The organism is Ancylobacter gelatini, assembly GCF_022601675.1.
Taxonomy (GTDB): domain Bacteria; phylum Pseudomonadota; class Alphaproteobacteria; order Rhizobiales; family Xanthobacteraceae; genus Ancylobacter; species Ancylobacter gelatini.
In genome coordinates, this window is the sequence record NZ_JAKVIL010000001.1 from 1 (window position 1) to 57215 (window position 57215).

The 57215-nt window shown below is 67.5% G+C and carries 47 protein-coding genes and 1 tRNA gene (1 of these 48 running past the window's edge); 33 read left to right on the top strand and 15 right to left on the bottom strand.

Going from position 1 to position 57215, the window contains the following annotated elements:
- Nucleotides 1-181: 181 nt before the first annotated feature.
- From MKI84_RS00005 to MKI84_RS00025, 5 genes are all read left to right on the top strand, one after another.
- Nucleotides 182-257, top strand: a tRNA-Lys gene (locus MKI84_RS00005).
- Nucleotides 258-402: 145 nt separating this feature from the next.
- Nucleotides 403-591 (top strand): hypothetical protein, encoded by a 189-nt coding sequence (locus tag MKI84_RS00010; protein ID WP_241615930.1) that lies wholly within the window; start codon nt 403-405, stop codon nt 589-591.
- A gap of 69 nt (nt 592-660) precedes the next feature.
- A complete protein-coding gene (locus MKI84_RS00015) occupies nt 661-906 on the top strand; it encodes a hypothetical protein (protein ID WP_241615931.1) in 246 nt (81 codons plus the stop codon).
- 94 nt (nt 907-1000) lie between these two features.
- The gene (locus MKI84_RS00020) at nt 1001-1894 is read left to right on the top strand and encodes a transglutaminase family protein (protein WP_241615932.1); all 894 of its coding nucleotides are present in this window, start codon (nt 1001-1003) and stop codon (nt 1892-1894) included.
- A 93-nt stretch (nt 1895-1987) separates the two neighbouring features.
- Nucleotides 1988-2461 (top strand): HXXEE domain-containing protein, encoded by a 474-nt coding sequence (locus MKI84_RS00025; protein WP_241615933.1) that lies wholly within the window; start codon nt 1988-1990, stop codon nt 2459-2461.
- Nucleotides 2462-2485: 24 nt separating this feature from the next.
- Here the strand turns inward: MKI84_RS00025 and MKI84_RS00030 are convergent, their stop codons facing one another.
- Nucleotides 2486-3583: an alkene reductase gene (locus MKI84_RS00030; protein WP_241615934.1), complete on the bottom strand. Its 1098-nt coding sequence runs from the start codon at nt 3581-3583 to the stop codon at nt 2486-2488.
- 186 nt (nt 3584-3769) lie between these two features.
- Between MKI84_RS00030 and MKI84_RS00035 the strand changes: the two genes are divergently transcribed.
- The 10 genes from MKI84_RS00035 to MKI84_RS00080 all read left to right on the top strand — a co-directional run bounded on the left by MKI84_RS00035 (nt 3770) and on the right by MKI84_RS00080 (nt 18874).
- On the top strand, nt 3770-4228 hold the full coding sequence (locus MKI84_RS00035; RefSeq protein WP_241615935.1) for a MarR family winged helix-turn-helix transcriptional regulator: 459 nt from the start codon (nt 3770-3772) through the stop codon (nt 4226-4228).
- 11 nt (nt 4229-4239) lie between these two features.
- Nucleotides 4240-5400: an HlyD family secretion protein gene (locus MKI84_RS00040; protein ID WP_241615936.1), complete on the top strand. Its 1161-nt coding sequence runs from the start codon at nt 4240-4242 to the stop codon at nt 5398-5400.
- A gap of 136 nt (nt 5401-5536) precedes the next feature.
- Nucleotides 5537-7108: a DHA2 family efflux MFS transporter permease subunit gene (locus MKI84_RS00045; RefSeq protein WP_425353775.1), complete on the top strand. Its 1572-nt coding sequence runs from the start codon at nt 5537-5539 to the stop codon at nt 7106-7108.
- A gap of 104 nt (nt 7109-7212) precedes the next feature.
- Nucleotides 7213-8505, top strand: coding sequence for a nicotinate phosphoribosyltransferase (gene pncB / locus MKI84_RS00050; protein ID WP_241615937.1), 1293 nt, complete (start codon nt 7213-7215; stop codon nt 8503-8505).
- A gap of 399 nt (nt 8506-8904) precedes the next feature.
- Nucleotides 8905-10287, top strand: coding sequence for an SH3 domain-containing protein (locus MKI84_RS20595; RefSeq protein ID WP_281063176.1), 1383 nt, complete (start codon nt 8905-8907; stop codon nt 10285-10287).
- A gap of 141 nt (nt 10288-10428) precedes the next feature.
- Nucleotides 10429-11424, top strand: a complete 996-nt coding sequence (locus MKI84_RS00060; RefSeq protein ID WP_241615938.1) for a Gfo/Idh/MocA family protein — start codon at nt 10429-10431, stop codon at nt 11422-11424.
- 14 nt (nt 11425-11438) lie between these two features.
- Complete coding sequence (locus tag MKI84_RS00065) at nt 11439-12605, top strand: DegT/DnrJ/EryC1/StrS family aminotransferase (protein ID WP_241615939.1); 1167 nt, start codon at nt 11439-11441, stop codon at nt 12603-12605.
- A 205-nt stretch (nt 12606-12810) separates the two neighbouring features.
- The gene (gene murJ / locus MKI84_RS00070) at nt 12811-14346 is read left to right on the top strand and encodes a murein biosynthesis integral membrane protein MurJ (protein ID WP_241615940.1); all 1536 of its coding nucleotides are present in this window, start codon (nt 12811-12813) and stop codon (nt 14344-14346) included.
- Between the two features lie 149 nt (nt 14347-14495).
- Nucleotides 14496-15692, top strand: a complete 1197-nt coding sequence (locus MKI84_RS00075; RefSeq protein ID WP_241615941.1) for an efflux RND transporter periplasmic adaptor subunit — start codon at nt 14496-14498, stop codon at nt 15690-15692.
- A 17-nt stretch (nt 15693-15709) separates the two neighbouring features.
- Complete coding sequence (locus MKI84_RS00080) at nt 15710-18874, top strand: efflux RND transporter permease subunit (protein ID WP_241615942.1); 3165 nt, start codon at nt 15710-15712, stop codon at nt 18872-18874.
- A gap of 80 nt (nt 18875-18954) precedes the next feature.
- On the opposite strand, the gene MKI84_RS00085 is transcribed toward MKI84_RS00080, so the two are convergent.
- A complete protein-coding gene (locus MKI84_RS00085) occupies nt 18955-19575 on the bottom strand; it encodes a helix-turn-helix domain-containing protein (protein ID WP_241615943.1) in 621 nt (206 codons plus the stop codon).
- A 209-nt stretch (nt 19576-19784) separates the two neighbouring features.
- On the opposite strand from MKI84_RS00085, the gene MKI84_RS00090 reads away from it, so the two are divergent.
- Nucleotides 19785-20798: a threonine ammonia-lyase gene (locus MKI84_RS00090; RefSeq protein ID WP_241615944.1), complete on the top strand. Its 1014-nt coding sequence runs from the start codon at nt 19785-19787 to the stop codon at nt 20796-20798.
- A gap of 18 nt (nt 20799-20816) precedes the next feature.
- Here the strand turns inward: MKI84_RS00090 and MKI84_RS00095 are convergent, their stop codons facing one another.
- From MKI84_RS00095 to MKI84_RS00105, 3 genes are all read right to left on the bottom strand, one after another.
- Entirely contained in the window at nt 20817-21875 is a 1059-nt protein-coding gene (locus MKI84_RS00095; protein WP_281063177.1) for a glycosyltransferase family 4 protein, read from the bottom strand.
- Complete coding sequence (locus MKI84_RS00100) at nt 21875-22681, bottom strand: UDP-2,3-diacylglucosamine diphosphatase (protein ID WP_241615945.1); 807 nt, start codon at nt 22679-22681, stop codon at nt 21875-21877. The genes MKI84_RS00095 and MKI84_RS00100 overlap by 1 nt, the downstream gene beginning before the upstream one ends.
- A gap of 139 nt (nt 22682-22820) precedes the next feature.
- Nucleotides 22821-23414 carry a LysE family translocator gene (locus tag MKI84_RS00105; protein WP_241615946.1) on the bottom strand — a complete coding sequence of 198 codons (594 nt, stop codon included), beginning with the start codon at nt 23412-23414 and terminating at the stop codon, nt 22821-22823.
- Between the two features lie 202 nt (nt 23415-23616).
- Between MKI84_RS00105 and MKI84_RS00110 the strand changes: the two genes are divergently transcribed.
- Complete coding sequence (locus MKI84_RS00110; RefSeq protein ID WP_241615947.1) at nt 23617-24465, top strand: fumarylacetoacetate hydrolase family protein; 849 nt, start codon at nt 23617-23619, stop codon at nt 24463-24465.
- 51 nt (nt 24466-24516) lie between these two features.
- Here the strand turns inward: MKI84_RS00110 and MKI84_RS00115 are convergent, their stop codons facing one another.
- Nucleotides 24517-25332 (bottom strand): universal stress protein, encoded by an 816-nt coding sequence (locus tag MKI84_RS00115; protein WP_241615948.1) that lies wholly within the window; start codon nt 25330-25332, stop codon nt 24517-24519.
- A 252-nt stretch (nt 25333-25584) separates the two neighbouring features.
- On the opposite strand from MKI84_RS00115, the gene MKI84_RS00120 reads away from it, so the two are divergent.
- Genes MKI84_RS00120 through MKI84_RS00130 form a run of 3 tightly spaced genes read left to right on the top strand, consistent with a single transcriptional unit; the run spans nt 25585 to nt 27741 of the window.
- Complete coding sequence (locus MKI84_RS00120) at nt 25585-26022, top strand: c-type cytochrome (protein WP_241615949.1); 438 nt, start codon at nt 25585-25587, stop codon at nt 26020-26022.
- Between the two features lie 30 nt (nt 26023-26052).
- Nucleotides 26053-26754 carry a cytochrome b/b6 domain-containing protein gene (locus MKI84_RS00125; RefSeq protein WP_241615950.1) on the top strand — a complete coding sequence of 234 codons (702 nt, stop codon included), beginning with the start codon at nt 26053-26055 and terminating at the stop codon, nt 26752-26754.
- A gap of 60 nt (nt 26755-26814) precedes the next feature.
- Nucleotides 26815-27741 (top strand): DMT family transporter, encoded by a 927-nt coding sequence (locus tag MKI84_RS00130; protein WP_241615951.1) that lies wholly within the window; start codon nt 26815-26817, stop codon nt 27739-27741.
- Between the two features lie 6 nt (nt 27742-27747).
- Here MKI84_RS00130 and MKI84_RS00135 read toward each other — a convergent pair whose 3' ends face one another.
- A complete protein-coding gene (locus MKI84_RS00135) occupies nt 27748-27984 on the bottom strand; it encodes an Lrp/AsnC ligand binding domain-containing protein (RefSeq protein WP_241615952.1) in 237 nt (78 codons plus the stop codon).
- Between the two features lie 419 nt (nt 27985-28403).
- Here MKI84_RS00135 and thiD point away from each other — a divergent pair, with 419 nt between their 5' ends.
- Nucleotides 28404-29213, top strand: a complete 810-nt coding sequence (gene thiD, locus MKI84_RS00140) for a bifunctional hydroxymethylpyrimidine kinase/phosphomethylpyrimidine kinase (RefSeq protein WP_241615953.1) — start codon at nt 28404-28406, stop codon at nt 29211-29213.
- A 79-nt stretch (nt 29214-29292) separates the two neighbouring features.
- On the top strand, nt 29293-30459 hold the full coding sequence (locus MKI84_RS00145) for an MFS transporter (protein WP_241615954.1): 1167 nt from the start codon (nt 29293-29295) through the stop codon (nt 30457-30459).
- Here the strand turns inward: MKI84_RS00145 and dgcA are convergent.
- The gene (dgcA, locus tag MKI84_RS00150) at nt 30429-31418 is read right to left on the bottom strand and encodes an N-acetyl-D-Glu racemase DgcA (RefSeq protein WP_241615955.1); all 990 of its coding nucleotides are present in this window, start codon (nt 31416-31418) and stop codon (nt 30429-30431) included. The two genes, MKI84_RS00145 and dgcA, sit on opposite strands and share 31 nt — an antisense overlap.
- 275 nt (nt 31419-31693) lie before the next feature.
- On the opposite strand from dgcA, the gene MKI84_RS00155 reads away from it, so the two are divergent.
- From MKI84_RS00155 to MKI84_RS00170, 4 genes are read left to right on the top strand one after another with little or no spacing between them, the layout of a single operon-like run.
- Nucleotides 31694-32842: an MlaE family ABC transporter permease gene (locus MKI84_RS00155; protein WP_241615956.1), complete on the top strand. Its 1149-nt coding sequence runs from the start codon at nt 31694-31696 to the stop codon at nt 32840-32842.
- Between the two features lie 15 nt (nt 32843-32857).
- Entirely contained in the window at nt 32858-33682 is an 825-nt protein-coding gene (locus MKI84_RS00160; RefSeq protein ID WP_425353776.1) for an ABC transporter ATP-binding protein, read from the top strand.
- 9 nt (nt 33683-33691) lie between these two features.
- Nucleotides 33692-34738 carry an MlaD family protein gene (locus tag MKI84_RS00165; protein WP_241615957.1) on the top strand — a complete coding sequence of 349 codons (1047 nt, stop codon included), beginning with the start codon at nt 33692-33694 and terminating at the stop codon, nt 34736-34738.
- Nucleotides 34739-34776: 38 nt separating this feature from the next.
- Nucleotides 34777-35388 carry an ABC-type transport auxiliary lipoprotein family protein gene (locus tag MKI84_RS00170; protein WP_241615958.1) on the top strand — a complete coding sequence of 204 codons (612 nt, stop codon included), beginning with the start codon at nt 34777-34779 and terminating at the stop codon, nt 35386-35388.
- 342 nt (nt 35389-35730) lie between these two features.
- Here the strand turns inward: MKI84_RS00170 and MKI84_RS00175 are convergent, their stop codons facing one another.
- Nucleotides 35731-42207 carry an apolipoprotein A-IV repeat region-like domain-containing protein gene (locus tag MKI84_RS00175; RefSeq protein WP_241615959.1) on the bottom strand — a complete coding sequence of 2159 codons (6477 nt, stop codon included), beginning with the start codon at nt 42205-42207 and terminating at the stop codon, nt 35731-35733.
- A gap of 382 nt (nt 42208-42589) precedes the next feature.
- On the opposite strand from MKI84_RS00175, the gene MKI84_RS00180 reads away from it, so the two are divergent.
- A complete protein-coding gene (locus MKI84_RS00180) occupies nt 42590-42910 on the top strand; it encodes a 2Fe-2S iron-sulfur cluster-binding protein (RefSeq protein ID WP_241615960.1) in 321 nt (106 codons plus the stop codon).
- A 13-nt stretch (nt 42911-42923) separates the two neighbouring features.
- Here the strand turns inward: MKI84_RS00180 and MKI84_RS00185 are convergent, their stop codons facing one another.
- The 3 genes from MKI84_RS00185 to MKI84_RS00195 are packed head-to-tail and all read right to left on the bottom strand — an operon-like array spanning nt 42924 to nt 45946.
- Nucleotides 42924-43961, bottom strand: coding sequence for a YcjF family protein (locus tag MKI84_RS00185; RefSeq protein ID WP_241615961.1), 1038 nt, complete (start codon nt 43959-43961; stop codon nt 42924-42926).
- 4 nt (nt 43962-43965) lie between these two features.
- Nucleotides 43966-45429 carry a YcjX family GTP-binding protein gene (locus MKI84_RS00190; protein ID WP_241615962.1) on the bottom strand — a complete coding sequence of 488 codons (1464 nt, stop codon included), beginning with the start codon at nt 45427-45429 and terminating at the stop codon, nt 43966-43968.
- Nucleotides 45430-45433: 4 nt separating this feature from the next.
- Nucleotides 45434-45946 carry a SixA phosphatase family protein gene (locus tag MKI84_RS00195; protein WP_241615963.1) on the bottom strand — a complete coding sequence of 171 codons (513 nt, stop codon included), beginning with the start codon at nt 45944-45946 and terminating at the stop codon, nt 45434-45436.
- Between the two features lie 257 nt (nt 45947-46203).
- On the opposite strand from MKI84_RS00195, the gene MKI84_RS00200 reads away from it, so the two are divergent.
- Both MKI84_RS00200 and dksA read left to right on the top strand, forming a co-directional pair.
- Nucleotides 46204-47007 carry a MipA/OmpV family protein gene (locus MKI84_RS00200; protein ID WP_241615964.1) on the top strand — a complete coding sequence of 268 codons (804 nt, stop codon included), beginning with the start codon at nt 46204-46206 and terminating at the stop codon, nt 47005-47007.
- 400 nt (nt 47008-47407) lie between these two features.
- The gene (dksA, locus tag MKI84_RS00205) at nt 47408-47824 is read left to right on the top strand and encodes an RNA polymerase-binding protein DksA (protein ID WP_241615965.1); all 417 of its coding nucleotides are present in this window, start codon (nt 47408-47410) and stop codon (nt 47822-47824) included.
- Nucleotides 47825-47920: 96 nt separating this feature from the next.
- On the opposite strand, the gene MKI84_RS00210 is transcribed toward dksA, so the two are convergent.
- Nucleotides 47921-48925, bottom strand: a complete 1005-nt coding sequence (locus MKI84_RS00210) for a flagellar biosynthetic protein FliO (RefSeq protein ID WP_241615966.1) — start codon at nt 48923-48925, stop codon at nt 47921-47923.
- Nucleotides 48926-49187: 262 nt separating this feature from the next.
- On the opposite strand from MKI84_RS00210, the gene cckA reads away from it, so the two are divergent.
- The 3 genes from cckA to MKI84_RS00225 all read left to right on the top strand — a co-directional run bounded on the left by cckA (nt 49188) and on the right by MKI84_RS00225 (nt 55153).
- Nucleotides 49188-51704, top strand: coding sequence for a cell cycle histidine kinase CckA (gene cckA, locus MKI84_RS00215; protein ID WP_241615967.1), 2517 nt, complete (start codon nt 49188-49190; stop codon nt 51702-51704).
- A gap of 144 nt (nt 51705-51848) precedes the next feature.
- Nucleotides 51849-53486, top strand: coding sequence for a glucose-6-phosphate isomerase (gene pgi / locus MKI84_RS00220; protein WP_241615968.1), 1638 nt, complete (start codon nt 51849-51851; stop codon nt 53484-53486).
- A 38-nt stretch (nt 53487-53524) separates the two neighbouring features.
- On the top strand, nt 53525-55153 hold the full coding sequence (locus tag MKI84_RS00225; RefSeq protein WP_241615969.1) for an alpha-D-glucose phosphate-specific phosphoglucomutase: 1629 nt from the start codon (nt 53525-53527) through the stop codon (nt 55151-55153).
- A 27-nt stretch (nt 55154-55180) separates the two neighbouring features.
- Here the strand turns inward: MKI84_RS00225 and MKI84_RS00230 are convergent, their stop codons facing one another.
- Complete coding sequence (locus tag MKI84_RS00230; RefSeq protein WP_241615970.1) at nt 55181-55666, bottom strand: MarR family winged helix-turn-helix transcriptional regulator; 486 nt, start codon at nt 55664-55666, stop codon at nt 55181-55183.
- 362 nt (nt 55667-56028) lie between these two features.
- Nucleotides 56029-56517 carry a DNA starvation/stationary phase protection protein Dps gene (gene dps / locus MKI84_RS00235; protein WP_241615971.1) on the bottom strand — a complete coding sequence of 163 codons (489 nt, stop codon included), beginning with the start codon at nt 56515-56517 and terminating at the stop codon, nt 56029-56031.
- 277 nt (nt 56518-56794) lie between these two features.
- Here dps and MKI84_RS00240 point away from each other — a divergent pair, with 277 nt between their 5' ends.
- A protein-coding gene (locus MKI84_RS00240) for a WecB/TagA/CpsF family glycosyltransferase (RefSeq protein WP_241615972.1) crosses the window boundary here: on the top strand, nt 56795-57215 show its 5' end (the start). Its footprint extends 668 nt past the window's final position; only the first 421 of its 1089 coding nucleotides appear in the window; its start codon is at nt 56795-56797; its stop codon lies beyond the right edge, outside the window.

A 57215-nucleotide genomic window follows, 5' to 3' on the forward strand; every position in this document is an offset into this window, starting at 1 on the left:
CTCTCGCCGCACTCGCCCTCATCGTCGTGCTGCTCCCATCCGTCCGTAAAAAACGCGAGGAAGCCTTCCAGGAATAATGTGAAGAAAATGACGGAGGGTGCGGGCGGGTATGGACAGGCCCGAATCCCTCTGCTACACGACCGCCACTTGCCGAGGCGATGTTTCGCCAAGCAACCCGGTCGGGCGCATAGCTCAGTTGGTAGAGCAGCTGACTCTTAATCAGCGGGTCCTAGGTTCGAGCCCTAGTGCGCCCACCATTTCCTGGTGGTACTGACCGATCAAGCCCCGCGGCACTTTCTGCTGCGGGCCTTTGTGTTTTCGGCACTGGAAAGTTCCACTCGCGTCGCGTGCCGCAACTCTTGCGCTACCTGCGAAGGATACGTCGTCATCGACAATTCATCGATGCTTTGCGCTCATTGCCTGCGCTGCGGCCGCCGCTCCGTCGTGGGCCGTTCCAGCAACGCGCTGCTCGCCGAGAGCGAGGATGGCAAGCCGCGCCTGCGCTGCGACATGTGTGGCGGGCGCAATGTGAAGCTGTTCCAGGCGCAGGGCCCGGTGGAGATGCTCGCCTTCCTGTCCGGGCGTCTCTGACGTCGCGGTGAACGATTCCCCCGCTCGTGCGTTACCCGGTCGGGATCGTGACCTCGAGGAGAGCGGGACATGGCGACGCGTGCACGCGGAATCGACCTTTCAGCAGCGGATAAGGCCGGCATCAGCCCGGCGGGCAAACACACCCGCGCCCGCGCGGCCCGCATCCCGAACGCGGACGCCGACGCGCTGACCGCCGATGCGATGGCGGAGCCTTTCACGGCCGAACCCGTCACGGGCGAGCGGCGCTATTCTTTTAACGCCCTGCTGACGATCGGCATTGCCGGCTTCCTCCTTGGCCGCCTGTGCTCGCGCTGATCGCGTCGGCGCCGACCGGGGTCGCTGATCGGCAACCATCCCAACTCGACGACCTCAACTACAGGCGGGGCCGAACCCCGCCGGAAAGCACAATATGCAAACCCTCAATGTTCGCCACGTCACGCATTACAACTATGCCAACCCGGTCGAGTTTCAGCCGCACCGGCTGATGCTGCGCCCGCGCGACAGCCATGATCTGCGCCTCGTCGCCGCGGAACTGGTGATCTGGCCCCCCTGCAAGACGCGCTGGCTGCACGATGTGTTCGGCAATTCCGTCGCCATCGTGGATTTTCTGGAGCCCTCCAACGAGTTGCGCATCGAGAGCGTGCTGACGCTGGAGCGCTACGGCATGGGCACCCTGTCTTTCGAGCTGGAGGAATCGGCGACCAGCTACCCGTTCGTCTACTCCTCGGACGACCGCACCGATCTTGGCCGCATGCTGGACGGTCATTACCCCGACCCGACCGGCGAGCTTCAGGCTTGGGCCAAACAGTTCGTCGCCGGCCGGCCGACCGACACGATGGCGCTGCTGACCGACATCAATAACGGCATCCATCAGGGCTTCGCCTATCAGGTCCGCCACGAGCAGGGCACCCAGCCGCCGCTGGAGACGCTGCGCCTCGGCACCGGCTCCTGCCGCGACTTCGCGCTGCTGCTGATCGAGGCGGCGCGCGCGCTCGGCTTCGGGGCGCGGTTCGTCACCGGCTATCTCTACGATCCGGCGCTGGACGGCGACGGGCCGCAGGCCATCGGCGCGGGCGCGACCCATGCCTGGGCCGACATCTACCTGCCGGGCGCCGGCTGGATCGAGTTCGACCCGACCAATGGCACCATCGCCGCCGACAATCTGATCCGCGTTGCGGTGACGCGCGATCCGAGCCAGGCGGTGCCGGTGGCCGGCGGCTTTACCGGCCTGGTCGGCGACTATCTCGGTATGACGGTCGATGTGACCGTGCGCCAGCAGCAGCCCGAGGCGATCGCGGCCTGACGGGACGCGATAGCGGCGCCGGCGGAATTGACGCCGCCGGCCCGCCATGGCTCGATGCGCCTTCGCGGAGGGTAGAGCCATGACGTTCGGGGCATGACGGTCGAGATCTGGGCCTGGCTCGCGCTCGCCGCCTACGCCATTCATATTCTTGAGGAGTTCTCGCTCGATTGGCGCGGCTGGGCGCGGGAGGTGCTGAACCTTCCCGTCGAATGGCCGGATTTCTACGTGACCAATGCCGCCGTGATCGTGGTGGGTCTGGTGCAGGCCAATCTGAGCTATCTGCTGCCGGTGATTCCGCTCAGCTTCGCGGTGCTGATGCTGATCAACGCCACTTTCTTCCACGTCGTGCCGATCTTCGCAGCGCAGGGGCGGTTTTCGCCCGGTGCCATCACGGCGGTGCTGCTGTTCTATCCCGTCGGCATCGGCATGTTTCGCGCCGCCAGCGCTCAGGGGCTGCTGAACGGGTGGACGCTCGGCTTCGCCATTGCCGGGGGCGTGGCGCTGATGGCCTTCCCGATCCTGCTGCTCAGGCTCAGGACACTGCCCTATTTCCGGCAGTCGCCCTGAGCCAGTCGCATAAACCGGCGCCGGTCAGCCCGCGGCGGCGTCCAGCGTGGGATAGGTGGTGTAGCCCTGCTCGCCGCCGCCATAGAGGCGATCGCGGTCGAGTTCGTTGAACGGGCCGCCGCGCGTCAGGCGCGCCACCAGGTCCGGGTTGGAGATGAACAGCTTGCCGAACGCTACGAGGTCGGCCTTGCCGTCGGCAATCACCTTGTCCGCCATGGCACGGTCATAGCCGTTATTGACCATCCAGGTGCCGCTGTAGCGGCGGCGCAGCGCCTCGAAGTCGAAGTCCGGCGCAATGTCGCGCGGGCCGCCGGTGGCACCCTCGATCATGTGGACATAGACCGGCTTCAGCTCTTCCAGCACGTCGAGCACATGGTTGAACAGCGCCTGCGGGTTGCTGTCCGAGAGGCCGTTGGCCGGCGTGACCGGGGAGAGGCGGATGCCGGTGCGCGCGGCGCCGATCTCGCCGATGATCGCGGCGGTGACCTCCTTGAGGAAGCGGGTGCGGTTCTCGATCGAGCCGCCATAGGCGTCGGTGCGCTTGTTGGCGCCGTCACGCAGGAACTGGTCGATCAGATAGCCATTGGCGCCGTGGATCTCCACGCCGTCGAAACCGGCCTCGATCGCCTTGGCGGCCGCCTTGCGGAAGTCGTCGACCACGCCAGCAATCTCGGAAAGCTCCAGCGCGCGGGGCTCGTCGACATCGTGGAAGCCGTTATTCACATAGGTCTTGGTCTCGGCCCGGATCGCTGACGGGGCGAGGGGGGCGGCGCCGCCCGGCTGGAGCGAGCGGTGCGAGACGCGCCCCACATGCCAGAGCTGGACGAAGATGCGCCCGCCGGCGGCATGGACCGCCTCGGTGATCGGCTTCCAGCCGGCGACCTGCGCGTCGGTATAGACGCCGGGCGTGTCCTGATAGCCCTGCGCGGTGTCGGAGACCTGGGTGGCCTCGGTGACGATGAGGCCGGCGCTGGCGCGCTGGCGGTAATATTTCACGGCTAGCGGATTGGGCACCAATCCGGCGACGGCGCGGTTGCGCGTCAGCGGCGCCATGACAATGCGGTTCGACAGGGTGAGGTCGCCGAGACGATAGCTGTCGAACAGCGAAGGGGTCGTGGACATGTCTGAAATCCTGGAAGTTGCGTTGTGGCCTGACATAGGTGTCCCGCTCCATCCTACTAGTGCGTCGCGCGCGATATTGCTGACGGTTTCGCCCTGCGCATTGCTGGTATGCCCGACATGCATGGCCTATGGTATGGCAAGTTATCATAACGTTGCTTATCATATGTCGCGTTAGAGGATGCCGTTATGCCTTTTCCCGATGACGTTCTGACCCTGCTGCACGAAGTGGCGCACCTGATGCGGATCCGCTTCGATCAGCGTGCGCGGGCGTTCGACATGACGCGTGCCCAGTGGGTGCTGCTCATCAAGCTGGAGCGCCAGCCGGGAATGACCCAGAACGAGCTTGCCGCGCTGGTGGAGGTGGAGCCGATCACCGTCGCGCGCCTCGTCGACCGGCTACAGGCGCGGGGCTTCGTCGAGCGGCGCCATGATGCCAACGACCGGCGGGTCTGGCGGCTTCACCTGAAGCCCGAGGCCGATCCGATCCTCAAGGAAATCGCCGTGGTGCGGCGCGAGATGATGGCGGAGCTGCTGGGGGACAATCTTCCCCCCGAGACGGTGGCCGCCATGGAGGCCGCGCTGCGCCTGATGAAATCGAACCTGGTCGAGGGCGGGCGCCGCTTCCCCCTCGATGCGGCATCGTGAAGAGAACGATCATGCTCGACCGCACCAAGAACCCGCCCGACATGCCCGAAGCCGCTGCCGACGAGGCGTCGCGCCTCGCGCCCGAATTGCCCGCCGCCGTCGACAAGCCCGCGTCCCCTGTCTCGCGCCGCCGTCGCCTGCGGCTGCCGCTGATGCTCGGCGGCGTGGCGCTGGTCGCCCTCGGCGCCGGTTATGGCTGGCTGAGCGGCGGGCGCTATGTCTCCACCGACGACGCCTATATCCGCGCCGCCAAGCTGATGGTCTCCACCGACGTCTCCGGCCTCGTTTCCGAGGTCGATGTCCATGAGGGCCAGACGGTCAAGGCCGGCGACGTGCTGTTCCGGATCGATCCCCGCCAGTACGAGATCGCGCTGCGCAACGCGCAGGCCAATCTCGAAGAGGTGAAGCTCGACCTCGAAGGCCGCAAGCTCGACTACCAGCGCATGCTGAGCGACATCGCCGCCTCCGAGGCGACGCTGAACAACGACCAGGCTACCATCGAGCGCTACAATGTGCTGGTGAAGGACCCAGCCGCCCTGTCGCGCGCCAGCTATGATCAGGCCCGGTTCACGCTCGATGCCGACAAGGCCAAGCTGGACTCGCTGAAGCAGCAGGCGGCGGTGCAACTCGCCAAGCTCGGCGGCAATCCCGATTTCGATGTCGAGACCCACCCGCTCTATCTTCAGTCCAAGGCCAGCCTCGACGAGGCCCGCCGCCAGCTCGACCATACGACCATCCGCGCGCCGTTCGCCGGCACGGTGACCGAGGTCGATAACCTCCAGCCCGGCCTTTATCTGGTCGCCACCACGGCGGCGCTGACCAATCAGGGCGCGGTGGGGCTGATCTCCGACGACAAGGTGTGGATCGACGCCAATGTGAAGGAGACCGACCTCACCTATGTGAAGCCGGGCGACGCGGTGAGCGTCACCGTCGACGCCTACCCGGACCATGACTGGAAGGGCACGGTCGGCAGCATCGCCCCGGCGAGCGGGGCCGAGTTCTCCATTCTCCCGGCGCAGAACGCCAGCGGCAACTGGGTGAAGGTCGTCCAGCGCGTGCCGGTGCGCGTGCTGGTCGAGCGCCGCGACACCGATCCCCCGCTGCGCGCCGGCATGAGCGTGGTGGTCGATATCGACACCGGCCATTCGCGCAAGCTGACCGACATTCTCTGATCGCTACCGGCCGCCCCATCGCCCCCCGCGGGCGGCCGGAGCGCGGCGGACGAGAGGGCACCGACCCGAAACCGGACCCTCTCGTCCGTCGACCCCACCACGGCATGCGACCGCCGGCTCGGCCGCGGAGTGCTCGATGATGAACGCCACTACCGCTCCCGCCGCCATGGCGGCACCGGACGCGACAAGTCCCGGCCTGACCCGGACCCTCGTCACCGTCTGCGCCATGATGGCGACGCTGATGCAGGCGCTCGACGCCACCATCGCCAATGTCGCGCTGCCCTATATGCAGGGCTCGCTGGCGACCACGGCCGACCAGATCACCTGGGTGCTGACCTCCTACATCGTCGCCGCCGCGATCATGACCGCCCCGGTGGGCTGGCTCTCGGCCCGGTTCGGGCGCAAGAGCGTGTTCATCGTCAGCCTGGTCGGCTTCACCGTCGCGTCCATGCTGTGCGGCGTGGCGCAATCGCTGACCCAGATGGTGCTGTTCCGTCTCGCGCAGGGCGTGTTCGGCGCGGCGCTGGTTCCGCTGTCGCAGGCCACCATGCTCGACCTCTATCCCGAGGAGCAGCGCGGGCAGGCCATGGCGGTCTGGGGCATGGGCGTGATGCTCGGCCCGATCCTCGGCCCGACGCTCGGCGGCTGGCTGACCGACGCTTATAATTGGCGCTTCGTGTTCTACGTGAACCTGCCCTTCGGCGTGCTGGCGACGGCCGGCCTCGTGCTGTTCCTCAAGGACAGCAAGCGCAACGACGCGCTGCGCTTCGACTGGACCGGCTTCGGCGTACTCGCGCTCGGCATCGGCGCGCTGCAGATGATGCTGGACCGCGGCGAGCAGAAGGACTGGTTTTCCTCGACCGAGATCATCGCGGAAGGCGTGCTGGCCGCGCTCGGGCTCTATCTGTTCACCGTGCACATGATCACGGCGGAGAAGCCATTCCTCAGCCCGCGCCTGTTCAAGGACCGCAATTTCGCGGCAGGGCTCGTGATTATGTTCGCCATCGGCATGGTGCTGCTGGCGACCTCCGCGCTGCTGGCGCCCTACCTCCAGAATCTCGGCGGCTACCCGGTGCAGACCGCGGGCTTGCTGATGGCGCCGCGCGGTTTCGGCACCATGATGGCGATGATGGTGGCGGGCCGCATCATCTCGCGGGTGGAGCCGCGCCTCATCATGCTGCTGGGCCTCGGGCTGATCGCCTGGAGCCTCTACGAGATGACCGGATGGACGCCGGATGTGAGCACGCGCGAGCTGGTGTCGAACAGCATCGTGCAGGGCGCCGGGCTGGGCTTCGTGTTCACCCCGCTGACCGTGACCGCCTTCGCCACGCTGGCACCGGAACTGCGCACCGACGGCACCGCCCTGTTCAGCCTCGTGCGCAATGTCGGCAGCGCGATCGGGGTCTCGATCACCTCGTTCCTGCTGTCGCAGAACACGCAGATCATGCACGCCGCGCTGGCGGAATATGTCACGCCGTTCAACCGCATGCTGCAAAGCGGCGGCGCCTTCCAGTTCTGGAACATCGCCAGCCCGGGGACGCTGGGCGCTCTGAACGCCGAGATCACCCGGCAATCGGCCGTCATCGCTTATGTCGACGACTTCAAGTTCATGATGCTGATCACGCTGCCCACCGCGCTGCTGCTTCTGCTGATGAAGGCACCCGCCCGGCAGAAGCCCGGCGAGGGGCATGTCGAGGTGCTGGACTGATCGAGGGGCTGGACCAATTCTCAAGTGAGCCCGCCGGGCGCGCGGGCCGGGACGTCGGCGTTACGATCGGCTAGAACGGGGGCGAAGCAGTCAGGTTTCCCCGCATGATCGACATCGCCACGCGCGTCTACAACCACACCTGGAAGATCGACCCGATCGTGCGCTCCGTGCTCGACACGGATTTTTATAAACTGTTGATGGCGCAGACGATTTATCGCCGCCATTTCCAGACCCGCGTCACCTTCGGCATCATCAACCGCTCCTCTCATGTGCGGATCGCCGATTTTGTCGACGAGGGGGAACTGCGCGAGCAGCTCGACCATGTACGCGGCCTGTCGCTGACGCGGGGCGAGTCCACCTGGCTGCGCGGCAACATGTTCTACGGCAAGCGTCAGATGTTCTCGCCCGACTTCATCGCCTGGCTGGAGGGCTTCCGTTTCCCGGCCTATCACCTCGAAAAGCGTGACGGCCAATATGAGCTTACCTTCGAGGGGCCGTGGATCGAGACCACCATGTGGGAGGTCCCCGCGCTCGCCATCATCAACGAGCTGCGCTCGCGTGCCGTGCTGCGCACCATGGGGCGGTTCGAACTCCAGATCCTCTATGCCCGTGCCATGGCGCGGGTCTGGGCCAAGGTGGAGCGGCTGCGGGCGCTGGGCGGAGCGAGCGTTGCGGATTTCGGCACGCGCCGCCGCCACGGCTTCCTGTGGCAGGACTGGTGCGTGCAGGCGATGATGGAAGGGCTCGGCGAGCGCTTTCTCGGCACCTCGAACTGCCTGATCGCGCTGCGTCGCGAGGTGGAGGCCACCGGCACCAATGCCCATGAGTTGCCCATGGTCTATGCCGCGCTGGCGAAGGGCGACGAGGATCTGGCGCAGTCGCCCTATCGCGTCCTTGCCGACTGGCAGCAGGACTATGAAGGCAATCTCCGCGTCATTTTGCCCGATACCTTCGGCACCACCGGCTTTCTCCGGCACGCGCCGGACTGGGTGGCGCGCTGGACCGGCATCCGAATCGACAGCAAGGAGCCGATCGAGGGCGGCGAGGAAGCGATCGCCTGGTGGCGCGCACGCGGGCAGGACCCCACCACCAAACTCGCCATCTTCTCCGACGGTCTCGACATTGACGACGTGGAGCGCATCTACCGCCATTTCCACGGTCGCATGCGCATGGGCTTCGGCTGGGGAACATTGCTCACCAACGATTTCCGGGGGTTCGCGCCGGGCGGCGCGCTCGACCCGATCTCCATCGTCTGCAAGGTGATTTCCGCCGATGGCCAGCCCACTGTGAAACTCTCGGACAACCCGACCAAGGCCATGGGGCCGCCCGAGGCGATCCAGCGCTACAAGAAAATTTTCGATGTCGAGGAGCAGGAGCGCCGGGCCGTTCTGGTGTGAGGCCTGGCGGCCTGCCGGGGCGGGCCGGACGAAGGTGCCCGGGTGATGCTGGGGCCGAGGATGGTGGAAAGCGGCGCAGAGTTGCCGCAATCGGTGGGCAAGGTGAAAAATAAGGCGTGTGTCTTTCTTGCATCAAGGCGTTCTGTGCCGGTAATGTACCGCAATATGACGTGATGCAGGGGATGCCCGCACGAGGAAGCGGCCGCTGGTGGCCGCCGCAGAAAGTTGGAAGTACCGCATGCGAAGTGCTGATCGCCGCGAGACCGAGGAAACTGGCAGGGGCATCGCAGCATGCCGCAGGTCGTTGGCCCGCTCCGGCACTGGCTCTTTCCCGGCAGTCTGCCGCACGACGGGGCGCTTCCAGTCCCAGCCGTTGCATCAGGTAGGGTGATCGGCAGCATGTCGATCTCATCTCAGGAGCCGCGTGGGTCTGGGCTCTCGACGTCGCTCGTCAGCGATTTCCGCGCCATCATGAGCGCGCTGGAGCAGCAGCGCGCGGCCGAGGCCGCCCCCGCATCGGCCGACAACGATTCGCCGGCCGATGAAGCCGCCCCGGCGGCGGCTTACGCGCCCGGTGAGGATTCCGCGGAGCCCGCACCTCTGGCGCCGGCCGACCCGGCCCCCCAGCCAGGCGAGCTTCCCGCATCCGCCGCTCAACCACCGGCGCCCGCCGAGACGGCGCTCCCGATTCGCGTCGCCCCCCGCCGGCCGGTGCTGCCGGAGCGCGCGCCGCCCAAGCCGTTCTCCGAAGTCCGCGGCATGATCGCGGCCCTCGGTCAGGTCGACGGCATGATCCCGGCGCGCCGTACGTCCGAGCCGGCGTCTCCGTCCACGCCGAACCCGGCATCCAGCTCCGACGCCGCAAATCCGCCGCGCCGCCGGGCCTTCGGCGCCGCCGCCACCGGTGAGGGCGAACCCGCTGCCCGCCGCCGCCGAACGGCGTCCAAAGATGTCATCACATGGCAGCGTCTCGGCGTGCTCGCCGTGTTCATCGCCGTGGTGGGTGGTGGCCTGTCGATGCTGCAATCCGTCGTCGGACGTGACGAGGCCACGGTCGCGCCGGAAGCCATCGGCAACGCCGCGATCGCCAGCGTCGCCCCGGCACAGGCCCTGCCCATGGCGATGCCCGCGCCGGAACCCGCGCCTGTCACGGTCGCGAAAACGGCCGCGGAGACCGCTTCTCTCGCCATTGCGACGGCGGTTGCCGCGCCTTCCGCCGGGGCCACCCCGGTAGCGCCCGTCGCCCTTCTGAGCGCCGACCCGCCCGGTACCGAACCCACGAGCGGCTTTGCTCCCGCGCTGCCCGCCTCGGTGAGTGCCTTCGCCGCCCCCGAAGCTTCTGCGGCCGCCGAGGCGCATGTGACCCTGCCCAAGCAGGCTCCGCTGCCGCCGCCCGCGCCCGTCAAGCAGGTCGCCGCCGTCGATCCGGAGGCCACGCCCGCCGCTGACACGCCGCCCCCGGCAGCACGCGCCGCTGCCGCGCCGGCGACGCCGGAGGCTTCCGAGCCCGGCGCGCCGTTCGGTGGCGAGCCTGTCGGCACCGTCACGATCCGCCGTCCGGTGACCATGCGTGCGGCGCCGAAGAAGGGCTCCGCCGCCATCGGCAACATTCCGGCGGGCCATGAGGTGGAACTGATCGCGTGCACGCAGTGGTGCGAGGTCATTGCCGATGGCAAGCGCGGCTTCGTCTACAAGAGCTTCGTGGGCGCGACCGCAGCGACGGCCGGCGGCGCCGAGGCCGCAGACGAGGGCGAGCCCGAGGCTGAGCCCGACACGCCCTGAGCGTCGAGGCGCGCCCCGGCGGTGGTAACATCCTGAATCAATTATTGAAGGCTCGCCGGTGACGAATGGATCACTGCGCCTCGCCACGTCCGGGAGCGCATGTTAGACCCCGGCCACTGAAAGTCGTGAAGGATCGGACAAATGGCGAATAGCGCGAGCGAGCAGGCCCCGGCAGCAATCCGTGTCGGCGTGCTCGGTGTCGGCGTGATGGGGTACAATCATGCCCGCGTGCTGACCGACCTTCCGGGCGCCGAACTGGTGGCGATCTGCGATCCCGACGAGGTGCAGCGCAACAAGGCGGCCGGCATGCTCGGCTGCGCGGCGGTCGGTTCGCTGGACGAATTGCTGGCGCTCGGCGTCGAGGCGGTGGTGATCGCCGCGCCGACTCATCTCCACCACGATATCGCCATCGCCGCTATCGCTGCCGGGCTGCATGTGCTGGTCGAGAAGCCGATCGCCCCGACGGTTGCCGAGGGCGAGGCCATCGTCGCGGCGGCCCGCGCGCGCGGCGTCGCGCTGATGGTCGGCCATGTCGAGCGCTTCAACCCCGCGGTCGAAGCCATCAGCAAGGCGATCAAGGGCGAGGAAATCCTGTCCATCGGCATCACCCGCGTCGGGCCGTTCCCCCCGCGCATGTCCAATGTCGGCGTGGTGATCGACCTTGCAGTGCACGACATCGACCTGATCTGCCATTTCACCGGCTCGCACATCACCGAGGTGCAGCCGCAGGTGAAGGCGGCGGTGGCCGAGCGCGAGGACATCGCGCTGCTGCAGTTCCGCACCGCCAACGGCGTGCTGGCGCACATCAACACCAATTGGCTGACGCCGTTCAAGGCGCGCACGGTGCATGTCGCGACCCGCAATAAATACGTCATCGGCGACCTTCTGACCCGTCAGGTCACCGAGTGCTTCGACTACCGCCCCGATGGCAGCTACAGCATGCGCCATTTGCCCGTGGCCTATGCCGAGCCGCTCCGCGTTGAACTGACCCACTTCCTGCAGGCGATCCGGGGCGAGAAGCCGCCGGCCGTCAGCGGCGAGGATGGCGTCGTCAGCATCGCCACCGCCATTCGCTGCCTCGAAGGTCCGGAGGCTGCGCCGGCCGTCGCGCCGACCCTCGTCCGCGCCGCCGGCTGAGCCAAGGATAGACCATGAACTCCCATGTGAAGACCGAGAGCGCGGCGAACCTCGCGCCGATCCCGTTCATCGACGTTGCCTCGCAGCGCGCGCGGCTTGGCTCGCGCATCGACGACGCGGTGACGCGTGTGCTGAACCATTGCCGCTTCGTGAACGGCCCCGAAGTTCAGGAACTTGAGGAGAAGCTCGCGGCTTTCGCGGGTGCCAAGCACGCCATTTCCTGCTCCAGCGGCACGGATGCGCTGGCGATGCTCCTGATGGCCTGGGGCGTGAAGCCCGGCGACGCCGTGTTCTGCCCGGCCTTCACCTTCTGCGCCACCGCCGAGGTGGTGCCGTGGGTCGGCGCGACGCCGGTCTTCGTCGACGTGCTGCCCGATACGTTCAACATGGACCCGGCCAGCTTGGAGGCCGCCATCGAGGTGGCCAAGCGCAATGGGCTCACCCCGCGCGTCGTGGTGCCGGTCGACCTGTTCGGCCAGCCGGCCGACATGGACGCCATCGACGCCATCGCGGAGGCGCATGGGCTGAAGGTGCTGTGCGACACCGCGCAGGGCTTCGGCGCGACCTGGAACGGCCGGCGCACCGGCTCGTTCGGCGACGCCAGCGCCACCAGCTTCTTCCCGGCCAAGCCGCTCGGCTGCTTCGGCGACGGCGGTGCGGTGTTCACCAATGACGACGAACTGGTGCCGGTGCTGAAAAGCGTGCGTGAGCACGGGCAGGGCGTCGACAAGTACCAGAACGTGCGCATCGGCATGACCGGCCGGCTCGACACCATCCAGGCCGCGATCCTGCTGCAGAAGCTCTCGATCTTCGACGACGAGATCATGGCCCGCCAGAAGGTCGCCGAACGCTACAGCGAGGCGCTGAAAGACGTGTGCATCGTGCCGGCGGTCGATCCGCGCGCGACCTCGGTCTGGGCGCAGTACACGATCCGGCTGCCGGAAGGCGTGCGCGACGGGCTCGGCGCGGCGCTGCAGAAGGACGGCGTGCCGACCGCTGTGTATTACCGCCTGTCGATGCACCAGCAGCCGGCCTACAAGCACTACCCCTCGGCCGGCAACGGCCTGCCGGTGTGCGAGCGCCTGTCCGGCGAAGTGATCAGCCTCCCGATGCACGCCTATCTCGACGAGCCGACGCAGGATCGCGTGATCGCCGCGGTGCGCCGCGCGCTGGGCAAGTAGACGCGCCGGGGAAGCCTCTCGTCGGTAAGGCGACGAGGGGCGTCTGTTCGCGTATGACGGTATTGGCGCGGCACTCCCGCTGCCGTCGCTCGGAATCGACCTCGCCATGGCCGACTCCGTGAGGACGTCTCCTTATCCCGACCGGCTGGCGGGGAAGGGCGGGCTTGGCTAGGGTCCGGCACCCTTAAGGCTCGGCAGACGCCCCATGATTCGTTCCATCTTCTCGGTCGGCGGCTGGACGCTGCTCTCGCGCCTCACCGGCTTCGTGCGTGACATCGTCATGGCGGCGGTGCTGGGCGCGGGGCCGGTGGCCGATGCGTTCTACATCGCGTTCCGCCTGCCGAACCATTTCCGCGCCATCTTCGCGGAAGGCGCGTTCAACACCGCCTTCATCCCGGCCTATGCCCGGGTGAAGACGCAGGAGGGCGACGCCCGGGCTGGGCTGTTCGCCGGCGAGATTCTCACCGGCGTGGTGATCGTTCAGGCTGCGCTGCTGATCTTCGCGCTGGCGGCGACCGGCTGGGTGGTCGGCACGCTGGCGCCGGGCCTGTCGGCCGATGCCGAGCGCTATGAACTCACCCTCGGCTTTACCCGCATCACCTTTCCCTATCTCGGGCTGATCGCCCTGGTGACGCTGGTCGGCGGCGTGCTGAACGCCAATGAGCGGTTCTGGGCCGCCGCCTCGGCGTCGATCCTGCTGAACGTCGCCATGGTCGGCACGCTGAGCGTTGCCGGGCTGTTTCCCACTGCCGGCGACGCGGCGGCCTGGGGCGTGCTGATTTCCGGCTTTCTCCAGCTCGGCCTGCTGGTGTTCGATGCCGAGACCCATGGGCTGGGTCTGCGCTTCGCCCGTCCGCGCCTCGACCCCGAAATGCGCAAATTCCTGATCGCGCTCGGCCCGGCCATCATCGGTTCGGCCGGCGTGCAGCTCGCCCTGTTCGCCGACACCATCATCGCCTCCTTCCTGCCGCAGGGAGCGATCGCCGCGCTGTTCTATGCCGACCGCATCAACCAGTTGCCGATCGGCGTGATCGGCATCGCCGCCGGCATCGTGCTGCTACCGGAAATGTCGCGACGCATCGCGGCGGAGGACGAAGAGGGCGCCCGCCACGCGCAGGCACGGGCGATCGAACTCACCATCCTGCTGGTGCTGCCTTTCCTCGCGGCGGTGCTGACGATCCCCGAAATCATCATGCGCGGCCTGTTCCTGCGCGGCGCCTTCACCGGGGAGGCCGCTGCGGCGGCCGGCGCGACGCTCGCGGCCTATGGCGTCGGCCTGCTGCCCTTCGTGGTGATGCGCGCGCTGATGGCGCCGTTCTATGCGCGCGGCGACACCCGCACCCCGGTGGTGGCGACGCTGGCGGCCGCTGCCATCAACATCGCGCTCAAGCTCTGGCTGATGCACGATTTCGCGCAGGTCGGGCTGGCCTTCGCCACCTCGGTTGGCGGCTGGATCGGCGTCGGCCTGCTCATCCTGCTGGCCTACCGTCGCGGCTACGGGTGCGGCGATGCGGCGCTGCTCGGCATGCTGCCGCGCTTCCTGGCCATCGTCGTTGTCCTCGCCTTGACGCTGCTGGGTGCCGCGTGGGCCGGCGAGGTAATGTTTGCCGGGCTTTCGACCCTGAGAAACGAAGCCCAACTGGCATTGTGCATCGCAGCAGGAGCGCTGGTCTATGGCGGGCTGTGTCTCGCTTTGATTGGCTCCAAACGTATGAAGGCGCTGGTTCGCGGTCGCGGCTGAGGCGGTTTTGCTCCCATTTTATTGCTTACGCGGTGCAACAAAGTTGTGCTAGGTCGCAGGAATGGAGCGTGGCCCGGGCGGGTCGGATCGCGCGCCGAGCTTCGGATGGGGCATCCAGGCTGATAGTGTATCTATCTCGGAGTCGGTTCATGTATATCCCGTTGCCGCGCGCTGCCTTTCTCATTTCCGTTGCCGCCGGCCTCACTCTCGCCGGTTGTTCGGAACCCCAGCAGCAGGCTCAGCAGGCCCCCCCGCCGCCGAGCGTGACCGTTGCCAAGCCGACCACGCGCTCGATCACCGATTTCGACGAATATGTCGGCCGGTTCCAGGCCATCGACGAAGTTCAGATCTATGCCCGCGTCTCGGGCTACCTGCAGACCATCGATTTCAAGGACGGCGAACTGGTGAAGCAGGGCGAGCTCCTCTTCACCATCGATCCGCGCCCGTTCCAGGTGGCGCTCGATCAGGCCAAGGCCAATCTGGCGCGCAGCCAGGCCGATCTCGACTTCGCGCAGTCCGACCTTGAGCGCGCGCAGACGCTGATCCAGGACAAGACCTCGACGGTCATCTCCAAGCAGACCTTCGACCAGCGCCTGCAGAGCGAGCGCTCGGCGCGCGCCAGCGTGGCCGCCGCGCAGGCCGCCGTCGACGCCGCCGCTCTCGACCTCGACTTCACCAAGCTGAGTTCTCCGGTCGCCGGCCGCATCGGTGACCGCAAGGTGTCGGTGGGCAATCTCGTCACCGGCGGCGCCGGCGGCACCAATACCAACACGCTGCTCGCCACCGTGGTCTCGCTGGACCCGATCTATTTCGAGTTCACCTATGACGAGGCCTCCTATCTGCGCTACCAGCAGATGGCGAAGGCGCTGGGGCAGACCGGCTCCATTCCCGTGCGCGTCGGCCTGATCAACGAGAAGGGCTTCCCCCATGAGGGAACGCTCGACTTCGTGGACAACCAGATCAGCCGCGAGACCGGCACCATCCGTGGCCGCGCGACCTTCAAGAATCCCGATGCGGCCTTCACGCCCGGCATGTTCGGGCGCATCGAGGTGCCCTCGTCGGCGCCGCACGACGCGCTCCTGGTGCCTGATGTCGCCATCGGCACCGAGCAGACCCGCAAGTTCGTCTACGTCATGCAGCCCGGCGACGCGCCGCAGGCGCCGAAGATCACCTATGTCACGCTCGGCCGGCAGTTCGACGGCCAGCGCGTCATCACCTCCGGCCTCAAGCCGGACGATCTCGTCGTGGTCAACGGCCTGATGCGGATCCGGCCCGGCGCACAGGTCGTCGGCAAGCTTGAGCAGCCCGCCAATCCTGCCGCTCCTGCCGCCCCCGCCGCGAACTGAACCGGGAGGCCGATTCCATGCGCTTCTCGCATTTCTTCATCGATCGCCCGATCTTCGCCGCCGTGCTGTCCATCGTGGTGATGATCCTGGGCGGCGTCGCCTTCGTCGCGCTGCCGGTCGCGCAATATCCCGATATCGCGCCGCCGGTGGTCAACGTCACCGGCCAGTATCCCGGCGCCAGCGCCGAGACGGTGGCCGACACCGTGGTCGCGCCCATCGAGCAGCAGATCAACGGTGTCGAGGGGATGCTCTACATCTCCTCCAACTCGTCGGCGGATGGGCGTTTCTCCATCGCCGTCACCTTCGATATCGGCACAGACCTCGATATCGCGCAGGTTCAGGTTCAGAACCGTGTCGCGACCGCGACCCCCCGCCTGCCGCAGGACGTGCAGCAGATCGGCGTGACGGTGGCGAAGTCCTCGCCCGATATCCTGATGGTGGTGAGCCTGTTCTCGCCGGATGATACCCGCGATTCCCTGTTCATCTCGAACTACGCGAACCTGCAGATCAAGGATCAGCTCCAGCGCGTGCCGGGCGTCGGCTCGATCACCGTGTTCGGCTCGCGCGATTACGCCATGCAGGTCTGGCTGGACCCGCAGAAGCTGGAGGCGCTGAGCCTCACCGCGACCGACGTTACCGCTGCGCTCCAGGCGCAGAACCTCCAGGTCGCTTCCGGCGTGCTCAACGCGCCGCCGGTGGAGAAGCAGCTCGCCTTCCAGGTCGCGGTGCGCACGCTGGGTCGCCTGTCGACGCCGGAGGAGTTCGGCAACATCGTGGTGCGCCAGACCGGCGACGCCGTGGTGCGGCTGCGCGATGTCGCGCGCATCAATATCGAGGCGCAGGACAATTCCTCGATCTCCTATTTCGACAGCAAGCCTTCGGTCGCGCTCGGCATCTTCCAGCTTCCGGGCTCGAACGCGCTGGCGACCGGGCAGGCGATCGAAGCGGAGATGGTGCGGATCGCCAAGAGCTTCCCGCCCGGCGTGGTCTATTCGACCGCGTATAACCCGACCCAGTTCATCGCCGAATCCGTCACGGCGGTGGAGCACACCATCTTCGAGGCGATCATCCTCGTGGTGGTGGTGGTGGTATTGTTCCTGCAGTCCTGGCGCGCGGCGATCATCCCGATCCTGGCGATTCCGGTCTCGCTGATCGGCACCTTCTTCATCATGAGCCTGTTCGGCTTCTCGCTGAACAATCTGTCGCTGTTCGGCCTGGTGCTGGCCATCGGCATCGTGGTCGACGACGCGATCGTGGTGGTGGAAAGCGTCGAGCACAATATCTCGACCGGCCTGAGCCCGCGCGACGCGGCGTACAAGACCATGGACGAGGTGGGCGGCGCGCTGGTGGCGATTTCGCTGGTGCTGGCCTCCGTGTTCATCCCGTCGGCCTTCATCACCGGCATCTCCGGCGAGTTCTACCGCCAGTTCGCGCTCACCATCGCGGGCTCGACGCTGATCTCGCTCCTGGTCTCGCTCACCCTGTCGCCGGCCATGTGCGCGCTGCTTTTGAAGCCGCACGCGAAGGACCATCGGCCGGCGTGGTATGCGCGCCCGTTCGTCGCCTTCTTCCGCATCTTCAACAAGGGCTTCGACGGCCTGTCGCGCGGCTATGGCTGGCTCACCGGCAAACTGGTGCGCATCGCCGTCGTGGTGCTGCTGGTCTATGTCGCGATCCTCGCCGGCGGCTTCAAGCTGTTCACCATGACGCCGCAGGGCTTCATCCCGGCGCAGGACCGCGGCTATCTCATCGTCGCGGCGCAGCTTCCCGGCGGTGCCGCGCTCCAGCGCACCAATGAGGTGATGCAGCGCGCGGCGGAGATCACGCTCAAGACGCCCGGTGTGGCCCATGTGGTGAACATCGTCGGCTTCTCCGGCGCGACCTTCACCAACGCGCCCAATGCCGGCGCGATGTTCGTCATCCTCGGTCCGGCGGAAGAGCGCGCCAAGCATCCCGGCCAGTCGGCCGCCGCGATTCAGGGGCAGCTCTTCGGCAAGCTGGCATCGATCGAGGAAGCGTTCATGATCGTGGTCATGCCGCCGCCGGTGAACGGCATCGGCAATGCCGGCGGTTATCGCATGATGATCGAGGATCGCGGTGGGCGCGGCTATGAGGCGCTGCAGGGCGCGGTCTATGCCATGATGGGACGCGCCAACCAGACGCCGGGGCTCAAGCAGGTCTACTCGCTGTTCGAGACCTCGACGCCGCAGCTCTTCCTCGACATCGACCGCACCAAGGCGCAACTGCTCGGCGTGAACATGGCTGACGTGTTCGCCACGCTGCAGACCTATATCGGCTCGTCCTATGTGAACGACTTCAACCTGTTCGGCCGTACCTACCGCGTGCAGGCGCAGGCGGATGCACCGTTCCGGTTGACGCCCGAGGACCTGCTGCAATTGCGGGTGAAGAATGCGAGCGGCGAGACCGTGCCGCTCGGCTCCTTCACCACGGTGCGGGACATTTCCGGCCCCTATCGCGTGCCGCGCTACAATTTGTATCCCGCCGCCGAGCTCGACGGCGATACGATGCCGGGCGTCTCGCAGGGGCAGGCGATCCAGCTGATGCAGCAGATCGCGGCCGAAACCCTGCCGGATGGCTTCGCCTATGAATGGACGGCGCTGGCCTACCAGCAGATCCGGGCCGGAAATACCGCCGTCTTCGCCTTCGGGCTGGGCGTGGTGTTCGTGTTCCTGGTGCTGGCGGCGCAGTATGAGAGCCTGACGCTGCCGCTCGCGGTGGTGCTGATCGTGCCGATGTGCCTGATCGCCGCTATTGCCGGTATCCTGTACCGCGGACAGGACAGCAACATCCTCAGTCAGGTCGGCTTTATCGTACTGATCGGCCTCGCGGCGAAGAACGCGATCCTTATCGTGGAATTCGCCAAGCAGCTCGAAGATCGCGGCGAGGATCGTTTCACCGCCGCGACCCAGGCCGCGCAGCTTCGCCTGCGCCCGATCATCATGACCTCGCTGGCCTTCATCCTCGGCGTGGTGCCGCTGGTGATCGCCACCGGTGCGGGCGCCGAGCTGCGCCAGTCGCTGGGCACGGCGGTGTTCTCCGGCATGATCGGCGTGACGTTCTTCGGCCTGCTGTTCACGCCCACCTTCTATGTGGTGTGCCGCTGGCTCGCGAGCTTTGGCGAGCGGCGCCGCGCGCGGGCGGTTGAAACCGCCCCGCACTGACGGCACGCTTTCCCGGACACGAAAAAGGCGCCGCATCCCCCGATGCGGCGCCTTTCGCTTATGTGGGCGAAGCGCCCCGTTCAGTCCAGCACGGCGGCCTTCAGCAGGCACACCATGGTGGCGTGGGCGGTCGCGCCGCCCTTGTTGCGGATGACGTGGCGGCGGTCGCAACGATAGCGCAGCGTCTCGCCGGCGCGGGCGGTCTCCACCACGTCCGCGCATTCGACCTCCAGCTCACCCGACAGTACCGAAAGGCACTCGATCGAGCCGCGCTGGTGCCCGTCGGAGACCAGCTCGCCGCCCGGCTCGGCGACGAAGTCGAACCATTGCAGCCATTCCACCGTCTTGATCCAGCCGGTAATAGTGAGCCGGCACTTGCCGTCTTCCGACACCAGGATGGGCGTGTCGGCGCGGGTCAGGTGCTCGACGAAGGGCTCGTCGTCGGTCGCCGCGAGAAAGCGTTCGATCGACACATCCAGCGCCTGCGACAGCCGCCAGACGGTGGCGAGCGTCGGGTTGGTCTCGTTGCGCTCGATCTGGCTGATGATCGACTTGGCGACGCCGGATTGCTCGGAGAGTTCGGAGAGCGAGAGATTATAGGTCTTGCGCAGTCGCTGAATGGTGCGGCCAAGCTGGCCGGTAATGGCCTGCGCACCGGCTTCCATGCCGCCACGGTCGAGAAAGCGTGTGCGGCCTGACATGCCGGCTCCTGCTCAGATTACGGGAATGACGAGTTGTAGGTCGAGCCGCCCCACGGAGGCAAGGGACGCGGCGAGCCGGTTCGCGGCGCAAGGCAGGGGACGCATCGCTGTCGGTCGAGCCGGGCTATGCACGCGCGGCCACGAATGTGCCAAGATGGGCATCCGATATGCCGGCAACGGCGCACGCGCCCCCAACAATGGTGACCACCATGGCGACCTCCCTCCCGGCCGGCTCCGTGCCGGTCCTTCCGACCGTCGACGACATCGCCTCGGCCGCCGAGCGCCTTGCAGGCGTTGCGGTGCACACGCCGCTGGTGTCGTCCGCGCGGCTCGACGCGATCACCGGCGGTCGGGTGTTCCTGAAGCCGGAGCCGCTGCAGCGCACCGGCTCTTTCAAGTTCCGCGGCGCCTATAACCGCATCTCGCGCATTGCCGAATCCGAGCGCGCCGGCGGCGTGGTCGCCTGCTCCTCGGGCAATCACGCGCAGGGCGTGGCGGCGGCGGCGACGCTGATGGGCATGCGCTCGGTCATCGTCATGCCGAAGGATGCGCCCGCGATGAAGAAGGCGCGCACCATCGCCTTTGGCGGCGAGGTGGTCGAATACGACCGCGAGAGCGAGGACCGCGACGCCATCGCCGGCAGCATCGCCCGCGAGCGCGGCGCGATCTATGTGCCGCCCTATGACGATTTCCACATCATCGCCGGGCAGGGCACGGTCGGCTACGAGATTGCCCAGGATCTGGAGACTCTCGACATCGCGCCGGATGTGGTGATCGCCAACACCTCGGGCGGCGGGCTGATTTCCGGCATCGCCCTCGCCATCAAGGCGCGGTTTCCCGAGGCGCGGGTGATGACCGCCGAGCCGGCCGGCTTCGACGATCATGCGCGCTCGTTCCGCTCCGGCGGGCGCGAGCGCAACAACCGCGTATCGGGTTCGATCTGCGATGCGCTGATGGCGGCGACGCCGGGTGAGCTGACTTTCGAGATTACCTCGCGCATCGTCGGCGAAGGGGTTTCCGCGACCGACGAGGAAGTGGAGCGCGCCGTGGCCTTCGCCTTCGAGGAGCTGAAGCTGGTGGTTGAGCCCGGCGGGGCGGTCGCGCTGGCCGCCGTGCTGGCGGGCCGGGTCGATCTGCGTGGCAAGGTGGCCGCTGTGGTGCTCTCGGGCGGCAATGTCGATGCGGCGGTGTTCAACCGCTGCCTCGCGGCCGGCCGGGCCTGAGCGCCCGGCGCCGCCGCATCAGCACGCGGCGGCGAGCGGCGGCAGGCCGGCCTGGCGGGCGGTCTCGATATTGTCGAGGAACTGCTGCGTGCAGGCGCGCCAGCTATATCCCAGCGCGAACTGGCGGGCGTCGGCGCGGTCGATCTCCAGCGCCGCCAGCGCCGCCGCGCGCAGATCGGTATCGAGCACCCCGACCGGCCGGTCGGCCGGGGCGGCGCCGATCACGTCGCGCGGGCCGGTGACGGGAAAGGCCGCGACCGGCACGCCGCTGGCCAGCGCCTCCAGCAGCACGATGCCGAAGGTGTCGGTGAGGCTGGGAAACACGAAGACGTCGGCGCTGGAATAGACGCGCGCCAAGTCCTCGCCCTCCTTCATGCCGAGGAAGCGCGCGGCGGGATGCCTGGCCTCCAGCTCCGCGCGGGCCGGGCCGTCGCCGACCACGACCTTGGTGCCCGGCAGGTCCAGCTCCAGAAAGGCGCTGATGTTCTTTTCCACCGACACGCGGCCGACATAGAGGAACACCGGCCCGGGAAAATCCAGCGCGGGATCGGCGATCTCCTCCCGTGTGCGCGGGCGGAACAGCGTGGCATCGACCCCGCGTGACCATGGCAGGATATTGCGGAAGCCGCGCCCGGCCAGTTCGGCCCGCAGCGTGGGGGTCGAGACCATGATGCCGGCGCCGGCATTGTGGAAGCGGCGCAGCCACGCATAGGACAGGCGCTCGGGCACCGGGGCGCGGGCGGCGAGATATTCCGGGAAGCGCGTGTGGTAGCTCGTCGTGAAGGTGGCCCCGCGCGACAGGCAGATGCTGCGGGCGCGCAAGCCGATCGGGCCTTCGGTGGCGATATGCACGAGGTCGGCGCCGATCTCATCCATGCGCCGCGCGATCATGGAGCGGGTGGCGAGCGCCAGCCGCACTTCAGGATAGGTCGGCATCGGTATGGTGCGGAAGTCGCCCGGTGTCAGGAAGTCGATCTGCGCACCGAGTTCGCGCGCCTCGCGGGCGGTGTGCTGGAGCGAGCGGACGACGCCGTTGACCTGCGGTGTCCAGGCGTCGGTCGCGATGAGGATACGCATCAGGCGGCGGCTTTCGGGCTTTCCAGCAGCAGGGGCGCGCTGGTGCGGGCGCGGGCGACGCGCGCCCAGTCGACGATCTCGAAGCGGCCGTCCTCATGCTCGACGATGGCGGTGCAACTTTCCACCCAGTCGCCGCAATTGAGGTAGCGCACGCCGAACTGGTCGTGCTGGGCGGCGTGGTGGATGTGGCCGCAGATCACGCCGTCCACCTTGTGGCGGCGGGCCTCGGTGGCGACCGCTTCCTCGAACCGGCCGATGAAATTGACCGCATTCTTGACCTTCAGCTTCGCCCACTGGCTCAGAGACCAATAGGGAAAGCCGAGTTTGCGGCGGATCCAGTTGAGGTAGGTGTTGAGCCCGAGCGCGGCGGTGTAGGCGCCATCCCCGAGGAAGGCGAGCCAGCGCGCGTGCCGCACCACCACGTCGAACACGTCGCCATGGATGACGAGGTAACGCTTGCCGTCGGCGGCTTCGTGGATCGCGGTTTCCACCACCTCGATGCCGCCGAAATGGCTGCCGTAATAATCGCGGAGGAATTCATCGTGGTTCCCCGGCAGATAGACGATCCGGGCGCCCTTGCGGCCCTTGCGCAGCAGCTTCTGCACCACGTCATTATGGGCCTGCGGCCAGTACCAGCCCGAGCGCAGCCGCCACCCATCCACGATGTCGCCGACCAGATAGAGCGTGTCGGCGTCATGGTAGCGCAGGAAATCCAGCAGCAGGTCGGCCTGGCACCCTTTGGTGCCGAGATGGACGTCGGACAGGAACAGGCTGCGATAGCGGCGTGCATCCGGCGCGTCACTCATTTCGGAGGAACTCCCCGCCATGGTCGCGAAAGACGTGTCCTCGAAAGGCACGCGTCCGAGTGGGTCCGAAGATGGGTTCATGCCCCCATAATCCCGACTCGGATCACGCTTTTATGACATGTGCCCCACGGCACCCGTTTCAGACGAACAGCATGACCACGCTGGCGGCCACCAGCGCGGCCATGGAGCGATTGACGATGCGCTGCTGACGGGGCTCGGAGAAGGCGCGGGCGAGCATCACGCCGAAACCTGCCCAGAGCGCCAGCGCCGGCAACGTGACGATGCCGCACACCACCGCGATCACCACCACCTCGGTTACCAGATCGCCACCGATGGTGGTGAAGGCCGGGACGATGCTGAGCGCGATGGTCCACGCCTTGGGGTTGACCCATTGGAACAGGGCGGACTGCAAAAGCGTGAACGGCTTTTCAAGCGCAGTGCCGCCTGCCGTCCCGCCGGCATTGGCGATCTTCCAGGCGAGGAACAGCAGATAGCCGGCGCCGGCGATCTTCAGTGCGGAATGCAGGAAGGGCAGGGCGGTGAAGATGGCGCCCAGGCCTAGCCCCACCGCCATCACCATCACCGTGAAACCGACCGCGACGCCCCAGATCTGCGGCAGGGTGCGGCGGAAGCCGAAGGCGGCGCCGGAGCCGGCCGAGATCATGTTGTTGGGTCCCGGCGTGACGGCGCCGGCGATCGCGAACAGGAACAGCGAGAGGATCTGGACGGTCACGGCGATCTCCCGAAGTGCTTTGGTCAGCATTGCTGACGTTGTTGCGTCTACAGCTACAGCCGGGTCGCCGCGCTTGCAACCCGAAACGCCCGTGCGCTGCGTGGTGGCAATCTGGCGCGGCTCCCTTGCCGTCCGGGAGGTCGCGGCGAATACTCCGCGTCGAATCTCCCCCCAACATCGTTCCAGCACCCGAGGACAAGATATGAAGCTCGTGCGTTTCGGCGCTCCCGGCGAGGAGAAGCCCGGCCTGATTGATGCGGACGGCATCGTGCGGGACCTCAGCGCCATCGTGCCGGATATCGGTGCAGACACGCTCTCGCCGGCCGGCATGGCGGCGCTCGCGGCGCTGTCGCCGGCCGCGCTGCCGGCCGCGCCCGCTGGCGTGCGGCTGGGCCCCTGCGTGGCGCGGCCCGGACATTTCATCGCGGTCGGGTTGAATTATGCCGACCATGCCGAGGAAGCAGGCATGGCGATTCCCGCCGAGCCGGTGCTGTTTTCCAAGGCGCCGAACTGCATCGTCGGCCCGAATGACGACATCATCCAGCCCCGGGGCTCGACCAAGCTCGACTGGGAGGTCGAACTCGGCATCGTGATCGGCAAGACCGCGCGTTACATTGAGGAGGCCGACGCGCCGGCCCACATCGCCGGCTTTTGTCTCGCCAACGACGTCTCGGAGCGCGCCTTCCAGATCGAGCAGGGCGGGCAGTGGATCAAGGGCAAGAGCTGCGAGACCTTCGGTCCGCTCGGTCCGTGGCTGGTCACGCCGGACGAGATCCCGGACGTGCAGAACCTTGCCATGTGGTGCGACGTGAACGGCGAGAAGCGCCAGCGCGGCTCGACCCGCACCATGATCTTCAACGTGAATTTCCTGGTGGCCTATATCAGCCAATTCATGGTGCTGGACGTCGGCGATGTGATCATCACCGGAACCCCGCCCGGGGTCGGGCTGGGGATGAAGCCGCCGGTCTATCTCAAGCCGGGCGATGTGGTCACGCTCGGCGTCGAAGGGCTGGGCGAGCAGCGCCAGAACGTGGTGGCCTTCGCCGGCTGAGGGCCGGCGGGAGGAGCGGGGGCACCCGGTTGCGGCTGCCCCCGTGATGCCTCAGTGGGCGCAGAGCAGCGCGACCGGCGGCCGGCCGAGCAGCGAGGCGGTGACGCCGCCGAGAATAAACTCGGCGAGGCGCGAGCGGCTGTAGGCGCCCATCACGATGAGGTCGGCACCGAACGCGGCGGCTTCTTCGGCAATGGCAGCGCCGGCCGAATTGCTTTCCACATGTCGGTGGGTGGCGGTGACGCCGTGCGTGCCGAGGAACTCGGCCAGCCTGACGCCCGAGATATCCGGCACGCTGCCACCCTCGCCGACGGTCAGTACCTCGACCGCATCGGCACCCGCGAGGATCGGCAGGGAGAAGCGCACGGCGTGGGCGGCCTCGCGCGAGGGCTTCCACGCCACCAGCACCTTGCCGATGCGCGCCGGGACCGGCTTTCCGGTGGGCACGACCACGACGGGCGCGCTGCCGGCCAGCGCAAGATGCTCGGGCATCGTTGCCGCGAGGTCGTCGTCGACCGTGCCGTCGGGGGTCTCGCTGACCACGGTCAGGTCGACGAAGGTGGCGGCTTCGCGGAGCTCCGGCGTCACTTCGCCCTCCACCACCATCCACTCCCCGGAAACGCCCGCGGCGGCGATGGCGGCCTCGAACATCGATTTTAAGCCGGCTTCCTTTTCCTTCGCCTCACGCATGATCTCCTTGATGTAGATCGCGAGCGCACGGCCGACGCGCGGAACGCCGGCCGGATAAAGGGTGTAGACCGCCTTCACGGTCGCGCCGTTCTGGCGGGCGAGGCCGACAGCGAAAGCGAGGCGATCCTTGAAGCCGCTATCGGGGGCGGCATGAAGCAGAATGGTGCGGATGGACATGATCCTACTTTCTTGCAACGGACGGACGGTTCCAGCTTATTTCAAGCGATAATGATGACGCTACGTCATTTTAACCAATGGGTAATCGGGGAAAACACGACCCTCGCGTTCGTGTGAAGATCTGGCCAGCTTTTCAGTGTGCAGTGCATCACGAGCGCGCGATGGCGTCTTTCGTTGGCTTGTTATCGTTTAGAGCCTTACTAAGCTGCTCTCGCGCTGACGCCGGGTCAGCTTGTCCAGGGAGCCTCTTTCATGAAATTTCGCGTGCTGGCAGCCGTCGCTGCCGTTTCGCTCGCCAGCTATGCCACGGCCGTGGTGGCGCAGTCCGACGTCGTCAAGCAGCGCGAGGCTCAGATGAAGGAGTGGGGACAGGCGACCCGTCCGGTGGGTGCCATGCTTCAGGGCAAGGCCCCGTTCGAACTCGCGCCCGTGCAGGCGGCGCTCGACATCTATGTGAAGAACGCGGCGACCCTGCCGGCCCTGTTCCCTGAGGGCTCGCAGGCGGGCAGCGACTCGCTGCCGGCGGTCTGGGAGAAGAACGCCGAGTTCAAGGAACGGTTCGCAACCTTCGCGGCGGAGGCCAAGGCGGCGCGCGCGGCGATCACCGACGAGGCGAGCTTCAAGGCCAACTTCCCCGCCGTCGTCCGCTCCTGCGGCGGCTGCCACGACACGTTCCGCGCCAAGAGCTGATCCGCTTCAAGAGCTGACGGGTTTCCCGACATGTCCTTCACCCCCGTGACCCAGGCGAGTGTGCTCGCCTGGGACCTGCCGACCCGCCTCGCGAAATGGACGCTGGCCGTCCTGCTCGGGCTCGCCTTCGCGACCCGGTATTACGGGGACGAGTCGCTGGTCTGGCACATGCGCAACGGCCTCGCGATTCTCGTCGTGCTGGTGTTCCGCCTGTTCTGGGGGCTGGTCGGTGGCAGCACGGCGCGCTTTGCCGGCTTCCTGCGCGGGCCGGGGGCCGCGGCGCGCTATGTCGGCGGGCTGCTGCGTGGACGCCCGCCGCATTATCTCGGTCACAATCCGGTCGGCGGCTGGATGGTCGTCGCGCTGCTGGCCGTAGTGGGGGCGCAGGCGCTCACCGGTCTGTTCACCACCGACGACATCATGGTGGACGGCCCCTTGGCCCTGTCCGCCAGCGCGGACGTGGTGTCGCGGGCCTCGGTCCTTCATGGCCAGATCTTCGAGCTCCTGCTCTGGTTGATCGGCCTGCATGTCACCGCGAATGTCGCCTATTCCCTGTTCGGCAGCGACAACGTGATCCTCGCCATGCTGAGCGGTCGCAAGCGGCCCATGATGTTCGCCGACAAGGCGCCGGCGACGCCGGGCTCGATCCTGCTCGCGCTGGCGTGCCTTGTGGCCGCGGCGGGCGTCGTTTTCGGCGGCATATGGCTCGCGGGTGGCGATCCGTTTCCGTAAGCCTTCACGTTCCGCTTCACGTCTCTTGCCGAGACTCACACGTCGTGCTCCAAGGCGGCCATGAACGCGGCAAAAGGCATCGCGCTGCAGATCGGCGCGACCTTCCTCTTCACCATCATGGCGGCGCTGGTGCGCATCGTGTCGGGAACGGTCCCGACCGGCGAGGTGGTCTTCGCGCGCTCCTTCTTCGCGCTGTTCCCGCTGCTGGCGCTGCTGGCCTGGCGCAACGAGATCAGCGCGGCGGTGCGCACCGCCCATCCGGCCGGGCATATTGTGCGCGGCACCATCGGTGTCACGGCGATGGGGCTGAGCTTCACGGCGCTGGCGCATATCCCGCTTGCCGACGCCACCGCCATCGGCTTCACCGCGCCGCTGATCACGGTGGCGCTCGCCGCTCTCCTGCTGCACGAGAGCGTGCGGCTATACCGCTGGGCGGCGGTGATGGTCGGGCTGGGTGGCGTGGTGATCATGCTGTGGCCGCATATGGGCGCCGGCTTCGACACGGCGGACAGCGTGATCGGCGCGAGCTGCGCGCTGCTCGGTGCCGTCTTCACCGCCGGCGCGATGGTGCAGGTGCGCCGACTGACCGCGACCGAAACCACGGCGGCCATCGTGTTCTATTTTCAGGCGCTGGCGGCGGTGGCGGGGCTGGCGACCGCGGCGTGGGGCTGGCATCTGCCCAGCCTGCTTGAGGCGGTGCTGCTGGTGGCGATCGGCGTGCTCGGCGGCATCGCGCAGATCCTGCTCACCGAGAGCTACCGCTACGCGCCGGCCTCGGTGGTCGCGCCCTTCGCCTATTCGGCGATGCTGTGGTCGCTGCTGCTCGGCTTCGTCCTGTTCGCCGAGGTGCCGCCGCTGCTGGTTCTGCTGGGCGGTCTGATCGTGATCGGGGCCGGCCTGTACGTGCTGTGGCAGGACCGGCGGCATGCCGAAGCGCTGGCGCGGGCAATGGCCGATTCCACCACGCCTTCCGGCCCGTCGGTCTGAGCGGGCTCAGAATGCCTTGAAGGTGATGAGCGTGCGCGTGTCCTGAATGCCGGGCACGGAATGCACTTTCTGGTTCACGAAGTGGCCGATATCGGTGCCTTCGGTGACGTAGAACTTCACCAAGAGGTCGAACTCACCGGCGGTGGAATAGATTTCCGAGGCGATCTCGGCATCGGCGAGCGCGTTGGCCACGTCGTAGGAGCGGCCGAGCTGGCATTTGATCTGCACGAAGAAGGGGACCATTTCGGAATTCCGGGCCGGTTCAGGTGCGCCAAAGGAACAGAAGCCGGGCGCGCGCGCAACCCCTTGCCGCCCCCGTTCCCGCCTGTGCCTTGCAAGCGCCGGCGGCTTCGCCCAGAGCACTTCCGGATCGTTCGATGGAATATTCGAACGATCCGGAAGTGCTCTGAATCCATAGAGATGGAGCACTTCCTCTTCGATCAGATGATTCCATCTGATCGGGAAATGCTCTATGCGTCGGTCAACGATCGCGTTGGGGTGCCCGCAAGGGCTGAGAGGCCGGCGTCGGCGGCAGAGGCCGCAGACGCGCAGCCAACCCACGAACCTGATCCGGGTCATGCCGGCGGAGGAAACGGATCGCGCGCCGCACGGCCTTGCCGCGCGGAGGACGCGCCGGCCTCCCGGTCAACGGAGAGCGCCTGATGAACGCCAAGACATCTATCGCGGTGACGATTGCGGGTTCGGATTCCGGCGGCGGCGCCGGCATTCAGGCCGACCTCAAGACCTTTTCGGCGCTCGGCGTCTATGGCGCGAGCGTCATCACCGCGCTCACCGCGCAGAACACGCTCGGCGTCACCGGCATCCACGACGTGCCGCCCGCCTTCGTCGGTGCGCAGATCGACGCGGTGTTCTCCGACCTCGCGGTCGATGCGGTGAAGATCGGCATGCTGTCGCGCCCGGAGGTGATCGAGGCGGTGGCGGAGGGGCTCGACCGGCACAGGCTGGCCACCGTGGTGCTGGACCCGGTGATGATCGCGGCCTCCGGCGACCGGCTGCTGGTGCCGGATGCGGTGGAATCGCTGCGCGCGCTGCTGCTGCCGCGTGCGCTGCTGATCACGCCGAACCTGCCGGAAGCCGCGGCGCTGCTCGACGAGGCCGCCGCCACCACGCCCGCGGGAATGCGCCGGCAGGCGGAACGCCTGCTCGCTATGGGCCCCAAGGCGGTGCTGATCAAGGGCGGGCACGGCGAGGGGCCGGAGAGTGTCGACGTGCTTCTCGACGCGGAGGGCGTGCTGGAGCTTTCCGCCCCGCGCCTGGCCACGCGCAACACCCACGGCACCGGCTGCACCCTGTCCTCGGCCATTGCGGCGGGGCTCGCCAAGGGATTGCCGCTGCGGGCGGCGGTGGAGGCCGCCAAGACGTATCTTTCCGCGGCCATCGGCGCGGCGGACCGGCTGGAGATCGGGCGCGGCCACGGGCCGGTGCATCATTTCCACGCGTGGTGGCGCTGAGAGGCGCGCCATAGCCGTCCTCGCAACGCGCGAGGCTTCCTGATATCGAGGCGCAGCTTTCTCTCCCGAGCTTCGCCCCGTGCCCGTCCTCGCCCCGCGCCACGCCATTGCCGCCGTCTATGTCGGATTGTTCTTCGGCATCGGCGTCTACATGCCGTTCTTCCCGGTATGGCTGCAGGCGCGCGGCTTCGATGCCTCATGGATCGCCTTCGCGCTCGCCGTGCCGATGGCGGCGCGGCTGTTCACCATGCCGCTGGGCGGGCTGATCGCAGACCGAAGCGGCCGGCCGCGCGCGACACTGATGCTCTACGCGCTGGCGACCGCGCTGTGCTTTGCCGGCGTGGCGCTGGCGCCGGGCACGACCTCGATGCTGATCGCGCTGGCGCTCGCCACCTGCTTCTGGCAGCCGAGCCTGCCGGTGATCGACGCCTATGCCGTGTCGCGGCGCAAGCTCGGGCAGCTCGATTATGGCCGGGTGCGGCTGTGGGGCTCGCTTTCCTTCATCGGCGGCAACATGGCCGGCGGGCTGCTGCTGGGGCTTCTGCCGGGCGATGCGGTGATCTGGTTCATCGTCGCCGGCGCGCTGATCACGGCGGGGGCTTCCGCGCTGCTGGAGGAAGCGCCGCTGGCGCCGCGCGGCGCGCGACCGGCCAGGGGTGGCGTCACGACGCCGAGCCTCACCGCCATCCTCGCGGTCGGCATCGCGGCGGCGGCGCTGGTGCAAGGCTCGCACGGCGTGCTGTACGCCTTCGCCTCGGTGCACTGGCGCGCTCTCGGCTATTCCGATGCCGTGATCGGCCTGCTGTGGGCGGTCGGCGTGCTCGCGGAAGTGCTGCTGTTCCGCGTCGGCACCCGGATTACCGCCCGCCTCGGGCCGGAGCGGCTCCTGATGCTTGGCGGCCTCGCCGGGGTGCTGCGCTTCGGCGCGATGGCGCTTGAACCGCCATTGCCGCTGCTGGCCGGCCTGCAGATGCTGCACGGGCTGACCTTCGGCTGCACCTATCTCGGCACGGTCGAACTGGTGGCGCGCCACGCGCCGGCCGGGCGGCAGGCGGGCACGCAGGCGCTCGCCTCCTGGGCGACGGCGATCGTGATGACCGGGACGATCCTGCTCTCCGGCCCGCTCTGGACCGCGTTCGGCGCGGGCGCCTTCTACACCTCGGCGCTGATGGCACTGTGCGGCGCCGCGCTGGCCTTCGTCGCCTGGCTGCGGCCTCAGCCCCAGAGCGCGGCCTCGGGCGGATAGACCAGGCTGCCCTCATAGACGAGGCCGGGCGCGCGGTCGTGCGCCAGCAGCAGCGGGCCGTCGAGGTCGACGAAGCGGGCCTGCCCGGCCAGCAGCAGCGCCGGCGCCATGGACAGCGAGGTCGCGACCATGCAGCCGACCATGAGGTCGAGCCCCGCGCCGCGCGCAGCCTCCGCCAGGGCCAGCGCCTCGGTGAGGCCTCCGGTCTTGTCGAGCTTGATGTTGATCGCGTCATAGCGCCCGGCGAGGCGGGGCAGGCCGGTACGGTCATGCGCGCTCTCGTCGGCGCAGATCGGGATCAGGTGCTCGACACGTTCCAGCAGCGCATCGTCCATTGCGGGCAGCGGCTGCTCCACCAGCCCGACGCCGGCGCGGGCGCAGGCCTCCATATTGTGCATCAGGTTGCCGGCACTCCAGCCCTCATTGGCATCGACGATCAGGGCGGCCTCCGGCACCGCGGCGCGAATGGCCGTGAGGCGTTCGATGTCTTCCGCCCCGCCCAGCTTGAGCTTGAGCACCGGGCGGGCCGCCTCGCGCGCGGCCTGCGCCATCGCCTGCGGCGTGTCGAGGCTGAGCGTGTAGGCGGTCACCACCGGGGAGGGCGCCGGCAGGCCGGCGAGCGCATGGACGCGCAGGCGCGTCTGCTTCGCCTCAAGGTCCCAGAACGCGCAGTCGAGCGCGTTGCGCGCCGCGCCGGCCGGCATGCGTTGCTGAAGCGCGGCCCGCGTCAGCCCCTGCGTCACCGCGGGCGCCATGGCCTCGATTGCGGCGGCGACACCTTCCACGCTCTCGCCGTAGCGGGGATAGGGCACGCACTCGCCGCGCCCGACGATGCCGTCGGCATGAAGTTCGGCCACCACCACGACGGCCTCCGTCTTGGAGCCGCGGGCGATGGTGAAGCTGCCGCGGATCGGAAAGCGTTCGATGCGGACGTGAAGACGGGGAGCGGGGTTCTGCATGGCGACCTGACCGGGGGGCGCCGCGAATCACCGCGACGTCCGGTCACGATAAAGCCAGCCGGCGCGGGTGTCCGGCCGTCACAGGGAAAGCACAGTTGGTGCGAGATAATGGAATTCATTCATCAGGATACCGTTAACCAGGTCAATGACCTCGACAGAGCGGAAGACGCAGGGTTAAGAAATTAAACACGATTTGGCGATGGCCGGTCTGCGTCGCCCATGCCGGGTGTTCATGTGCCGCGCGCTGCGCGCGGAGAGCTCAAGGGGAGCCGGATTTGGGGGCTGCTGAAGCGCCGCTTCTCGCTACGGCGCGCCATGGCCGGGAACTGGTGTTCGTCGGCAACGGCCGATGGATTGCCGCGCAGAGCCTCGCCCTGGAAGAGGCGGTTCGCCTGGGGCTGGCCGAGCTGGAAGCCGGCGCGGTCGAGGCCGCGCGCGTCGACCTGTCCGGCGTCCGCAGCTTCGATACGGTTGGCGCGGTGCTGGCTGACCGGCTGGTGCGCGCGCTCGAAGCGGCCGGCGTCCGGCCGCACGTCGTCGGGCTGGAGCGCCGCTTCGAGCCGCTGCTGGCCGAAATATCCCATGGCTGCCATCAGGTGCCGCCGGAGGTGCGCCACATCAACCCGGTGATCGGCGGCCTGCGCGTGGTCGGCCGCACCATGGTCGACGTTCTCGCGGACAGCCGGCTGTTCCTCAGCTTCATCGGCGCGGTGACGGCGTCGCTGCTGCGCGTGCTGGTGCGGCCGCTGACCTTCCGCTGGACCTCGATGGTGTTCCATCTGGAGCGCACGGGGCTCAGGGCGGTGCCGATCGTGGCGCTGATCACCTTCCTGATCGGCTGCATCATCGCCCAGCAGGGCATATTCCATTTCCGCAAGTTCGGCGCGACCACCTATGTGGTCGACATGGTCGGCATCCTCACTTTGCGCGAGCTGGGCGTGCTGATCGTCTCGATCATGGTCGCCGGCCGATCGGGGAGCGCCTTCACCGCGGAACTCGGCTCCATGCGCATGCGCGAGGAGGTCGACGCGCTGCGGGTGATGGGCTTCGATCCCAATGAGGTGCTGGTGCTGCCGCGCCTCGTGGCGCTCATCATCGCGGTGCCGCTGCTCACCTTCCTCGGCAGCATGTGCGCGCTGTTCGGCGGCGGGCTGGTGGCGTGGCTTTATGGCGGCATCTCGCCGGAAATCTTCCTGGCGCGGCTGAAGGAAGCCATCTCGATGAACACCTTCGAGGTCGGCATGATCAAGGCGCCATTCATGGCGGCGATCATCGGCCTCATCGCCTGCATGGAAGGCATGCGGGTGGGCGGCAGCGCCGAATCGCTCGGCGCGCACACCACCGCCTCGGTGGTGAAGGCGATCTTCCTGGTGATCGTGGTGGACGGGCTGTTCGCCATGTTCTTCGCCGCGATCAACATGTAGGGCGCGGCGATGCAGGTGAACGACACATCCGCCCCCATCCGGTCTGCCGCCCGCATCGCGCCGGCGACCGAGCCGATCATCAGCGTGCGCGACGTCGTGGTCGGCTTCGGCGACCGCATCATCCTCAACGGCCTTTCGCTTGACGTGATGAAAGGCGAGATCCTCGGCTTCGTCGGCGCCTCGGGCGGCGGCAAGTCGGTGTTGACGCGCACCATTCTCGGGCTGGTGCCCAAGCGTTCGGGCACGGTCGAGGTGTTCGGGCAGGACCTCGACACACTGAACTTTGCCGAGCGGCGGGCGTTGGAACAGCGCTGGGGCGTCCTGTTCCAGCAGGGGGCATTGTTCTCCTCGCTCACGGTGAAGCAGAATATCCAGTTCCCGATGCGCGAATATCTCCAGATGTCGCAGCAATTGATGGACGAAATCACCATCGCCAAGGTTGAGATGGTGGGTCTCCAGCCGGACGTCGTGTCCAAGTTCCCCTCGGAACTTTCCGGCGGCATGATCAAGCGCGTCGCGCTGGCGCGTGCGCTCGCGCTCGACCCGGAAATCCTGTTCCTCGACGAGCCGACCTCGGGGCTTGATCCCATCGGCGCCGGCGAGTTCGACGAGTTGATCGCGACGTTGCAGCAGACTTTGGGGCTGACCGTATTCATGGTAACGCACGATCTGGACAGTCTTCACACGGTCTGTGACCGCATCGCCGCTCTTGGCGAGGGCAAGGTGATCGCGGTCGGGCCGATCGAGACCATGATGGCGTCCCGCCATCCCTGGATCGTCTCCTATTTTCACGGCAAGCGGGCACGAGCGGCCGGCTTCGCAACTGAAGGGCGTCGCTGAGACCGGATCATGGAAACACGCGCCAACTACACCATCATCGGCCTGTTCACGCTCATCGTTGTGGGTGCGGCCTTCGGCTTCGTCTGGTGGTTCACCGGGCAGGGCAGCCGCGGGCCGCGCACCGAATATCAGGTGGTGTTCAGCGGGCCGGTGAAGGGGCTTCAGACCGGCTCAGCCGTCACCTTCAACGGCATTCCGGTCGGCGAGGTGATGAAGCTGGACTTCGACCGCGTCGATCCGCGCAAGGTGATCGCCACGATCGCCGTGCAGCCCGACACGCCGGTCAAGTCGGACACCAGCGCCACGCTCGATTCGCAGGTGCTCACCGGCCTCGCTTCGGTCGGCCTTGCCGGCGGCTCCGCCAATGCCGCGCCGCTGCCGGCGCCCCCGGCCGGGCAATTGCCGACGATCGACGCCGACGCCTCGGCGATCCAGGACGTGATGCAGGGGGTGCGTCAGGTAATGGGCCGCGTCGACGACATTGCGCGCCGCATCGACGTGCTGCTGACCGACAACGAGTCCAAGATCAATTCCATCATCGACAATGTCGACAAGTTCAGCGCGGCGCTCGGCAAGAACGCCGACAGCATTGACGGCCTCGTCGCCGATGTCAGCAGCGCGGCGCGTCGCATCGACCAGCTCGCCGGCAATCTCGACAAGACGGTGGCCGCGATCGATCCCGACAAGGTGCGCGCCACGGTGAACGACATCAACGCCTTCACCGGGCGGCTCGACGGCATGGCCTCCAAGGTCGACACCATCCTCGACAATGTGAACGCGATGACCACCAGCGAGGAAGGCAAGGGCATGTTCGCTCAGATTTCCGGCGCGGCAGAGGAAGTGCGCAAGCTGGCCTTCAATCTCGACGCGCGGACCGCCGAGCTGTCGAAGAACCTGAATCAGTTCACCGGGCCGGGGCTGCGCCAGTACGAAGCGCTGGCGGCGGACGGTCGGCGGACGCTGGCAGAGATCGAGCGCGTGTTCCGCAATCTGGAGCGCAATCCCCGCCAGTTCATCTTTGGCGGGTCGTCTGTTCCCAGCTACAGTGGCCGGTGAACATGGGGCGTTCGAGGGAATCGGGCAGGGGCATTGGCGTGAATTCTAACAAGGCATGCCGCAGGGCGGCAGGCATCGGACTGACCGTTGGCCTCGCGCTGCTGGGCGGAGGCTGTGCGTCGGTGCTCGGCAGCAAGCCGGTGCCGACCTTCGATCTCACCGCACCGACCGATTTCCGTGCGCCGCGCGCGGGCCGGGGACAACTCGTCGTGGCCGCGCCCACGGCGCTGCAGGTGCTCGACACCCAGCAGATCGTGGTCGAGCCGGCGGCGGGGCAGATCAATTATCTCGGCGGTGCGCAGTGGGCGGACAGCCTGCCGGCACTGTTCCAGGCCCGGCTGATCGAATCGTTCCAGAACGGCAGCCGCGGTAGCTCCGTCGGGCGGGCCAGCGACGGCATCGTCGCGGAATACGCGCTGCTGACCGACATCCGTTCCTTCGGCCTCCAGACGTTCCAGGGCAACGAGGCGGTGGTCGAGGTGTTCGCGAAGATCGTGCGCGCTTCCGATGGCCGCATCATCGGTTCTCAGCTGTTCAAGGCGCGGGCCCCGGCCAGCGGCACGGCCGGCCCGGAAGTCACGCGCGCGCTGGATGAGGCCGCCGACACGGTGCTCGTCGAACTGGTCGACTGGGCGTCCCGGCGGTTCTGAGCGGGTCGGTGTCTGCTGGCGTGAGATGAAAAAGGGCCCCCGTGAGGGGCCCTTTTGCGTGTGAGGTATCTGACCTGGGTGTGCCGCGCGTCATCGCGCCAGTCGGCCGATGACCTCAGAGCCGCAGCGCCACATAGTTGCGCCCGGCGGCACGGGACATGCGAACCAGCACGACGCCGCTTTGGCGAGCGGCTCCCATTTGGCGAAGAACTCCAAAGCGCCCGCGATAGCCCGCTGTGTCCCGAGAGCGGCCCCTGCGCCACCGCCCGCGCCAACAAAAAGGGCCCCGCCGGGGGCCCTTTTCAGTTTCGCCCGGGAGGAGGGCGCCCGGCTCGTCCGCCGTCAGTCGAAGCGACCGGCGGCATGGGCGAGCAGAGTGTAGACCTTGCCGGTGTCCGAGGTCAGGTAGGTGCGGGTCATCTGCTGGCTGCGATCGTCGCGAGCCACCTGTTCCAGCAGACGCTCGAACTCGACGATGTAACGGTCCACCGTGTCGCGGAATTCGAGATCGCGGCGGTACTTGCGGCGGATTTCCTCGAAGGTCTGCTGGCCCTGCATGGTGTAGAGCCGGCGGGTGAACACGTTGCGCTCACCCTTCTTGTAGCGCTCCCACAGATCCACGGCGGCCTCGTGGTCGATCATCCGTGCGATGTCGAGCGAGAGCGAATCCAGCGACTCGATGGTGTGGTGCACCGGCCGCTCGACCTGCCCGCCACGCGCCTCATTGCCGCGCGCCGGGGCACGGGACGAGGCCGGGGCGAAGGACTGGCCGTCGCCGTCCGATGCGCGGGCGAGCAGATCGGAGAGCCAGCCGCTCTGCTGGCCTTCCGCGCCGCGCGCGGGCGGATTGGCCGGGGCCGGGCGGCGGCCGGCCGGGGCCTGCTGCGGAGCGGGGGCGGCGGGGCGGCGGACCGCCGGCTCATATTGCTGCGCGCCGGCAGGCTGGCGCGGGGCGACCGGCGCACGCGGCGGCTCGCTGCGCGCCGCCGGCGCGGCGACTCTGGCCGGAGCGGCGGCCGCAACCGGACGCGCCGGCTGGCTCGTTGCCGGCTGAGCGGCGGGCTTGGCGACCGCAGCTTTGGCGGCGGCAGGCTGCTGAACCGGAGCCTGGACCCGCGCCGGCGCGGCGGCAACCGGCGCCGCAGCGACCGGAGCCGGCGCGGGGGGAGCAACGGCAACCGGCTGCGCGGGAGCGGGAGCCGGGGCCTTGGCTCGCGGCGGTTCGGCGTCGAAGGCGCGGCCATGACGGGCCACGATCTCGTTGAGTTCAGCGAGTGCCTTGATCTGCTCGGCGACGGTTCGGCGCATCGCGGAGGCGCTGGCTTCGGTCTCCTCGGGCAGTTCCATCACCCCGCGCTTGAGTTCCTCGCGCGTGGTCTCCAGCACGCTGTGAATGTCGGCGGCGGAGGCGCGCAGTTCCTGCGTGGCCGTGGTGAAGCCCTGATTAGCCTGCTCCATCAGCGTCTTAACTTCGCTGACCGCCTGATCATAGGTGGCGCGGAGCTGGGCGAGGGTACGCTCACGCTCGGCATCAGCCGTGGCGCGAATCTCTTCCTGCTGCTTGACCAGCGTGGAGGTTGAGTTCTGCGCCGTGTCCAGAATGGCGCGGGAGATTTCCTCGGCTCGGCTCTCCGCCTTGCCGAAGGTTTCCTCCAACCGGCTGGTGTACTGCGCGACGCGCCCGTCCAGATCGGAGGTGCGGGCGTTGATCTGCTCGGCGAGGGCGAGCAGGGCCTCGTGGCGCCCGCCCAGTGTCTCGTCGAGGTTCTCATGCGCCGAGCCGAGCGCAGTGGCGACGGCGGTGATGACGCCTGCCTGCTCGTTGAAGCTCTGGCTGAGCGAGGCCACGTCCTGCAGCACTTCGGTCGAGACAGAGCGCAGGTTGCGGATCTGTTCGTCCATGCGGCTGGAGGCGAGGCGGCTGGCCTCCTCGACATTGGCCACGGTGCTGTGGAAGGAGCCGAGGCGATCGGTGATGGCGCTCTCGATCGCGGCCAGATTGGTCGCGGAGCCGGCAAGCACGTCCTGAAGCTGGACGTTGACGCTGCCGAGCCGCTCCAGAAGCGTGGAGACGTCGTTGGTCAGCGCGTCATTCGTCGCGGCGATCTCGGCGACGGCGGCGCGCCCGCTCTGCGCGATCGCGTCCACAAGGCCGGAGCCGCGCCCGTCGAGGGCTGCGGTGAACTCATCGCCGAGGCGCTGGAGTTCGGACGAGGCATATTCCGTCGTCTGGCGCGCGACGTCGACGATGGAACTGCCACGGCCTTCCAGATTGGCCGCAAGCTCGTCACCGAGGCGCTGGAGTTCGGAGGAGGCGAATTCCGTGGTCTGGCGCGCGGCCTGGACGATGGAGCTGCCACGGCCTTCCAGATTGGCAGCCAACTCCTCGCCGAGGCGCTGGAGTTCGGAGGACGCGTATTCCGTCGACTGGCGGGCCGCTTCGACGATGGTGTTGCCGCGCCCGTCAAGGGCAGCGGTCAGCTCATCGCTGAGGCGCTGGAACTCGGAGGACGCATAGTCCGTGGTCTGGCGCGCGGCGTCGATGATCGAGCTGCCACGGCCTTCCAGATTGGCGGCCAGTTCCTCACCAAGGCGCTGGAGTTCGGACGAGGCGAATTCCGTGGTCTGGCGCGCGGCGTCGACGATGGAACTGCCACGGCCTTCCAAATTGGCGGCAAGCTCGTCGCCGAGGCGCTGGAGTTCAGAGGACGCGTATTCCGTCGACTGGCGGGCGGCTTCGACAATGGTGTTGCCGCGCCCGTCAAGGGCGGCGGTCAGTTCATCGCTGAGGCGCTGGAACTCGGAGGACGCATAGTCCGTGGTCTGGCGAGCGGCGTCGATGATCGAGCTGCCGCGGCCATCCAGCGTTGCGACGAAGCTGTCGCTGACCCGCTGGAGTTCGGCGGAGGCGAATTCGGCGGTCTGGCGCGCGGCATCGACCATGGAACTGCCACGCCCGTCGAGCGCTCCGACGAACTCCTCGCTGACGCGCTTCAGTTCGGTGGAGGTGAACTCGGCGGTCTGGCGGGCGGCATCGACGATGGTCGAGCCCCGCTCGTCCAGCGCACGGACGAAGGTCTCGGTGAGCTGGGCGAACTCCGCGGAGGTGACGCTGGAGGTCTGGCGCACCGCGTCGACCAGGGTCGAGCCGCGTCCATCGAATTCGGAGATAAGCGCGTCGCTGGCGCGGGCAATCTCGTCGGCAACCTGGCCGCTGACCTGACGAACAGTGTCCACGAGGTTGGAGCCGCGTCCGTCGAATTCGGTCAGCAGATTGTCGCCGGCACGGGCGATCTCGCCGGTGACCTGGGTGCTGATTTCGCGCAGGGCGGTGACGACATCGCCGCTCTGGCCGTTGAGGTGGGTCAGCAGGTCGTCGCCAACGCGGGCCATCTCGGTGGCGGTCGCGTTCGAGGAGCGCTGGAAGGCGTCGAGAATATCCGCTGTGCGGGCTTCCACGGTGCCGAGCACGTCCTCGCTGAGGCGGGTGATCTGTTCCGCCCGGCCGCCGGTCGCCGCCTCGAAGGCCGAAACGATGACCTCGGAACGCTGCTCCAGCGTGTGCAGAAGGTCTTCGCTGGCCCGCATGACATCTTCGATCGCCCCGTTGCGGGTGGTGTCGAGCGCGCGGACCAGATTGTCACGATGGTCGTCAATGGCCGTCAGCAGGTCGCCGCTGGCGCGGGTGATCTCGGTGGTGATGCCGATGCTGCGGTCTTCGAGCGCAGTCAGCAGGCCATTGCCGCGCTCGTCCATGATGCGCGCGATTTCCTCGGTGCGCTGGTCGAACAGGGTCGAAACCTCGCCGGCGCGGTCGGCCAGCGTGCGGCTCACATTGTCGACCAGCGAGGTGAGGCTCTCCTCGATGCCGCCGGCCTCGTTGCGAAGCTGGCCGGCCACGGCGCCGATGCGCTGGCCCAGCAGGTCGGCCATGGCCGCCCCACGGACCTCGACCGAAGTGGCGACGCTTTCGATGCGCCCGACCACGGTCTCCTCGAAGCGGTTGACACGGGTGTCCAGGCTGGAGGCGATCTCCGCCGCGCGGCCGGCGAGCACGCGGTCGGCATGCTCGATGCGCTGGGACAGCTGTTCGGTGACGGCGCTCGCGCGGTCGTCGAAGAAATTGGTGAGGACGTCGAGCGACCGGTTCATCGCGTCGTTCGCGTTGCGGGCACCGTCGGTGAGGGTGCGGGCCGCCACGTCCATGCGGTCGCTCATCGACTCGGTCACGGCTTCCGCGTGCTGGCTGAAGAAGCCGTCCAGCACGTCCAGCGACTTCTCCATCGCCTCGGTGGCAAGGCGCGCGCCTTCGCTCATGGTCTGGGCGAATTCGGTCGTGCGGCCGGCGAGCGTCTCGTTGAGGCCCTCGACACCGCGGTCGAGCACACCCTCGATATTGGCGAGGCGCAGGTCGAGCGAGGAGGCAATCTGCTCGGCCTTGATCGTGACCTTGTCGTCGAAGCCGGAGAGCGAGACGTCGATACCGCGCGAGATGGTGTCGACCTGTTCGTTGATGCGCATGACGATGCCGTTGCCGTGGGTCTGCAGCACGGTATCGAAATCGCGCAGGCCGTCGACGATCTGCCGGCCGAGCATCGCGGAATCCGCTCCGATGCGCTCGGCAAGTTCGCCGCCGCGGACCGAGAGCGTCTCTTCCAGCGCCTTGAGGCGGTTGTCGAGCATGTCGCGGACGGAATCGCCCTTGTTGCCGATCTCGTTGGACAGGCCTTCGGCGGTCTCGCGGAACTGCTCGGTGACGCGGGTGCCGCGCGTCGCGATGGTCTGGGCCACCTCGGCGCCGATCTGGGAGAGCTGGTCGCTCATGGCGTTGCCGCGATAGGCGAGGTCCTGCGACAGGCGCTCGGCGGATTCGGCGAGCGCGTCATGAACGTCGGCGCCGGCATGCGAGAGCTGATGGACGACGCGCTGGCCGGTCTCGCCGAGCAGGCGCTCCAGTTCGCCGCCGCGCACGGCGATGGTCTCATAGATGCGGTTGCCGGTATCGGCGATGCGGTCGGCAAGGTCGTCGCCGCGCACGGTGATCGTCTCGGCGACACGCGAGCCGGTTTCCTCCAGCTTGCGCACGACGTCCCCGCCGCGCACCGACATGTCGAGAACCAGCGCTTCGCCGGTGCTCTTCAGGGTCTGGTTCACCTCGGTGGCGCGGACGGCGATCTCGTCGGCGAGGCGCGTACCGGTATTCACCAGCGCGTCGGTGATCTCGTCGGAGCGGGCGGTGAGCGTCTCGGTGAGGTTCAGCGTGGTGGCGGTGAGCTTCTCGCCCATCTCCTCGGTGCGCGTGGTGACGACGTTGGAGAGCTCGGACGCGGTCTCAAGCAGCCGGGCGCCGATCTCGTCGGTGCGCGCGGCGAGATTCGTGGTGAGGTCGGCGGTGACGCCGGACAGGCGGGTGGTGATCTCGTCGGTCTGGGTGGTCAGCGTCGTGATCAGGTGCTCGCTGGCGTCCGAGAGGTTGGTGTTGACCTCGGAGCCGGTGGCCTGAAGGCGATCGATCAGGTCGCCGCCCTTGTCGGTGAGGGCGTCGATGATGGTGTCGCCGACGCGGCCGAGCGCCAGCGTGATGTGCTCGCCCTTCTCGGACAGCGTGCCGGTCACGCGATCAGCGGCCTCCATCACCGTCGAGTTGATGCGCTCGCTGACGCCGTCGACCTCGTGGGAGAACGAGTAATGCGCGCTGGTGATCGCCTCGCGGATGTGGTCGGCATGGCTGAGAATGCCCTCGCGCTCGTGCTGGAGGCGCTCCAGCAGGTTGCGCATGCGGGCTTCGTTTTCCTCATAGGCCTGTTCGAGGACCGAAACCTCGCTGCGGACCATCGCTTCCAGCTCGCCGGCGCGGGCGATGGTGCGTTCCATGCCGTCGCCGATGGACGCCACTTCGCGGCGCACCACCTGGCCGACATTCACGACATCGTCGGTTGCGACCGGAGCGGGCTCGGCGAGGCGCATGGCGACCTGCGCCATGGACTGCGCGACCATCCGCATTTCCTGCATGCGGCTGACCATGGAGCCGAGCACGAAGAACAGGGCCGGCGGCACGGTGAGGCCGGCGACCAGCGCCAGCAGCGAGGGCGAGCTCAGAAGATCGCTGAACGAGGTCTGGGTCGCGGAGAGGTTGGTATAAGCCAACAGAGCCCCGGCGCCGATCCAGGCAGCCGAGGCGGCGCCAGCGACGATATAGGGTGTGGGCGACGGGCGGCGCTGCAGCGCGCCGAGAAGCTGGCCTATGGTCTGGCGGTCGTCATTGGCCGCGGGGTGGCTCGGCGCCGCGGGGCGCTTGGCATTTTTCCGGGCGCGCTTCGGCTCCTCCTCGACGGCGGGGGCCGGGGAAGCCATCGGGGCGGGAACAACCGGGGGAAGGGCGAACGCGTCGTCCTGCGCCTCATGCGCGCCGAGGGGCTGCGTGTCGTCGAGCTGGTCGGCGACCTCGGCGAATTCGTGCTCGAAATCGAAGTCCACCTGATCGGGCGAAGGCATTTCGATCTCGGGAGCGGCGGCCACCGGTTCCGGCTCGCCGGTGAGGACGACCTCGGGGGCCTCGTCGATATGACCGAACAGGTCGCTCTCGGTGAGGAAGGGCACGCCTTGGTCAGAGCCGAGCTCGTCGTCGAAATCCGAGCGCGTGCGCACCTCGATGCGCGGCGCCAACGGCTCGCGTGCAGGGGGCAGATCGAAATCGTCGCGGGGCTGGTGTGCCGCGTCGTCGTCCTGCGTGTTCAGGTCCAGGCTCAGGGCTTCCTCGATTGCCGACAGCGCGGCCTCCGCGGGATCCTGATAAACCTTCTTCGTGCTCGTCGACATCGGCCTTAGCCTCCGGTCCGTACGCTACTCCGACCGGCTTACGCCGTCGGGCCGGGGTTGTGAGGGACGAACCTGCCTGGCCTTGCCGGAAACCGATCCGACGCCGGGGAACTCCCCGGAGGTGCAATGCCAAGCAATGTCAGTCCACCGCAGCTTTATCCTACGCTCTTGCGCTCAAAAAATGGAACTGGGGTTAACAGGCGTCTTGACGTTATCGTTAACGAGCTGTTCACCATGCCGGTTAAGGAACGATTCGGATCCGTAGCAAAGCTGACGGGTGGAGGGTTTCCGCGCTGACGAGGTGCTGGCATTCGTGCGCGGGGGTCGCTATCTAGAAGACCTCACCTTGTAGTTCTTCAAGTTTGTTCAAAATCCGGATGCCATGCCCAAGGTTACCTATATAGACGCCGCCGACGTCTCTCGGACGGTGGAGGCAGCCGTCGGCTCCACTGTGATGGAAGCGGCCATCCGCAATGGCGTGCCCGGCATCGATGCCGAATGTGGCGGTGCCTGTGCCTGCGCGACCTGTCATGTCTATGTCGACGACGCGTGGGCCGCGGCGACCGGCGAGCCGGGGCCGATGGAAGAGGACATGCTCGACTTCGCCTCGGACGTGAAGCCGACCTCCCGCCTGTCCTGCCAGATCAAGCTGACCGACGCGCTGGACGGGCTGGTGGTGCGCACGCCCGAACATCAGGGCTAAGGCCGGGCCTGGCCTATTCCCGCGCCTTGGCCTCCTCGTCCTTCACCTTCTGCGGCAGCAGGCCCGACGCCACATCGCTGAGCGCCGGGGCCGGCAGGGCGGCGAAGGGCAGGGGGCGCGTCACCTCGATGGCGGCCAGGCCGAGCCGCGCGGTCAGCAGGCCATTGACCACGCCCTCGCCGAGCCGGGCCGAGAGCTTGGCCGCGATGCCGTGGCCGACCACCTGCTGGATGAGCGAATCCCCCGCCGCCATGCCGCCCGTCACGGCCAGATGGGCGATGACCTGCCGGAACAGCCGGAACATGCCCAGAGCGCCCGGGCGCCCGCCATAAAGCAGCGCCAGCCGGCGGATCAGACCCACGGCGGTGATGAGCACGAAGAACAGGTCGACCGCCGCGCGGGGCGACACTGCCGTGACCACCGAGACGCGCTTGGCGGCGGATGACACCAGCGCCGTCGCTTCGGCGTCGAGCGGAGCCATGAGGTGGCGCTCGGCGAGCCGCACCAGATCGGCGCCGTCGATGATCTCACCAAGATGCCCTGCCAGTTCGGTGCGTGCACGGAACAGGCGCGGCGAGGTCTTGGCGAGGGCGATAAGCTCGCGCGTCACCGCCTCCGCGCGGGGCCGGTCGTCCTTCTCGATGGCGAAGGTGGCATCCTCGCGCAGCTTGTTCAGCGTGCGCAGCCGCATCAGCCCGAACATTTCGCGCCCGAGAATAACCAGGCTCGCCAGTATGAACGCGCCGGCAAAAGCAAGGCCCGTATAGCCGAGCCAGTCGGCGCGGGCGAACAGGTCCTCGATCAGCTTGGAGACGGCGAGGCCGACACCCATGCTGACAAGGCCGCCCAACCCGGTCCAGAACAGCGTGCCCCAACGCGAGCCCTTGGGGGGAGGGGCGGGCAGCGGGATGTCCTCGACGGTTTCCGGCAATTGCGGGGCGGGAGTTACGATCACGGCGCCGCGCGGGGCGGGACGGCCGTCCTCCGCCAGCACGACGCCGGGGTCGTCGAGACGGAACGCCTGCGGGCGTCGATGGGTGCGCTCGTTCATGTGCTCACTTCAACCGGTCGCCGATCAGGAATTCCATCGCCCGATCGAGGCGGATATGGGGAATCGGCAGGGGAAGGCCGGCGGCATTGCGCTCCACCAGCGGTGGGCGGAAGCGCAAAAAGCGGAAATCGCCGCCATCCGCCTCCGATAGCCCCTTGAAGCCGAGCTTGGGATCAAACAGCTCGGCGGGGCTCTCCGGCAGGTCGCCGGGGAACACCGCCGCCTCTGCCAGCCCGTCGAACTGATCGGCACCGTATTGCCCGGCTTCCGGCACGCCGATGATCGCCGGCAGGCTGGCGCGACCGCGCTTCACATCGGCCTCGCGGGTCGCCCGCACGGCCGAGAGCGCCACCACGTCGATCTCCGCGCCCGCGCCTTCCGCCCGCGCCAGCGCCCGCTCGACGAGGCGGCGCAGGATCGCCTCCAGACGGTCATGGCTGCCATGGTGCAGATGATCGGCCTTGGTGGCGGCGAACAGCACCCGGCCGATGCGGTGGCGGAACAGGGCGGAGAGCCAGGAATTGCGCCCTGTGCGGAATGCCGCGAGGATACCATCGAGCGCGGCTTCGAGGTCGGCCAGCGCCGCCGGGCCGGCATTAAGCGCGGTCAACAGGTCGATCAGCACGATCTGCCGGTCGAGCCGGGCGAAATGATCGCGGAAGAACGGACGCACCACCCTGTCCTTATAGGCCTCGTAGCGCCGCTCCATCATTGCGGCGAGTGAGTTGGGCGGAGCGGCGTTGCCGTCATAGAGGTCGATCGGCGCAAAGGTGAGGGCGGGCGACCCCGCAAGGTCGCCCGGCATCAGGAAGCGTCCGGGCGGCAAAAGGCTCATCGACACCTGCTCGGCGCGGCAGGCGGCGAGATAATCGGTGAACAGCGAGGCGAGCCGCCGGGCAGCGCCCTCATCGGCGGGCGCCTCCGGTTCGACATGGTTCATGGCGTCCAGGAACGGTGCCGCCAGCGCGCGGCGGGCCGGGGCGCGGGCGAGGCGCAGGCTCTCCGCCGCGAAATCGGCATAGGAGCGCTCAAGCAGCGGCAAATCGAGCAGCCACTCGCCGGGATAGTCCACGATGTCGAGCGTGAGCACGCTCTTGCCGCCCCGTGCGGGGGCATAGTCGATGGCAAGGCGCAGTTCGCTGATGCGGCTGGTCGATTCCGGCCAGCGGCGCTCGTCGACCAGTGTGGCGAGATGGCCCTCATAGTCGAAGCGCGGCACGGCGTCGTCCGGCTGCGGCTCCAGCCGCGCTCCGGCGATCCGTCCCTCATGCATGGCGCGGAACACCGGGAAGCGGCCGCCGCGGGTCAGCGCATGGATGAGTGCGGTGGTGAACACGGTCTTGCCCGAGCGCGACAGGCCGGTAATGCCCAATCGCAGGGTCGGATTGGTCAGTTCCTCCGCGCGGTCCAGCAATGTCAGCGCGGTCAGGCGGGCCTCGTCGATCAGGCTGTCGTACCAGGACGGCAAGAGCTCAATCCTCCGCGACGCCAAGCGAGCGCGGCGTGATGAAACGCTCCAGCCGCCCGCTGCCGGCTGTGATGTCGGACCAGCTGGCCGCGTCGAAATCGAGCACGGCGAGCGCGCCGGTCGGGTATTTTCCCGGCATCAGCGCCCGTTCGGTGCGCGGCAGCAGGCGCGCGGCGAGGTCCTCCATTCCAGGATTATGGCCAACCAGCAGCAGTGGGGAAACGTCGCCCTGCTGGGCGATGACACCAAGCAGGCGTTCGGCCGGCGCCTCGTAGATCGCTTCCTCATAGGCTGCCGGCGGCTCGTTGTGCCAGGCGCCCAGAACATGGGCCCAGGTCTCAAGCGTCCGCCGGGCCGGGGAAACCAGAACGCGGGAGGGCGCCAAGCCCTCGCGCGCCATATAGGCGCCGACGGCGGGCGCGGCGCGCCGGCCACGCGGCGACAGGGGACGGTCGCGATCCGCGACGCCGACGGGCCAGGCCGATTTCGCATGGCGCAGGAGCAGGAGACGAAGCATGGGCGGGGTGCTCGATCTTGGGACGCTGGCGGAACTGCCTGCATCATATAGGCAGCCGCGCGGCAATTGCGCGCCCTCGCGGCCATGGCGGTAAAACTCGACGGAAACGAAGGCTTTACGACGACGTGACTTTTCGGCAACCACAAGCGAGTGAACGTGATGTATTACAAGTCATGTCGTGCTCGATAGGGTTGGGTGAGATGCGGTCGTTCGGCGTTGCGGGTCTTGTTGTTGCGGGTGCTCTGGGGTTCGCCTCCATGGCGCAGGCTGCCGATATGGCGGCGGTCGAACCCATGGTGGTGAAGGCCGAGCCGACGCTGGATCGCCAGTGGACGCTGACTTTGGGCGCGTATCTCAAGGTCCAGCCGGAATTCATGGGCTCGGACGATTACGAGTTCGCGGCGAGCCCGATCTTCAGCATCACCCGTGCCGACCGCCTCAGCCGGTTCCAGAGCTACATGGATCGCCCGAGCATCGCGTTGTTCGATAGCGGGGTTTTCGAGGCCGGCATCACCGGCGCCATGGTGTGGAAGCGCGATTCCAGCGATTCGAACAAGCTGCTCGGCCTGTCGAGCATCGATTATGCCTATGAGGCTGGCGGTTACCTGCAGTGGTACCCGATGGATTGGCTGCGCCTGCGCGGCGAAGTCGTGTACGGCTTCGGCGGCTATGAAGGCGTGGTGGCGAATTTCGCGGCCGATGCGATCTATTTCTCCGACTATTTCGGCGGCATGACCCTGTCCGCCGGCCCGCGCCTCACGCTGGCCAGCTCGGGCTTCGTGGACACCTATTTCGGCATCACGCCGGAAGAATCCGCTCTGGCCACCGCGCTCGGCAACAGCCTGTCTCCCTATGAAGCCGGTGGCGGCGTCTATTCTGTCGGCTTCGGCGGCCAGATCGTAAAGCGCTTCACCCCGAACATCACCGGCAAGGTGTTCGCCGAGTACGAGTACCTGACCGGCGATGCCGCCGACAGCCCGCTGGTGGTTCAGAACGGCGACCGTAACCAGTTCCAGGCCGGCGTCGGTCTGTCCTACACCTTCTTCCTCGGCTTCGAGTGAGGCTGGCGCGCGGACCGCGAATCGCGCGGGTCCGCCGGGCTGATGAGCCTGATAATCTGATTTGAATGGGCGCGGTCCTTCGGGGTCGCGCCTGTTTTTTGTTCGTGGCGTTTGCCGCGCCATACCCGGATGGGGCGGTCCCACTCCGGGATTCGCCCTTGGGCCGACGGCCGGTCGTGGCGTCTCGATTTCCGCTTTTCGTTCATTTTCCGCAGGTTGTGCCGCCCCGCCGGGCGGTCGCGGCCGGGTGCGCGAGGCTGCCCGGTTTCGCCGCGCAAGCTGCTGAAAAATCCAGCATTTCATGTCGTGTGGATGACAATCAGAAATGTTGTATGGGGCAAGCGATGAGAATATAAGCTCGGCGCAAGAGGGCACCCCCGGAACACGAGGACGAAGGCCGATGTCGGTTGTAATCGACGAGGAGTATCGCCCCCGAGAGGACGAGCCTTTCATGAACGAGCGGCAGCGGGAGTATTTCCGCCACAAGCTGCTCCAGTGGAAGGATGACATCCTGCGCGAGGCGAAAGAGACGCTTCAGCATCTTCAGGACGAGAATCAGAACCACCCCGACATCGCTGATCGGGCATCTTCCGAAACCGACCGGGCCATCGAATTGCGGGCCCGCGACCGCCAACGCAAGCTGATCGCCAAGATCGACGCGGCGCTGGATCGCATCGACGACGGTTCCTATGGCTATTGCGAGGAAACCGGGGATCCGATCTCGCTCAAGCGGCTCGAAGCCCGCCCGATCGCTACGCTGTCGATCGAGGCGCAGGAGCGCCATGAGCGCCGCGAGCGGGTCTATCGCGACGATTGATCTTTTCGGAAGCGGCCGGCTCTGCCGGAGGCTTTGGATGTGAAAAAGGCGGTCCTGCCGGCATGGCAGGGCCGCCTTTTCTTATTCGAGGTCCTCTCAGGGCCGGCGAGGGCGGCCGAGAATGCTGGCCATCTCCAGCTCGAAGCTGTCCTCGGCCGTCACCGTCGGGATCGGGGCCGGCGAAGGCGCGCCGGTCTGCGCGGTCACCGCATTGGGTGGCAGCACCTCGGGCGGAGCATGGCCGCCGCCGGCGCTTTCCGGCGGGAGGATTTCCGGTATGGCGGGGGCCGGCGCGGCGTTGTCCGCCGCGAAGGGCCGCGGCACGTCCATGGGCGGGGTCTTCACCGCCGGGGACGGGGCGGTCATGCGCTCGGGTGCGATGTCAGCCGGCAAGGAGGTTGCGCGTCGGGGCGCGGATTCCTGCGCGACGGGCAGCGGCCGGCGCAGCGTTTCCTCAAGCTCATCGACCATGCCGGCGAAGTACGGGTCGAGCTTGACCGCCACACGCGGCGCGGGCGGAGCCGCTTCCGCAGGAGCGAGCGTGGGCTGCGCACGCGGGGCCGGCGCGGGGCGATCGGCGGCAGCGGGCGGAGCCAGCGGGCGGTCCGGGACGGCCTGTGTCCGCGGTGCGGGCTCCGGCCGGCGGGCGGCGAGAGGCGCAGGCATGGGTTCCGGCGCCGGGCGCGTGGGGGCCACCGGCGGTTCCTGCCGGGGCGCCGGTGTGGGCGGGGCGACCGGCGCGGGCTCAACGGCGACGACAGGCTCGGGCCGGGCGGGGGCTGGCCGGGCCTGGACGTTCGGCGGCGAGGCGAGCGTGACCTGCGCCGCGCCAATGCCGGCCTCGACCAGGAAATCGCTTCCGCCGCCGAGGATGACGAGATGCTGCACCTCATCGCGCTGGATCAGCACCAGCCGGCGCTGGTCGTCGATGGGAACCTGTTCCAGCACGGCGAGACGGTGGCCGGGATCGCGGTGCTGGCCGTGGCGGCGCGAGCGCCGGCCCAGCATCACGACGATGATGGCGAGAAGCACCAGCCCGACAAAGGCCAGAAAAGCACCGCCGAGACCCGACAGGTCGGTTAGTGCGGACAATATCTGCATGGTTTCTCAACCGCTCCCGTTCGATCGTCGCGCAAGTGACCGCTTCCCGGCGGCCGTCCTCGCGCCGCGTCCTTTTTGTCGTGCAAAGCCGGGCTCGGCAAGTGCGCGCGCCCCGGCATGGTTATGACTCGCGCCGCGTTGGGCGGGAAGCCGTGCAATCGCCGCTTGCTCCCGCCTGCCGCGTCAGGCACCAAGAAGCGAGGGATGAATCGTCTCCTGTTGTTCGCTCGACCCGAGCGGACAGGAGATTTCTGGCGTGGACATGGCGGACAGCGGAACCGACGATCTGAGGCACGATCGACCGGAAATCGGTGGCAGCATCCGGCTGGTGCTGGCGGTTGCGCTCGCTCTGGTCGGCGCCGTCGTGTCGCTGCTGCTGCTGGGGCGCGACCGCGCCGACCCGTGGATCATCGGCCTGCTGACCTTGCTGGCGGTGGCGGGCGTGTTCGCGCTGTTCGCCTATGCAACCGGGCTGCTGCGCTTCGGGCTCGCCGAACCGCGCGACGAACTGGCGCGGCGCATCGTCGACAGCGCCGCCGAGGGTATGAGCATCGTCGACCCGCTTGGCCGCGTGCTCTACGCCAATCCACGCTATCGCGACATTACCGGCGCGGCGAGCGAGGACGAGGTGCGCCCGATCGAGCGCCTGTTCACAAGCGATCCCGACGCGTCCGAGGCGGTGTACCGGCTCGCGCAGGGCGTGCGCGAAGGCAAGGCGCTGACCGAAGAGGTGCGGATTGCCGGCCTGCCGGACCAGCCGGCGCGCTGGCTCAAGCTCGGCGCACGACCGGCCCATTCCACCCGCGCCGGCCGCGCCGTGGTGTGGACGGTGAGCGACCTCACGCGCGAGCGTGAGCGGCAGGAGAGCGCCTTTCTCGAACTCCAGCACGCCATCGATTATCTCGACCACGCCCCGGCCGGCTTCTTCTCGGCCGCGGGCGGGGCGATCCACTACATCAACGCCACGCTGGTCGACTGGCTCGGCTACGACCTCGCCGAATTCGGGCCCGGCGGGCTTTCGGTCGCGGACATCGTGCCCGGCGCGGCGGCGACGCTGCTGACCGGCATGGCGCCGGCGCCGGGTGGGGTGCGGACCGAGGTGATCGACCTCGACCTCAAGCGCAAGAATGGCCAGCGGCTGCCGGTGCGGCTTTGGCACCGCGTGGCCTTTGCGGCCGACGGCACGCCGGGCGCCTCGCGCACGCTTGTGGTCGACCGCTCCCACGGTGACAGCCAGCAAGACCCGCTGCGCGCCGCCGAGGTGCGCTTCGCGCGCTTCTTCCACAATTCGCCCATAGCCATCGCCGCCATAGACGGGCGGGGGCGGATCGTGCGCGCAAACGCCATGTTCGCGCGGCTATTCGGTGGCCCCAATTCCGAGGCCGGCCGGCCCATCGTCCGTATTTTCGGCGAACCCGCGCAGGCGGGCTTCAGCGAGGCAGCCGAGCTTGCGCTGAAGGGCCAGACCCCACCCGGCCCGGTGGACGTGGTGCTCGACCGCGAGAGCGGACGCTCGGCGCGGTTCTACCTCTCGCCGGTGAAGGACGGCGAGGCCGAGGGCGAGGCGGCGATCGTCTACGCCATCGAGACCACCGAGCAGCGCGCGCTGGAGGCGCAATTCGCGCAGAGCCAGAAGATGCAGGCGGTCGGCCAGCTCGCCGGCGGCGTGGCGCATGACTTCAACAATGTGCTGACCGCGATCATCGGCTATTCCGACCTGCTGCTGGCCAATTCGCGCCCCACCGACCCGTCCTTCCAGGACGTGATGCAGATCAAGCAGAACGCCAATCGCGCCGCCGGGCTGGTGCGCCAGTTGCTGGCCTTCTCGCGCCGCCAGACTCTGCGCCCGCAGGTGCTGAACCTCGGCGACGTGATGAGCGACCTGTCGATGCTGCTGCGGCGCCTGCTCGGCGAGATGGTGAAGCTGGAGGTCAAGGAAGGGCGCGACCTGTGGCCGGTGAAGGCCGATCTCAACCAGTTCGAGCAGGTCATCGTCAATCTGGCGGTGAATGCGCGCGACGCCATGCCGGATGGTGGCAGCCTGACCATCCGCACCATCAATGTGCCGGCGAGCGATGCCGCCGACTATGCCGAGGCCGGCCTGCCGCACGCTGACCATGTGCTGGTCGAGGTGGCGGATACCGGCTCGGGCATTCCCGCCGACGTTATCGACAAGATTTTCGAGCCGTTCTTCACCACCAAGGAGGTCGGCAAGGGCACGGGGCTCGGCCTGTCGACCGTTTATGGCATCGTCAAGCAGACCGGCGGCACGTTGCAGGTGGAAAGCGAACCGGGACGGGGCTCGGTCTTCCGTGTCTTCCTGCCGCGCCATGTGCCTGAGGTCGTCGAGATTCCCGTCAAGGCGGCCGAGCCGGAAGCTCCTGCCAAGCCGGCGGACCTTACCGGGCGCGGCACGCTGCTGCTGGTCGAGGATGAGGAGGCGGTGCGCGCCTTCGCCGCCCGCGCGCTTGCCTCGCGCGGCTATCAGGTGCTGGAAGCCGGCTCGGGCATTGAGGCGCTGGAAGTGATGGCCGAGCACGGCGACGAGGTGAAGCTGGTGCTCTCCGACGTGGTGATGCCGGAAATGGATGGGCCTTCCCTGTTGAAGGAATTGCGCGCGGCCAATCCCGACATCAAGGTGATATTCATGTCGGGATATGCGGAAGAGGCGTTCGCCAAGAACCTGCCGCAGGGCGCCGCTTTCGGCTTCTTGCCAAAACCCTTTACGTTGAAGCAACTTATTGAGACGGTAAAAGAAAATATCGGCCGCAACGACTAGAGCCCTTCCGATCGGGCGACGCCACCTGATCGACAGGAAAGTGCGCTGGATTCGATCCGCCGGCGCATTTTCTCTTCGCGAAACCCGGTCAAGTTTCGCGCAGAATGCTCTAGGCTACCCCCTCAGACCAAGCCGGAGATGTGCATGAGCGTCGGTGTCGATCGCCTGTTCGAGGTCCTGTCCACCGATTTCGCCGAACGGGAAGGGGAGAGTGTCGCCGGCCTGTTCGCCGCCGATCCCGAGCGCTTCCAGCGCTTTTCGGCCTCTCAGGGCGACATGCTGCTGGACTTCTCGAAGTGCGCGCTCACCGAGCGCACACTTCAGCATCTGCTCGATCTCGCCTGGTCGGCCGATGTCGCCGTCAAGCGCGACGCCATGTTCGCCGGGGACAAGATCAACCTCACCGAAGACCGCGCGGTGCTCCACACCGCGCTGCGGGCCAAGGCGGGGGTGCCGGTACTGGTGGACGGGCAGGACGTGCTGCCGGACGTCGCCGAGGTGCTGGGACGCATGGCCGTCTTCGCCGAGGGCATTCGCTCGGGCGCCATTGCGCCGGCAAGGGGGGGGCGCTTCACCGATGTGGTGAATATCGGCATTGGCGGCTCCGATCTCGGCCCAGTGATGGCGACGCTGGCGCTGGCGCCGTACCATGACGGCCCGCGGCTGCATTTCGTCTCCAATGTCGACGGCGCCCATCTCTACGACACGCTGAAGCCGCTCGATCCGGCGACCACGCTGTTCATCGTCGCCTCCAAGACCTTCACCACCCAGGAGACCATGACTAACGCGGCGACCGCCCGTGCCTGGCTGGTGGCGGCGCTCGGCGAAGGCGCGGTGGGGGCGCATTTCGCTGCCGTGTCCACCGCGCTCGACAAGGTGGCGGCGTTCGGCATCGCGTCCGACCGTATCTTCGGCTTCTGGGACTGGGTGGGCGGACGCTATTCGGTGTGGTCGGCGGTCGGCCTGCCGCTGATGATCGCGATCGGGCCGGCGCATTTCGAGGCGTTCCTCGCCGGCGCCCACGCCATGGACGAGCATTTCCACACCGCGCCGCCTGAGGCCAATTTGCCGATCCTGCTGGCGCTGACCGGCATCTGGCACCGTGACGTCTGTGGTTACGCCACCCGCGCCGTGATCCCCTATGACCAGCATCTCTCCCGGCTGCCGGCCTATCTCCAGCAACTCGACATGGAGAGCAACGGCAAGCGCGTGACCCGCGAGGGCACGCCGGTCGCCCATTCAACCGGACCGGTGGTCTGGGGTGAACCGGGGACCAACGGCCAGCATGCCTTCTTCCAGCTCATCCACCAGGGCACCGATCCGGTTCCGGTCGAGTTCCTGATCGCGGCCAAGGGCCATGAGCCGGGGCTGGAAAACCATCACGCCATGCTCATCGCCAACTGCCTTGCGCAGTCCGAGGCGCTGATGCGCGGGCGCACTCTGGAGGAGGCGCGCGACCAGCTTCTCGCCAAGGGCGTCGCGCCCGCCGAGGCGGAGCGGCTCGCCCCGCACCGCGTGTTCCCGGGCAACCGGCCGTCGGTGACCATCGCCTACGAGAAGCTCGATCCGTTCACGCTGGGGCGCATCATCGCGCTCTATGAGCATCGCGTATTCGTGGAAGGCGCGATCTGGGACATCAACTCCTTCGACCAGTGGGGCGTGGAACTCGGCAAGGAGTTGGCGGCGACGCTGCTGCCGGCGGTGGAGAGCGGCGTCGCGCCGCCCTCGCTCTCCGGCTCCGCGGCCGGGCTCTTGCATCACCTCACCGCTCGCCCCGCCTGAGCCGTGTCCCGCCTGTTCCCGCGTATTCCGAGGCATCCATGATCCGCGTCGTCGCCACCACGCCTTTCGAGGGCCAGAAGCCCGGCACATCCGGCCTGCGCAAGAAGGTCCCGGTGTTCCAGCAGCCGCATTATGTCGAGAACTTCATTCAGTCGGTGTTCGACAGCCTGGAGGCCTATGAGGGCGAGACGCTGGTGATCGGCGGCGACGGGCGCTTCTACAATCGCGAGGCGATCCAGACCGCGATCAAGATGGCGGCCGCCGCCGGCTTCGGCCGGGTGCTGGTGGGCAAGGGCGGCATCCTCTCGACGCCGGCCGCCTCCTGCGTGATCCGCAAGCACGAAGCGTTCGGCGGCATCATCCTCTCCGCCAGCCATAATCCGGGCGGGCCGCACGGCGATTTCGGCATCAAGTACAATATCGGCAATGGCGGGCCGGCGCCGGAGAAGATCACCGACGCGGTATTCGAGCGTACCAAGGAGATCAAGGAGTTCCGTATCGCCGACGCCGGCGATGTCGACCTCGACACGCTGGGAATCACCCGGATCGAGGACATGGTGGTCGATGTCATCGATCCCGTGGAAGACTATGCCGAGCTGATGGGCACGCTGTTCGATTTCGACGCGATCCGCGACCTGTTCGCCGGTGGCTTCACCATGCGTTTCGACGCGATGAGCGCGGTGACGGGCCCCTATGCCAAGGCGATCCTGGAGGATACGCTTGGCGCGCCGGCGGGCACGGTGATCAACGCGGTGCCGCTGCCGGATTTTGGCGGCCACCACCCGGACCCGAACCTGGTCCATGCCAAGGACCTGTACGACTTGCTCATGTCGGACGACGCGCCCGACCTCGGCGCGGCCTCGGACGGCGATGGCGACCGCAACCTGATCATCGGGCGCGGCCAGTTCGTCACGCCTTCGGATTCGCTCGCGATGATCGCGGCCAACGCCCATGTGGCGCCGGGCTACAAGGCCGGGCTCAAGGGCATCGCCCGCTCCATGCCTACCTCGGGCGCGGCGGACCGGGTGGCGCAGCAGCTCGGCATCGCGCTCTACGAGACGCCGACCGGCTGGAAGTTCTTCGGCAATCTGCTCGACGCCGGGCTGGCCACGGTGTGCGGCGAGGAGAGCGCGGGCACCGGCTCCGACCATGTGCGCGAGAAGGACGGGCTGTGGGCGGTGCTGATGTGGCTCAACGTGCTCGCCGTGCGCAAGCAGCCGGTGGCGCAGATCGTGCGCGAGCACTGGGCGACCTATGGGCGTAACTACTACACCCGCCACGATTACGAGGAAGTCGACGCCGCTGCCGCCGAAGGGTTGATCGCCGATCTGCGCGCCCGGCTGGAAGAGTTGCCTGGCAGCCGACTCGGGGATCTGGTGGTCGAAAAGGCGGACGATTTCGCCTATCACGACCCGGTGGATGGCTCTGTGACCAGCAAACAGGGAATCCGGGTCTATTTCGCGGATGGCTCGCGCATCGTCTACCGGCTCTCGGGAACGGGGACGGCGGGCGCGACGCTCCGGGTCTATATTGAGCGCTTCGAGCCGGACGCCACGCGCCACGGCATCGAGACCCAGGCCGCTCTGGCGGACCTGATCGACATCTCGCGAAGCCTGCCGGACATTGCCGGCCGCACCGGCCGCGCGAAGCCCGACGTCATCACCTGAGAGCGGGCGGTTGAAACGCGAAGGGGTTCAGACCCCTTCGCCGTAGCGTAGGGAATCGGTCCAGAGCAGTTCCAGCCGGCGCAGCACGTTGAAGGCGGTTTCGAGCTCCTGCGCGTCCGACACGTTACGCGCGCTTTGGCGGTTCACATTGTCATGCATGGCGCGGATGGCCTCGCACAGCGCGTTGGCCTTGTCGGTCAGGCGCAGCCGCGCGGAGCGGCGGTCGCGCAGCGAGGCGGAACGATGCACGTAATCGGCTTCCACCAGCTGCTTGAGATTGTACGAGGCGTTGGAGCCGAGATAGTGGCCGCGCTCCAGCAGGTCCCGCACCGAGAGTTCGTCGCTGCCAATGGTGAACAGCAGCATCACCTGCGACGGGCTGATATCGTCCGTGCCGAGGCGGGTCAGTTCGACGCGCAGGAGATCGAGAAAGCGCCGGTGGGCACGCTCGATAAGCCGCGCAATTTCCAGATGCGTGACCACGAGTTCGGGAGCTTCATTGACGCTGCTCATATGCGGGGAGCCTTGGAAAAGGGGGGCACCGATCGACCTTTTTTGATGTTCTCGCGGCAGAAACCGTCGAAGCGTCCGTCTCGCTTCATTGCCAGCTCTTCCACACCGGCCTCAGCCGGTTTGCAGTCGCGATTCCACGGCATGGCTGTGTCAGCACTCCATTGAACCACCCGCGAAGCGGCACAGGCATGGATGCAGCAAGACGGGATGACAGTGAGCAATACGTCGTCCGCGTGTGTCACAATAATGGCGTATCCCCAACGGGACTCACAGGTAATGTCGAGAAATTAACAGTGCTTCTTTAAGAGGAAAATCCCGGCCGCCACAAGAGAGTGTCGGCCGGGCGGATATCTGCGACGGCGTTAGTGGCTTTCCTGCAGATGCGCTTCCAGGAACCACAGGGCTTTGTCGAGCGAGCGCGAGGCCGCCGTAAAAATATCAGCGGTGGTGGCGTCGCCGGCATCGTCGGATTCGTCGATCGCCTTGCGTACGCTGTTGGCGACAATGCCGTAACGCTCGATCAGCGCCTTGAGGTGATCCTTCACCGCGTAGATGTCGAGCGGGTAGGGCTTGAGGGTCGTGGCGTCGGCGACGACCTGCGTCGAGCCCAGCGCGGTTCCCCCCAACTGGACGACGCGTTCGGCCATGGTGTCGGTGTGCTCGTCAAGCTGCGCGCGCAATCCGTCAAGCATCTCGTGGACCGCGATGAATTGAGGCCCCTTCAGATTCCAGTGCGCCTGCTTGGTCGCGAGGGCGAGGTCGAGCCCGGCTGCGAGATTGGCGTTCAGAAGCTGGATGGAGACCTGCTTGGCGTTGGAGGGGACGTCGTTGTTCGTCTTGTGCTCGCGCATGTTTTTCTCTCACTGGCGGACCCGGCCACTCACACTATGCCATCAATGCCGCCGTCGGGCGATGGGTGCGTGACGTTCATCTGTGGGCTGGTGCGCGTCGATTGCCCTACGACCAAAGGGCGGATCTAAAATTTTGAATTTCGAACTTTTTTAATGGCTTTTCGGCCGCAATGCTGGCAGATGTTACGTCCACGGGCTGGCTTTGTAACGCATGAGCATAGATGCGGACGCCAAATGAAGCGTGCGACGTGATCTCGATCTACGGCCTTGCCCTGTCGTGTCACTCGAAGCCCACGGATCGCAACGCTTTCCTCACCTCGGTGAGGCGAGGGGTGCTGCTGTTTCCTTGCAGTTTGAAGGACGGCGCGCCGGGGAGTTCGCGATGGGTATGAGGCTTTTGGAAGGGATCCCTCCGGAGACCGACCACGACAGGGAATTCCGGCCGGGACCTTGCGGCGTTTCGACTGACGACACCGGCCCGGGAGAACATCGCGTGAGCACCTTTGAAGGCGTAATGAGCAACAACCTGTCGCCGCGCGTTTTCGGCCGCGCATCCGAGGTCCCGGTCGTCAATCTGCCGCCCGAGCAGACGGGCGAGCATGAGTTCCTCGGCGTGAAGCTGGCCAATCTGACGGAAAAGGACGCGGCCGCTCAGATCGCGGCACGTCCCGTGGACGCGCCGTTTGCGTATGTCGTCA

What these genes read in the sequence shown, in the direction of transcription:
- MKI84_RS00010 (WP_241615930.1), top strand. Translation starts at nt 403, where the DNA reads ATGCTTTGCGCTCATTGCCTGCGCTGCGGCCGCCGCTCCGTCGTGGGC.
- MKI84_RS00015 (WP_241615931.1), top strand. Translation starts at nt 661, where the DNA reads ATGGCGACGCGTGCACGCGGAATCGACCTTTCAGCAGCGGATAAGGCC.
- MKI84_RS00020 (WP_241615932.1), top strand. Translation starts at nt 1,001, where the DNA reads ATGCAAACCCTCAATGTTCGCCACGTCACGCATTACAACTATGCCAAC.
- MKI84_RS00025 (WP_241615933.1), top strand. Translation starts at nt 1,988, where the DNA reads ATGACGGTCGAGATCTGGGCCTGGCTCGCGCTCGCCGCCTACGCCATT.
- MKI84_RS00030 (WP_241615934.1), bottom strand. Translation starts at nt 3,583, where the DNA reads ATGTCCACGACCCCTTCGCTGTTCGACAGCTATCGTCTCGGCGACCTC.
- MKI84_RS00035 (WP_241615935.1), top strand. Translation starts at nt 3,770, where the DNA reads ATGCCTTTTCCCGATGACGTTCTGACCCTGCTGCACGAAGTGGCGCAC.
- MKI84_RS00040 (WP_241615936.1), top strand. Translation starts at nt 4,240, where the DNA reads ATGCTCGACCGCACCAAGAACCCGCCCGACATGCCCGAAGCCGCTGCC.
- MKI84_RS00045 (WP_425353775.1), top strand. Translation starts at nt 5,537, where the DNA reads ATGATGAACGCCACTACCGCTCCCGCCGCCATGGCGGCACCGGACGCG.
- pncB (WP_241615937.1), top strand. Translation starts at nt 7,213, where the DNA reads ATGATCGACATCGCCACGCGCGTCTACAACCACACCTGGAAGATCGAC.
- MKI84_RS20595 (WP_281063176.1), top strand. Translation starts at nt 8,905, where the DNA reads ATGTCGATCTCATCTCAGGAGCCGCGTGGGTCTGGGCTCTCGACGTCG.
- MKI84_RS00060 (WP_241615938.1), top strand. Translation starts at nt 10,429, where the DNA reads ATGGCGAATAGCGCGAGCGAGCAGGCCCCGGCAGCAATCCGTGTCGGC.
- MKI84_RS00065 (WP_241615939.1), top strand. Translation starts at nt 11,439, where the DNA reads ATGAACTCCCATGTGAAGACCGAGAGCGCGGCGAACCTCGCGCCGATC.
- murJ (WP_241615940.1), top strand. Translation starts at nt 12,811, where the DNA reads ATGATTCGTTCCATCTTCTCGGTCGGCGGCTGGACGCTGCTCTCGCGC.
- MKI84_RS00075 (WP_241615941.1), top strand. Translation starts at nt 14,496, where the DNA reads ATGTATATCCCGTTGCCGCGCGCTGCCTTTCTCATTTCCGTTGCCGCC.
- MKI84_RS00080 (WP_241615942.1), top strand. Translation starts at nt 15,710, where the DNA reads ATGCGCTTCTCGCATTTCTTCATCGATCGCCCGATCTTCGCCGCCGTG.
- MKI84_RS00085 (WP_241615943.1), bottom strand. Translation starts at nt 19,575, where the DNA reads ATGTCAGGCCGCACACGCTTTCTCGACCGTGGCGGCATGGAAGCCGGT.
- MKI84_RS00090 (WP_241615944.1), top strand. Translation starts at nt 19,785, where the DNA reads ATGGCGACCTCCCTCCCGGCCGGCTCCGTGCCGGTCCTTCCGACCGTC.
- MKI84_RS00095 (WP_281063177.1), bottom strand. Translation starts at nt 21,875, where the DNA reads ATGCGTATCCTCATCGCGACCGACGCCTGGACACCGCAGGTCAACGGC.
- MKI84_RS00100 (WP_241615945.1), bottom strand. Translation starts at nt 22,681, where the DNA reads ATGAGTGACGCGCCGGATGCACGCCGCTATCGCAGCCTGTTCCTGTCC.
- MKI84_RS00110 (WP_241615947.1), top strand. Translation starts at nt 23,617, where the DNA reads ATGAAGCTCGTGCGTTTCGGCGCTCCCGGCGAGGAGAAGCCCGGCCTG.
- MKI84_RS00115 (WP_241615948.1), bottom strand. Translation starts at nt 25,332, where the DNA reads ATGTCCATCCGCACCATTCTGCTTCATGCCGCCCCCGATAGCGGCTTC.
- MKI84_RS00120 (WP_241615949.1), top strand. Translation starts at nt 25,585, where the DNA reads ATGAAATTTCGCGTGCTGGCAGCCGTCGCTGCCGTTTCGCTCGCCAGC.
- MKI84_RS00125 (WP_241615950.1), top strand. Translation starts at nt 26,053, where the DNA reads ATGTCCTTCACCCCCGTGACCCAGGCGAGTGTGCTCGCCTGGGACCTG.
- MKI84_RS00130 (WP_241615951.1), top strand. Translation starts at nt 26,815, where the DNA reads ATGAACGCGGCAAAAGGCATCGCGCTGCAGATCGGCGCGACCTTCCTC.
- MKI84_RS00135 (WP_241615952.1), bottom strand. Translation starts at nt 27,984, where the DNA reads ATGGTCCCCTTCTTCGTGCAGATCAAATGCCAGCTCGGCCGCTCCTAC.
- thiD (WP_241615953.1), top strand. Translation starts at nt 28,404, where the DNA reads ATGAACGCCAAGACATCTATCGCGGTGACGATTGCGGGTTCGGATTCC.
- dgcA (WP_241615955.1), bottom strand. Translation starts at nt 31,418, where the DNA reads ATGCAGAACCCCGCTCCCCGTCTTCACGTCCGCATCGAACGCTTTCCG.
- MKI84_RS00165 (WP_241615957.1), top strand. Translation starts at nt 33,692, where the DNA reads ATGGAAACACGCGCCAACTACACCATCATCGGCCTGTTCACGCTCATC.
- MKI84_RS00175 (WP_241615959.1), bottom strand. Translation starts at nt 42,207, where the DNA reads ATGTCGACGAGCACGAAGAAGGTTTATCAGGATCCCGCGGAGGCCGCG.
- MKI84_RS00180 (WP_241615960.1), top strand. Translation starts at nt 42,590, where the DNA reads ATGCCCAAGGTTACCTATATAGACGCCGCCGACGTCTCTCGGACGGTG.
- MKI84_RS00185 (WP_241615961.1), bottom strand. Translation starts at nt 43,961, where the DNA reads ATGAACGAGCGCACCCATCGACGCCCGCAGGCGTTCCGTCTCGACGAC.
- MKI84_RS00195 (WP_241615963.1), bottom strand. Translation starts at nt 45,946, where the DNA reads ATGCTTCGTCTCCTGCTCCTGCGCCATGCGAAATCGGCCTGGCCCGTC.
- MKI84_RS00200 (WP_241615964.1), top strand. Translation starts at nt 46,204, where the DNA reads ATGGCGCAGGCTGCCGATATGGCGGCGGTCGAACCCATGGTGGTGAAG.
- dksA (WP_241615965.1), top strand. Translation starts at nt 47,408, where the DNA reads ATGTCGGTTGTAATCGACGAGGAGTATCGCCCCCGAGAGGACGAGCCT.
- MKI84_RS00210 (WP_241615966.1), bottom strand. Translation starts at nt 48,925, where the DNA reads ATGCAGATATTGTCCGCACTAACCGACCTGTCGGGTCTCGGCGGTGCT.
- cckA (WP_241615967.1), top strand. Translation starts at nt 49,188, where the DNA reads ATGGCGGACAGCGGAACCGACGATCTGAGGCACGATCGACCGGAAATC.
- pgi (WP_241615968.1), top strand. Translation starts at nt 51,849, where the DNA reads ATGAGCGTCGGTGTCGATCGCCTGTTCGAGGTCCTGTCCACCGATTTC.
- MKI84_RS00225 (WP_241615969.1), top strand. Translation starts at nt 53,525, where the DNA reads ATGATCCGCGTCGTCGCCACCACGCCTTTCGAGGGCCAGAAGCCCGGC.
- MKI84_RS00230 (WP_241615970.1), bottom strand. Translation starts at nt 55,666, where the DNA reads ATGAGCAGCGTCAATGAAGCTCCCGAACTCGTGGTCACGCATCTGGAA.
- dps (WP_241615971.1), bottom strand. Translation starts at nt 56,517, where the DNA reads ATGCGCGAGCACAAGACGAACAACGACGTCCCCTCCAACGCCAAGCAG.